This window comes from Nocardiopsis sp. RV163, assembly GCF_001029525.1.
In the GTDB taxonomy this organism is placed as follows: domain Bacteria; phylum Actinomycetota; class Actinomycetes; order Streptosporangiales; family Streptosporangiaceae; genus Nocardiopsis; species Nocardiopsis dassonvillei.
The window spans coordinates 1-46,574 of record NZ_LEKI01000026.1 but is presented as its reverse complement, the minus strand read 5'-3'; the positions used below and the strand labels follow the sequence as shown (position 1 = coordinate 46,574).

33 protein-coding genes and 1 tRNA gene are annotated in these 46,574 nt (G+C 72.3%); 9 read left to right on the top strand and 25 right to left on the bottom strand.

What is annotated here, in order from left to right; translation table 11 throughout:
- The 7 genes from ABD54_RS27800 to ABD54_RS07565 all read right to left on the bottom strand — a co-directional run.
- The coding region (locus tag ABD54_RS27800; protein ID WP_053063553.1) for a carboxymuconolactone decarboxylase family protein at positions 1–1,045 on the bottom strand (1,045 nt) is incomplete at its 3' end.
- Positions 1,046–1,079: 34 nt separating this feature from the next.
- Positions 1,080–2,732 (bottom strand): FAD-dependent oxidoreductase, encoded by a 1,653-nt coding sequence (locus tag ABD54_RS07590; RefSeq protein WP_047868707.1) that lies wholly within the window; start codon positions 2,730–2,732, stop codon positions 1,080–1,082.
- A complete protein-coding gene (locus ABD54_RS07585) occupies positions 2,729–3,298 on the bottom strand; it encodes a DUF5987 family protein (RefSeq protein ID WP_047868706.1) in 570 nt (189 codons plus the stop codon). The genes ABD54_RS07590 and ABD54_RS07585 overlap by 4 nt, the downstream gene beginning before the upstream one ends.
- A 48-nt stretch (positions 3,299–3,346) precedes the next feature.
- Entirely contained in the window at positions 3,347–4,633 is a 1,287-nt protein-coding gene (locus ABD54_RS07580) for a cytochrome P450 (protein ID WP_082166729.1), read from the bottom strand.
- Between the two features lie 56 nt (positions 4,634–4,689).
- The gene (locus ABD54_RS07575) at positions 4,690–5,658 is read right to left on the bottom strand and encodes a DUF1702 family protein (RefSeq protein WP_082166730.1); all 969 of its coding nucleotides are present in this window, start codon (positions 5,656–5,658) and stop codon (positions 4,690–4,692) included.
- Between the two features lie 116 nt (positions 5,659–5,774).
- Positions 5,775–6,734 carry a DUF1702 family protein gene (locus ABD54_RS07570; RefSeq protein ID WP_047868704.1) on the bottom strand — a complete coding sequence of 320 codons (960 nt, stop codon included), beginning with the start codon at positions 6,732–6,734 and terminating at the stop codon, positions 5,775–5,777.
- Between the two features lie 2 nt (positions 6,735–6,736).
- Complete coding sequence (locus ABD54_RS07565) at positions 6,737–7,561, bottom strand: AraC family transcriptional regulator (protein WP_235432005.1); 825 nt, start codon at positions 7,559–7,561, stop codon at positions 6,737–6,739.
- 764 nt (positions 7,562–8,325) lie between these two features.
- On the opposite strand from ABD54_RS07565, the gene ABD54_RS07555 reads away from it, so the two are divergent.
- On the top strand, positions 8,326–8,997 hold the full coding sequence (locus ABD54_RS07555) for a TetR/AcrR family transcriptional regulator (protein ID WP_047868701.1): 672 nt from the start codon (positions 8,326–8,328) through the stop codon (positions 8,995–8,997).
- A gap of 108 nt (positions 8,998–9,105) precedes the next feature.
- Here ABD54_RS07555 and ABD54_RS07550 read toward each other — a convergent pair whose 3' ends face one another.
- From ABD54_RS07550 to ABD54_RS07495, 12 genes are all read right to left on the bottom strand, one after another.
- Positions 9,106–10,725, bottom strand: coding sequence for an acyl-CoA carboxylase subunit beta (locus ABD54_RS07550; RefSeq protein ID WP_047868700.1), 1,620 nt, complete (start codon positions 10,723–10,725; stop codon positions 9,106–9,108).
- The gene (locus tag ABD54_RS07545; protein ID WP_047868699.1) at positions 10,722–11,243 is read right to left on the bottom strand and encodes a flavin reductase family protein; all 522 of its coding nucleotides are present in this window, start codon (positions 11,241–11,243) and stop codon (positions 10,722–10,724) included. Before ABD54_RS07545 ends, ABD54_RS07550 begins: the two co-directional genes overlap by 4 nt.
- A 1-nt stretch (position 11,244) precedes the next feature.
- Complete coding sequence (locus ABD54_RS07540) at positions 11,245–11,718, bottom strand: thioesterase family protein (RefSeq protein ID WP_047868698.1); 474 nt, start codon at positions 11,716–11,718, stop codon at positions 11,245–11,247.
- A complete protein-coding gene (locus ABD54_RS07535; RefSeq protein ID WP_047868697.1) occupies positions 11,718–17,540 on the bottom strand; it encodes a type I polyketide synthase in 5,823 nt (1,940 codons plus the stop codon). The genes ABD54_RS07540 and ABD54_RS07535 overlap by 1 nt, the downstream gene beginning before the upstream one ends.
- A gap of 148 nt (positions 17,541–17,688) precedes the next feature.
- Positions 17,689–19,212, bottom strand: a complete 1,524-nt coding sequence (locus ABD54_RS07530) for an alpha/beta hydrolase (RefSeq protein ID WP_047868696.1) — start codon at positions 19,210–19,212, stop codon at positions 17,689–17,691.
- A 249-nt stretch (positions 19,213–19,461) separates the two neighbouring features.
- Positions 19,462–20,634, bottom strand: coding sequence for a DNA polymerase III subunit delta' (locus tag ABD54_RS07525; protein ID WP_047868695.1), 1,173 nt, complete (start codon positions 20,632–20,634; stop codon positions 19,462–19,464).
- A 209-nt stretch (positions 20,635–20,843) separates the two neighbouring features.
- A complete protein-coding gene (gene tmk, locus ABD54_RS07520) occupies positions 20,844–22,967 on the bottom strand; it encodes a dTMP kinase (RefSeq protein ID WP_047868694.1) in 2,124 nt (707 codons plus the stop codon).
- A 309-nt stretch (positions 22,968–23,276) separates the two neighbouring features.
- Entirely contained in the window at positions 23,277–26,138 is a 2,862-nt protein-coding gene (topA, locus tag ABD54_RS07515) for a type I DNA topoisomerase (RefSeq protein WP_047868693.1), read from the bottom strand.
- Positions 26,139–26,778: 640 nt separating this feature from the next.
- Positions 26,779–28,110, bottom strand: a complete 1,332-nt coding sequence (locus tag ABD54_RS07510; protein WP_047868692.1) for a hypothetical protein — start codon at positions 28,108–28,110, stop codon at positions 26,779–26,781.
- Positions 28,111–28,439: 329 nt separating this feature from the next.
- Entirely contained in the window at positions 28,440–29,159 is a 720-nt protein-coding gene (locus ABD54_RS07505; RefSeq protein ID WP_047868691.1) for a chaplin, read from the bottom strand.
- Positions 29,160–29,323: 164 nt separating this feature from the next.
- Entirely contained in the window at positions 29,324–30,361 is a 1,038-nt protein-coding gene (locus ABD54_RS07500; protein ID WP_047868690.1) for a hypothetical protein, read from the bottom strand.
- Positions 30,362–30,583: 222 nt separating this feature from the next.
- Positions 30,584–31,906, bottom strand: coding sequence for a M20/M25/M40 family metallo-hydrolase (locus ABD54_RS07495; protein ID WP_047868689.1), 1,323 nt, complete (start codon positions 31,904–31,906; stop codon positions 30,584–30,586).
- Positions 31,907–32,050: 144 nt separating this feature from the next.
- On the opposite strand from ABD54_RS07495, the gene ABD54_RS07490 reads away from it, so the two are divergent.
- Positions 32,051–32,135, top strand: a tRNA-Leu gene (locus ABD54_RS07490).
- Positions 32,136–32,140: 5 nt separating this feature from the next.
- On the opposite strand, the gene ABD54_RS07485 is transcribed toward ABD54_RS07490, so the two are convergent.
- The 3 genes from ABD54_RS07485 to ABD54_RS07475 form a co-directional block, all read right to left on the bottom strand.
- Positions 32,141–32,644: a hypothetical protein gene (locus tag ABD54_RS07485; protein WP_152692017.1), complete on the bottom strand. Its 504-nt coding sequence runs from the start codon at positions 32,642–32,644 to the stop codon at positions 32,141–32,143.
- Positions 32,645–32,884: 240 nt separating this feature from the next.
- Complete coding sequence (locus tag ABD54_RS07480) at positions 32,885–33,736, bottom strand: LLM class flavin-dependent oxidoreductase (protein ID WP_047868687.1); 852 nt, start codon at positions 33,734–33,736, stop codon at positions 32,885–32,887.
- Positions 33,737–33,836: 100 nt separating this feature from the next.
- The gene (locus ABD54_RS07475) at positions 33,837–36,524 is read right to left on the bottom strand and encodes a BTAD domain-containing putative transcriptional regulator (RefSeq protein WP_200904065.1); all 2,688 of its coding nucleotides are present in this window, start codon (positions 36,522–36,524) and stop codon (positions 33,837–33,839) included.
- A 101-nt stretch (positions 36,525–36,625) separates the two neighbouring features.
- Here ABD54_RS07475 and ABD54_RS07470 point away from each other — a divergent pair, with 101 nt between their 5' ends.
- From ABD54_RS07470 to ABD54_RS07460, 3 genes are all read left to right on the top strand, one after another.
- The gene (locus tag ABD54_RS07470) at positions 36,626–37,300 is read left to right on the top strand and encodes a hemerythrin domain-containing protein (protein WP_047868686.1); all 675 of its coding nucleotides are present in this window, start codon (positions 36,626–36,628) and stop codon (positions 37,298–37,300) included.
- 87 nt (positions 37,301–37,387) lie between these two features.
- Positions 37,388–38,362 carry a CPBP family intramembrane glutamic endopeptidase gene (locus tag ABD54_RS07465; RefSeq protein WP_200904064.1) on the top strand — a complete coding sequence of 325 codons (975 nt, stop codon included), beginning with the start codon at positions 37,388–37,390 and terminating at the stop codon, positions 38,360–38,362.
- A gap of 298 nt (positions 38,363–38,660) precedes the next feature.
- Positions 38,661–39,365 (top strand): CPBP family intramembrane glutamic endopeptidase, encoded by a 705-nt coding sequence (locus ABD54_RS07460; RefSeq protein ID WP_047868685.1) that lies wholly within the window; start codon positions 38,661–38,663, stop codon positions 39,363–39,365.
- Here ABD54_RS07460 and ABD54_RS29480 read toward each other — a convergent pair.
- A complete protein-coding gene (locus tag ABD54_RS29480; protein WP_394324534.1) occupies positions 39,314–39,622 on the bottom strand; it encodes a DUF2637 domain-containing protein in 309 nt (102 codons plus the stop codon). The genes ABD54_RS07460 and ABD54_RS29480 overlap by 52 nt on opposite strands.
- Before the next feature lie 249 nt (positions 39,623–39,871).
- Positions 39,872–41,416 carry a trypsin-like serine protease gene (locus tag ABD54_RS07455; protein ID WP_047868684.1) on the bottom strand — a complete coding sequence of 515 codons (1,545 nt, stop codon included), beginning with the start codon at positions 41,414–41,416 and terminating at the stop codon, positions 39,872–39,874.
- A gap of 179 nt (positions 41,417–41,595) precedes the next feature.
- Between ABD54_RS07455 and ABD54_RS07450 the strand changes: the two genes are divergently transcribed.
- Together ABD54_RS07450 and ABD54_RS07445 are read left to right on the top strand one after the other, a co-directional pair.
- Positions 41,596–42,270 carry a response regulator transcription factor gene (locus ABD54_RS07450; protein ID WP_047868683.1) on the top strand — a complete coding sequence of 225 codons (675 nt, stop codon included), beginning with the start codon at positions 41,596–41,598 and terminating at the stop codon, positions 42,268–42,270.
- On the top strand, positions 42,267–43,403 hold the full coding sequence (locus ABD54_RS07445; RefSeq protein WP_047868682.1) for a HAMP domain-containing sensor histidine kinase: 1,137 nt from the start codon (positions 42,267–42,269) through the stop codon (positions 43,401–43,403). The genes ABD54_RS07450 and ABD54_RS07445 overlap by 4 nt, the downstream gene beginning before the upstream one ends.
- 49 nt (positions 43,404–43,452) lie before the next feature.
- Here ABD54_RS07445 and ABD54_RS07440 read toward each other — a convergent pair whose 3' ends face one another.
- A complete protein-coding gene (locus ABD54_RS07440; RefSeq protein ID WP_394324533.1) occupies positions 43,453–44,058 on the bottom strand; it encodes a cytochrome P450 in 606 nt (201 codons plus the stop codon).
- 402 nt (positions 44,059–44,460) lie between these two features.
- On the opposite strand from ABD54_RS07440, the gene ABD54_RS07435 reads away from it, so the two are divergent.
- Entirely contained in the window at positions 44,461–45,420 is a 960-nt protein-coding gene (locus ABD54_RS07435; RefSeq protein ID WP_047868681.1) for a sulfite exporter TauE/SafE family protein, read from the top strand.
- A gap of 210 nt (positions 45,421–45,630) precedes the next feature.
- A partial coding sequence (locus ABD54_RS07430) for a LacI family DNA-binding transcriptional regulator (protein WP_047868680.1) occupies positions 45,631–46,574 on the top strand: 944 nt, incomplete at its 3' end.

The following is a 46,574-nucleotide window of genomic DNA, read 5'->3' as shown; positions in this document are numbered from 1 at the left end:
CCTTCGTCTTCCGTCTGGCGGGAACCGCCGCCTCGGACGCGGAGGCGTTCAGGGCCATGACCGCCGAGGCGGGCAAGGACTTCGACGGCGCCGTCAACGCGGCCCAGGCGACGGCGCGGACCAGGGTGGCGTCGTCGGCGCCGGCCTCCCTGCAGGACGCGACGGCGTCGTCGCCCACCTGGAAGGAGGCGCGCGCGGTGAGCAGCACCAGGCGTCCCAGCGGGCGGTCCCGCGGGACCAGGTCGCGAACCGCCTCCTGCACCCAGGACCGGTCGATCCCGGCGGGGCCGGTGCCGTGCTCGTCGAGGTTGCGGAGCAGCAGTTCGCGGACGGAGGCGGGAAGTGCGCGCTCACCGGCCCCGTCGATGGTGTCCGCCGCCGCGGACAGCGCGCGCAGGACGTGCGGGGCCCCCGCGGCCCAGTCCAGGTCGTCGGGGGCCGGCGCGTGCCGGGACCGCGGAGGCAGCAGGTCGAGGGCCGTGTCGGGGGTGATCGGGGGCCCCGGCCGGTGGGCGATGGCTCCGCCCGTGGCGCGGATCAGTGACGGCCGCGCGGCGCGGGGCGCGGAGGCGGGCAGCGGGGACTCGGGCAGGAAGACGTTGACCACGCGGTTGATGTGCTGGAAGGTCAGTGCGACGGCGCCCAGCTCGGCGTGTCGCACGGGGTCGTCCGCGGCGGCCTCCAGGAGGCGGAGTCCGCCACCGCCGTCCCCACCGCCGAGGGAGCCGAGGGTGGCCCCGTGCACCTCCACGCAGTAGGGACAGGCGTTGTCCCGGGACACGGAGGTGGCGACCGCCTCGCGGTCGGTCCTCCCGGTACGCCCCGGGACGAGGAGCGACTCCCGCAGCGCCGTCCAGGTGGCGGCGGCGCACTCGGGGGCCGGGGAGAGCATGGCGACCGGCGGGGCCAGGACCCCGAAGTCGCGCTCCACCCGCTCGTACAGCAGGGCGACACCGCCGCGCGCCCGTCCCGGCCGGACCGGCCGGATGTGGCGGACGTCGTTCAGTGAACGGCGCACGGCCGCCCTCAGGACCGTCCTGAGCACGGTGCCTCCTCTCCTCTCCGGGACCCTCGGGGGGTCAGGCGGACCGCCCGCCGGCCAGAGCGGAGACGCCCGCGCGACCCGACGTGGCGCCGTCGGGCGCGGGGGCGCCGTAGGTGACGTCGACGCCGCGCGCCCGGGCGGCCTCGACGATGCCGGGCACGGAGCGCTCGGCCAGGGCCGCGATGGTCATCGCGGGGTTGACGGTGAGGGCGCCGGGGACCGACGACCCGTCGGTCACGAAGATGCCCGGGTGCCCGCGCAGCTCGTGGCGGTCGTCGAGCGCCGAGGTGTGCGGGTCGTCGCCGATACGGCAGGAGGCCAGGGGATGGACGGTGTAGGCGCCGACCAGGTCGTTGGTCCAGGGGGCCACCCGTGCGATCCCGTCCTTCTCCAGGATCTCCCTGACCTCGGCGTCGGACTGGGACCAGCCCTTCAGGGTGTTCATGGTGGGGCGGTAGGTGAGCGGGCCCCGGCCGAGCATCTGCTGTGACAGGCGCACGGCGTTGCCTGAGGGCGGGGGCGGACCGAAGACCCCCTCGTTGTCGTCCTCGCTCATCGTGAAGACGATCAGCCACGACTTCCAGCGGCGCAGCATCTCCTTCTTGTCCGCGCCGAACCACGAGGGGGCTTCGGCGCCGGGGACCTGGGCGAGGATCGTGCCGAGGGCCGGGGGGAAGTAGAGCTGTTCGAGCGAGTAGCGCGAGTACTCGGGCAGTGACGCGTCCAGGCGGTCCCAGTTGGCCACGCACGGCCCCTTGCCGATCTGGAAGGCCTCGTAGGCGCGGCCGTCGCCTCGGGAGAGGCCTAGGACGTCGCGTACCCGGTCCTCGTCGACGACGGCGGTGTTGAGGCGTTCCCCGTTCCCGGAGAAGTAGCGGCCGACCGCGTGCGGCATGGCGCCCAGGTCGGACTCGGAGCGCTGGAGGATGACCGGGGTGGCTCCCGCCCCGGCGGCGAGGACGACGATCCGCGCCTCGATGGAGCCGGAGCCCTCGGTGATCCGGTAGTCCTCGCCGTCGATGACGTTGTAGTGCACCCTGTAGCCGCCGTCGTCCATGCGTTCCAGACGCTGCACCTCGTGCAGCGGGCGGATCCGCGCCCCGTGGGCGACCGCGGCGGGCAGGTAGTTGAGCACCAGCGACTTCTTGGCCTCGAACCGGCAGCCCGCCATCATCCAGTTGCAGTTGACGCAGGCGTCCTTGTCGATGGCGACCGGTACGGGGTTGGCGGTCCGGCCGGAGTGGTGGCAGGCCGCGCCCCACAGGCCGCCCGCGTAGCTGACGTCGGACCAGTCCTGGGTGCGCACCCCCATCGCCTCGGCGACGCGGTCGTACCAGGGGTCGAGGCTGTCCCGTGTGATGGCGGACGGCCACATCCGCCGCCCGATCGAGCCCTTGCGCTCGAAGACGAAGCGCGGGGCGCGGGGCAGGGCGGCGAAGTACACCATGCTCCCGCCTCCCACGCAGTTGCCTCCGAGCACGCTCATACCGTCGCCCACGGTGAAGTCGAAGGCCCGCGTGTAGGAGGAGCCGAGCAGGAAGTCGTGCTGGAGCTCCTCGGTCTCCAGCCAGGGCCCCCGTTCCAGGACGGTGACGCGGGCCCCGCCCGCGGCGAGGTGGTAGGCGGTGATGGCGCCGCCGAAGCCGCTGCCGACGACGAGGACGTCGGTCTTCTCCGATGTGGTCATGCGGGGCTCCCCGAGGAGGTCGTGTTCGGGTGGAGTCGGGCCGTGGGCCGGCCGTAGGAGTACTCGCGAAAGCGCAGGAGGCCGTCGGGGTCGGGGGCTGCGAAGCCCATGGCACGCAGACCCGGGTGCCCGGAGGCGATGGCCTCCGGGGTGCTGGTGTGGGCCGCGCTGTCGTAGGCCATGTTGCAGAAGAGGGCGAGCATCACCCAGAACTCCTTCTCCGGGTGCCCGGGCGCGGTGAGGGCGCGCACCAGGGCGGTCCGCTCCTCGAACGGGAGCTGGGCGAAGGGCGGCCCGTCGCCCTCCGGGGCGGTGCCCGTCCGCTCGGCGTGCTGCTCGGCGTGCGCGTTGAGCAACTGGGCGAACTCGCCCAGGCCGGAGGCAAGGCCGGTGGCCGGGTCCCGCAGGAGCTTCAGCGCCCCCGCCTCGACCGCCCCGGCGTCGTGTGATCGGCCCGCGACGGCCGTGTCGTCCGGTGCGCGCTTGCTTCCCGGGAGGATGGTGTCGGCGAACGCCTCCAGCGTCCGCGTCTCGACGCTGCCCGCGTCGGGGGTGCCCCTGGGCATGGTCGTCTCCTGACGTGTGGATGGGGTGGTGGGGTGCGGCGCGCCCGCTCAGACGGGGGCGACGCTCATGGGGAGTCCGCCGCGCACGCGCAGCGAGAGCATGGCCTCGGGGACGGCGCGGTGGCCCGGGGGCAGGGTGAGCCGCAGCTCGCGGGAGATGCTCGCGAGGACGAAGACCGCCTCCAGCATGCCCAGGTTGCTGCCCACGCAGACCCGGGGTCCGGCCCCGAAGGGGATGTAGGCGTAACGGTGCCGCTCGTTCCGGCGGTCGGGGCCGAAGCGCTCGGGGTCGAAGCGCTCGGGGTCCTCCCATGAGCCGGGGTGCCGGTGCAGGGTGTAGGGGCAGATGAGCACGTCCGCTCCGGCGGGTACGTGGTAGCCGCCCACCTCGTCGTCGGCCAGGGCCCGTCGCGGCAGGATCCACACCGGCGGGTACAGCCGCATGGCCTCTTGGACGACCATCGTGGTGAAGGTCAGCTCGTGCAGGTCCTCGTAGGAGGGGGGCCGGTCCCCCAGGACGCGCACGGCCTCCTCCCTGAGCCGTTCCGCGGTGCCGGGATTACGGTCCACCAGGTAGAGCGCCCAGCTCAGGGTGCTGGCGGTGGTCTCGTGCCCGGCCAGCAGCAGCGTGACCAGCTCGTCGCGCACCCGGCGCCCCCGCGCCCGGGGGTCGCGTTCCGAGGAGGCGGCGGCCAGCACGCGGGAGAGGGCGTCGTCACCGCCGGAGGAGGCGCCCTCGCGGACGAGGTGCCCCACGATCCGCTGGAGCTCCACCCGCGCGCGCCGGAACCTCGTCTGGGTACGGAAGGGCAGCCACACCGGCAGGGCGTTCATCGTGACCATGTCGAACATGGCCTGGTCCTGGACGGCCTCGAACGCGCCGCCGATGGTGTCGTGGGCGCGGAGGTCGGTGTCCAGCAGCGTCCTGCCGAGGACGCCCAGGGTCAGCCCGGTGGCCTCGGCGACCATGTCCACGGGGCCGCGTCCCGCGCGGGACCGCAGGCGCTCCACGAGGGCGGCGGCCTCCGCGGCCACCGCATCGGCCTGCGCGGCGATCCGCTGGTGCTGGAACACTGGACGGATCGTCCGGCGCTGGGCGCGCCACAGGTCGCCCTCACTGGTGAGCAGTCCGTCGCCGAGCGCCCGCTTGGCGTGGACCTGGCCGATGCCCTTGTGGTAGTTGCCGGCGTTCTCCGCCAGCACGTGCTTGGCGTGCTCGGGGTGGTTGAAGAAGTGAAGGGTCTTGGGTCCGACGACCATGCGGACCGCGTCGCCGGGCCGGTCCGCGGCCGACGCCATCAGTGCGACGCGGTCGGCGACGAGGTTCCTGAGCATTCCGGGGACGGCCGACGGCGGGGTGCGAGGGGGGAGGCGGCGCGCGCCCTTGAGAGTCACGGCCGCGCGCCCTCCCTCCGCGAGAACTCCTCAGCCAGGGCGGTCCGCCAGACCTCGTAGGCCGGGCGCTCGGGGCCCTCCCCCGCGTGCCGGTCCGGTCGCAGGTTCCGGGACAGCAGCGCCGCCTGCCGGGCGTCCGTTCCGCAGAGCACCTGCGAGGCCGCCTCCGTGTGGGGGACGAGGAGGCCCGCGCGCACGCGTGCCTCGGCTGCGAAAGCGCTGCCCTGCGCCACCTCCCAGCGGTGGCCGCCGGCGCGGTCGAGCAGGACGCGCAGCTCCTCCTCGTCGGCGCCGCCCGCGTAGGTGGCGGCCAGGCCGACACCGCTCCACAGGTCGGCGTGACGTTCCTCGTCGAACGTCAGGACCAGGTCGGCGACCCGTACCGGGTCGGTGCCCCCGACGAACCACAGTGCGCGGCCCACCCCCTGGTCCGCGGCCCGGAGGGCGTAGGGACCGTCCCCCGTCCTGCGGGCCGCGCGATCGTCCCGCAGTCCCTGGCGGACGTAGCGGTCCGTGTGGAAGTACGCCTGGTGGAACCCGTAACCGTCGTGGACGAGCCACCGCAGTACGGGGTCCAGGTTCCGGGTGGTCGGCCACAGGGGCCGGGGCAGCCGGGCCATGGCCCACCCGATCCCGATGTAGGCCATGTAGACGTGGTCGGCTCCGGGCCCCTCCAGGAAGCGGCGGGTCCTTCCTCCTCCGGGGAGCAGCCCGTCCAGGAGGGAGAAGCCCATGGCCGCTCCCTCGTAGGCGAAGCCCTGGTAGCGCGTCGGCAGCTCCTCGAGCAGTTCGCCGGTCAGGCGCGGGGAGGCCGTCTCCGCGGCGTGTCCGAGACCGGTGAGAAAGGACTCCCCCACGGTCTCCAGGACCCTTCGTCCCATGGGCCCCTTGTCATGGAAACCGCGCGTCTCGATTTTCGTCTCGGATACGTCCGGAGTGATGATCCGGCGCCGGATACTGCCCATCATGCCGGCCAATTCGTCCTCCCGCCCCTCGCGGTGGATGCGCCATTTTTCTGCTTTACATGCTTCTAGGGTCTTATGTCGTGGTCTACTCCGAAATTGCCTGTTAGTACCGATTTTCAGGAGAAGTGGGCTCGTATCCCCTCCCGCCAGATTTCGTAGGCCGGTCGACCGCCGTACGTGCCCGCTTCGACCTCGTTGTCGTCCGCCAGCCGCGAGGCCTGGACGGCCCCCATCCCGGTGAGCGCCCGGGTGGCCTCCTCCGTGTGCTCGGGGACGGTGCCGGAGAACACCCGTGCCCGGGCCGCGAAGACGGCTCCCTGACGGACGTGGGACCCGTCGGCTCCGGCCGCCCGGACGAGCTCTCCCAGTTCCGGCGCCGACGCGCCGCCTGCGAAGGCCGCGGCGAGTCCCACCCCGCTCCAGAGGTCGGCCCGGCGCTCCGAGGGGAAGGCCAGCACCGCGTCGGACACGGCCCGGCGGCGTCCGCCGTGGACGAACCACAGCGCCCTTCCCACGCCCTGGTCGAAGGCTCGGGGGAAGTACGCGGAATCGCCCAGCCAGGGGTAGGGGCGGGGGGCCTCCTGACGCCGGATCCAGCGCCGGGTGTGGAAGTAGGCGAGGTCGAAGCCGTAGCCGTCCACGGCCAGCCAGCTCATGGTCGGGTGGTAGGGGTTGTCGCGCAGCTCCGGCAGGACTCCCCGCCAGAGCGGGCGCGGTAGGCGCGCCATGGCGAACCCGATACCGATGTAGGCGAGGAAGGTGTGCGGCCTGGCGGGGCCGTCCATCAGTTCCCGCGTGCGGTCCGACCTTCCGCCCGGGAGCACGTCCCTGATGGTGAAGGCCATGGTCGTGCCCTCGTATGCGAATCCCCGCAGCGGGGCGTCCACGATCTCCAGGCGGTGTTCGGCCTCCCAGAGGTGGCGTGCCTCCATTCCCCATGCGAAACCGCAGATCACGGCCTCGGGTATCGTCTCCAGGTGCCGGGAGGCGGGGAAACCCCGTCGGGCGAACCCGACCTCGGCCAGGGAGGGTGTCAGCAGCGCGCGGCCCACAGCGCGCGGTACCGCGGACAGCATGGTCAGGCCACCACCGTCTGCCGCAGGCGCTGGACCCTCAGCCCTTTTGCGCCGACGATCGTGCTCGTGTCGGCCAGGGTCACGGCCACGGGCGGGTCGGTCTCCTTCACCGGTTCCATCGGGAGGCAGACGTAGGTGCCCAGCCCTCCGGTGACCTTGATGTGCCCGGGCGTGGACGCGGTCAGCGTCGGAACGGCGCCGCTGCGGGCGCCCTGGGGCATCGCCACGGCGATGACCCTGTGGTGGCCTCCCGGCACCCCGACCACCTCGAACTCGGTACGGCCCCGCGCTCGCAGGGCCGTGAAGGCCACGGGCGTTCCCTGGGGCAGCGCGTCGGCGAACACTCCCACCATGACCTCCGTCCTGCCGACGGACTCCGGGATGTCGAGTACTCCCCGCACAGCGTGGGTGTACGGGCCCAGAGGGGTTCTCTCGCGCTCGACCCCGACCATCTCCTCGAGGTCCGGAAGACGGGAGAAACCGTGGGAGGCGGCCACGAGCAGCCGGGAGACGACGGGATGGCGGTACTGGGTGGGCGATACGCCCACCGCGCGCGTGAATCTGCTCGTGAAGGTGCCCACGCTGTTGTAACCGACGCTGCACACGATGTCGGAGACGGTCAGGTCCGTGGTCAGGAGCATGCGCTTGGCCGCGAACAGGCGGACCGCGGTGAGGTAGCGGCCAGGGGTCAGGCCGACTGCTCGTGAGAAGACCCGCGAGAAGTGGTAGGGGCTGACGAAGACCGCGGCCGCGATCTCGTTCAGGGTGATGGGCTCGTAGTAGCGGTTGTGGATGAACGTAACGGCCTGGCGAACAGATTTCTCCACTGCCATCTCCTCACACGAGTTCGACCAAGGGGAGCCGGTGGACACGGGATTCATAGGCGGATCTATGCATGCAAAAGAAAGCCCTGCAGCACACGCGGAGAGAGGGAACAGGGAGTCGACATTCTGAGGAAACCCTCCTAAAAAACTGCGAAGAGGGTTTCCAACCCTCAACCAGTCCCCCAGCACACAAGGAAGGAACTTTGTTTACAACAAGCTTTCAAGGCAGACAGAAGGGAGGCCTCCTCTCCCCCTTCGGCTTACGCCGAACCTTGTCGACCCCTTCCTCCAGACACCGGTCCATCGTCACACCGACCCCTACCTCCATCATCTTCCAGATTGCGACATCAACCACGAAACCGCACCAAAAAATCTTTCCGAAAACGAACAAAACGGACATCACCATACGTGATTAATTGACAGCGGAGCGAAACCATGGCCTCCCCGCCCGCCGACGCCACGGCATCACAACAACATGCACACCAGTCATTTCAGCAACATTGGCCACATCCGGCCAAGCCGGATTCCGGCCCTCATAAGAGGGGGAAAACAGCTCTTTCGCACAAATAAGATAAGAATCCCCCGCGCAGGAAGACCTTGGCCATCACTTTGAGTCACAGTCGCAGCTAGGGGCGCTCCGGAAATACGGGACGGCGAAAGTCTCGTTTTATTAAACCTCCGAAGGGGGACATGGGGGCCGACACGAGTCCCTTCAAAAGGCAACCAAAAATAGGAGCGCAGCGGCACCAGGGCCCAACATGGATTGCATGAGCCCACGCAAGTCCGATCCCCGGCTACGCTCCGTCCTCATCGACGCCGCCGCCCGCATCCTGTCCTGTGAGGGTCCGCCCGCGCTGTCCACGCGCAGGATCGCCCAGGAGGCCGGCAGCTCCACGATGGCCGTGTACACCCACTTCGACGGCATCGGCGGTCTGGTGCACGCCATGGTCCACGAGGGCTTCGCCCGGCTGGAGGAGCACCTCACCCGGGTGGAGGCCACCGACGACCCCGTCTGCGACCTGGCCCTGCTCGGCCGCGCGTTCCGCCACAACGCCTCGCGCAACGAGCACCTGTACGCGGTCATGTTCGGCGGCTGCTCCCTCGCCGGCTTCACCCTCTCGGAGGACGACCGGCAACACGGCCGTTACACACTGCGCAACGTGACCGCGTGCGTGATCCGCTGCATCGGGGCCGGGCGCTTCGACCCGGCCGACCCGGAACTGGTCGCCCACCGGCTGTGGAGCGCGGTGCACGGGCTCGCCACGCTCGAACTCGGCTCCTACCTCGTCCCGCCCTACGACGCGGACCGGTGCTTCGAGGACCAGCTCGTGTCACTGATGATCGGGTGCGGGGACGCGCCGGACCCCGCGCGCCTGTCCGTGGCAGCGTCCTCGGACCGTCTGCCCTCCCTCGGAGTCCTCGAAGCGCAGGAGGGGTGAACGGTCCTTCCCCGGGGGGGCTCCGGCGGCACCGGGGAGGCGTCGGCCGCCGGGGCGGACGCCGCGGCACCGGGGGCTCCGGCGCCCCCGGTGCCCGGGCCCGGGGGTCTAGAGCGGTACGTTCCCGTGCTTGCGCCGGGGGGGCTCCCTCCTCTTGTCCCTTAGGAGCGCGAGCCCGCGCGCCACCGCCGAGCGCGTGTCCACCGGGTCGATCACGTCGTCGACGAACCCCTCCTCCGGAGCCCGGTACGGGTGCATCAGACGCTCGCGGTAGTCGGCGATGAGCTCCGCCCTCCGCGCCTGCGGGTCGGGCGCGGCCCGCAGCTCACGGCGGTGGACCACGTTCACCGCGCCCTCCGCTCCCATCACCGCGATCTCGTTGCCGGGCCAGGCCAGCGACAGGTCCGTACCCGTGGAGCGGGAGTCCATCACGATGTAGGCGCCCCCGTAGGCCTTGCGCAGGATCACCTGGATGCGCGGAACCGTCGCCTCGCAGTAGGCGTAGAGCAGCTTCGCCCCGTGCCGGATCACACCCGCGTGCTCCTGGCCGGTCCCCGGAAGGAAACCGGGCACGTCCACCAGGGTCACGATGGGGATGTTGAACGCGTCGCAGAAGCGGACGAAGCGCGCCGCCTTCTGTGACGCGTCGCTGTCCAGGACGCCGGCCAGGGCCATCGGCTGGTTGCCGACGACACCGACCACGGCGCCGTCCACACGGATCAGGGCGCACAGGACGTTGGGCGCCCACCCCTCGTGCACCTCGAGGAAGTCGCCGTCGTCCGCCAGTTCGGCGACGACCTCGCGCATGTCGTAGGGCCTGTTCGGCTCCACGGGGACGATCTCGGCCAGGCGGGGGCGCGGGTCGGCGTCCGCCCCGGTCGGCGGTGTGTCGGGCGGGGAGGACAGGTTGTTGTCGGGCAGGAGCGAGACGAGGTGGCGCACGTCCTCCAGGCACTCCTCCTCGTCGTCGCGGACGAAGGCGGCCACACCGGTGCGCCCGCCGTGCACGTCGGCGCCCCCGAGTTCCTCGTGCCCCACCCGTTCGCCGCTCACCGCGGCGATCACGTCGGGACCGGTCAGGTACATCCTGGCCGCGCCGCGGACCATGAAGGTGAAGTCCGCGAGCGCGGGTGAGTAGGCGGCGCCGCCCGCGCAGGGTCCGAGGATCACGCTGATCTGGGGGATCACCCCGGACGCGGCCACCTGGCGGCGGAAGATCCCCCCGTAGCCGTCCAGAGCCGCCACGCCCTCCTGGATACGGGCCCCGCCGCTGTCGTTGAGGCCGATGATCGGCGCCCCGCCGTCCAGCGCCATGTCCATGACCCGGTGGATCTTCCTGGCGTGCTCGGCGCCGAGGGACCCGCCGAGGATGGTGAAGTCCTGGGCGTAGACGAACACGCGCCGACCACCGATCGTTCCGGTGCCGGTGACCACGCCGTCGGTGTGCGGGCGCCGCCCCTCGGTGGCGGGGCCCTCGTCCCTGCGGCGGCGGAACACGCCGAACTCCACGAAGGAGCCCTCGTCCAGGAGCAGGGCCAGCCGCTCCCGGGCCGTGAGCTTGCCCAGTCCGTGCTGGCGTTCTATCCCGGTGGGATCCCCCGCCTCGGTCAGGCCGCGCAGGGTGTCGCGCTCGCGTCGCAGCGACGCCATGGTGCGGGCCCGCGGGGCCTGTGGCCGTGCCGTGCGGGGCACGGCCACAGGACGAAGGTCCGCCTCGGAGGCGCTCATCCCGCGCTCACCGTCCCACCCGGACCGGTGGCGGTCGCGGAGCCGTCGACGAGCCCGCGGAAGGAGCCCCCGTGGAACAGCAGCGCGGAGCGCTCGGTACCCGACACCGCCTCCAGTACCCGTCCGACGAAGATCGAGTGGTCGCCGGCCACGTGCTCCTCCGCCACCTCGCACTCCAGCCAGGCCAGCGCGTCGGAGATCAGGGGCGCTCCCGTCCGGGGCCCGGGCAGCCAGTCCACCGACGCGAACTGCTCGTGCCCGTACGGCCGTGAGCGGTCGGCGAAGTAGCGCGCGGCCCCCTCCTGTTCCGCGCACAGGACCGACACCGCGAAGTGCCCCTCAGCCGCGACCGCCTTGTGCAGCCGGGCCGTTCCCGAGACGCAGCACAGCACCAGGGGCGGGTCCAAAGACACCGAGCAGAAGGCGTTGGCAGTCATGCCGTGGGGGTTGGCGCCGCCGACCGTGATCACGGTGACCCCGGTCGCGAACGTGGACATCACCTGTCGCAGGGACTTCATGTCAACCACCCACCGCTCGTACCGGGGCGCGACCGCCCGCGGCGGCTCCGTCTACGGCGTACGCCGCGAGCGCCTCGCGCAGCTCCTCCGGAACGCGGGCGGGCACCGTGGCCGTGTTGGGGCCGCGCATGCAGGCGACGCGCTGCGTGCCGCGCGCCACGAGCGCCTCCGCGTCCCCTCCCAGGCGCACGTAGTCGAAGGAGAACTGCACCTGGGTCTGGGTCAGCTCCTCCAGGCGCATCCGCACGGAGAGCTCGTCGAAGGCCGTGATCTCGGCGAAGAACTCGCAGTCCACCTTGAGCGTGAACAGCTTCAGGTCCCCGCGCACGTCCTCCAGGACGCCGGGTGCCCGTTCCTTGAGGAACATCTCCCGGCAGCGCCCCTGCCAGCGCAGGTAGTTGACGTAGTAGACGTTGCCCACCAGGTTCGTCTCCTCGAAACCGACGATGTGGCGGAGTTCGTAGTAGTCGGACATCACCTCTCCTCTCCGGACAGCACCGCGAACACCACCGGGTCGGGGTTCGCGTTCAACGTGGTCGTCCAAGTGGCGACACGGGCGTCTCCGGAGGAGAGGACCACCCACCCGTGGGGGCCCACCTCCTCCAGGGTCAGGGAGCGGCCGGTGCCCCCCGACTTGCGCAGGCACTCCAGTGCGCTCCACAGGCGCGTCGCCGCGACGTGCGCGGACTCCCCCGCCTGCTCGGCGACCAGGTCGCGCACGGACACGAGCCCGCGTCCGAGCAGACCGCTCCACTCCTCCTCGGAGCGCTCGGCCACGGCCTCCACGTCGCAGGCGATCCGTCCCCCGCCCGCGACCGCCAGCGTCACCCCCGCTCCGTGCGAGGCCGACACCGGCGTCTCCCCGGCCTCCGGGCGCCCGTCCGGACGGTGGCGCACGCGGACGGGCCGGTTCAGGGCCCGGCTGACCGCGAGCTCGGTCCTCGCCCTCCGCTCCCCGGTGTCCCCGGTGGGGCCGGAGGACGGGTCGGGGTCGACGACCACGGCCCTGGAGCCGCCCAGCACCCGCTCCAGCTCGCGCTCCAGGTGCGGCCCCAGCAGCGCGGGCACCCACGGGCCGGCGCCGCCGCTCCTGCGCACCGCCCTGAGCCGCAGGCCCTCCCAGCGCTCCACCAGCGCCCCCGAGGAGTCCCGCACGTCGACGTCGTAGACGTAGGAGTCCCCGTCCTGTGAGCGCTCGCGCGCGTCGAGCAGCACGCAGTCGGTCTCCTGGCCCCCGGCCCGGGCCAGGACTATCCGCTCCACGCCCTCGGGCAGCAGGGTCCCGTCCGGGACACAGGCCTGGAGGACGTGCATGGCCGCGTCGCGCACCCCCGGATCCGCCAGGACCCTCTCCTGGGGCTGGAAGGCCCCGAACCAGTCCGCCGGAGCGACGGTGGACAGCTCAGCGACCACGTGGCGCGCACTCACCCTCCGGTAGGACAGCAACCGCTGGAACCGCTTGCCCTGGAAGAGGACGCTGCCGTACAGCTCGCCGGGGTCGATCGGTACCCGGGGCAGCGATGTCGTCGTGTCCGCCTCAGCGGGCCGCTCCTCCTCTGGACCGGTGCCCCGCCAGCTCAGGACGGCGCGGAAGTGGTCCGCGTCGTACCCCGTCTCCTCACTGCGGACGACGACCTCCACCGTCGCGTCGTCGCGCACCAGCGCGGCCACGCGGATGGTGGTCGTCTCCCCGGGGCGGACGGCCACCGGGCGCAGGAAGCGTCCCCGTTCCAGCACGGGAGGACCGTCGTGCCCGCTCACGGCCGCCGCGACCTGGGCCATGGCCTCCATGCCGACCACCGCGGGGAAGAGCATGTCGCCGTCCAGCAGGTGGTCGTCCAGGTAGGGGTCGTCGGTCGGGGACAGGACGGTCTCGGTGACCAGTTCGACCCCGGGGTAGTGCACGAGGACCCGGTCGAGGAAGCGGCCCAGGGGGAGTTCGCGCTCCTCCGTGGTGAGCGTCGGCATGCCGCCGGTACGGCCGCTGACGACCAGCACGGGGCCGGCGGAGGGGTCGCGGAGGACCTGGTGGAGGACGTCGATCCCCTCCTCGGCGGAGACGGGGGTGATGCCGTCGCGCATCAGCGCCTCCACCACGCCGAGCCGCTCACCCATACCGGCGCCGGACCACACCGACCACTCCAGGGCCAGGACCCGCGTGTGCGGGTGCTCCCGCCCGTACTCGACCGTCATCTCGGTGAGCCAGTCGTTGGCGGTGGAGTAGTGCGCCTCACCGCGCAGCCCGGCCCGGCCGATGATGCTGCCGAAGGTGACCAGCAGTCGCAGCCGCGCGGGGTCGAGCGCGCCGAGGACGTTCTCCAGGCCGTCGGTCTTGGGCGCGAGCGTGCGCCGGAAGGCCGGCTCGGTCAGCGTTCCCACGGCGGTCGGCTCGTTGCGGCCGGCGCCGTGCAGCACCGCGGTGACGGGCCCCAGCCCCTCCCGGAGGGCGCCCACCGCCCGCAGGACCTCCTCGGGGCGGGTCACGTCGGCCCGCTCGTACCGGTGGCGGACCCCGGCCGCCGCCATCCTCTCCAGGTTCGCGGCCAGCTCGGCGTCCTCCTCCTCGTTCGCGCGGCCGAGGAGGGCGAGCCCGACGCCGTACTCCGTGGCCAGGGACAGTGCGCACTCGGCGGTGATGCCCTTTCCGCCACCGGTTACCAGCAGCACGTCGTCCGGTCCGAGGGGAGCCTCGCCGTCATCCGGCCGTCCGGGGAGCGTGGCCCGCAGGACGGGGACCGTGCGGCGCCCCTCCGCGTCGTAGCGCGCCTCCGCGAACCCGGACGTGGCCGCGACCTCGGCGACCACCCGGCGCACGGCCTCCTCCCGCGCCCCTGCGGTGTCGGGCTCCGGGTCGTGCAGGGTGACCAGGGTGGTGGTCACGCCGGGCAGCTCCTGGTGGAGCGTCCTGGCGACCCCCGAGGCGCCGCGCCTGCCCTGGACCACGACGAACCGGCCCTCGGGTCCGGCGGCCAGCGCGGCGCGCGCCGCGTCCAGGAACGTTCCCACGAGGTGCGCCCCGCCGTCGGCGGGAAGGCAGAGGAGGACGCCGCCGCCGTGGTCGGAGAGCGCTTCGCGCAGCGGTTCGGCCAGGGGGTGCCCGGGCGGGGCGTAGACGCTCCACCCGTCCCGGCCTCGGCCGTCGGTCTCGGCGGGCCTGGGCCGGGGAGGCGGTGCGTCGACGTGGACGACCTCGAAGGCTCGCACCCACGGCGCCGCACCAGGCGCCTCCCCCGCGGCCTCCCCGCCGTCGGCGGCGGTCCGCGCCAGCGTGTCGATGGTCTCGGCCAGCTCCTCCAGGCTGGAGGTCGCGTACCCCGAGGTCGCCCCCATCGGGGGCAGGCCCAGGCGCCGGGTGACCTCGTTGACGACCTGGCCGACCGTGATGGAGCTCAGGTGGAGGTCGTCCAGGGGCCGCGTGTCCGGTCCCACCATGGACACGGGGAGTTCGACGCGTTCGGCGGAGAGCGTACGCAGCAGCTCCAGCGTGTCGGCGGTCTCCTCCCCGCCGCCCTCCCCGTCCTCGGGCGCGGGCGCGGGCGCGGTCCCCCTGCCGTCGGTCCGACCGACCTCGACGCTGGGGGCGGTCTCACAGGGGCTCGCCAGGAACTCGAACTCGTCCGGCAGCTCCCGGACGAGCCGCCCGGTGAAGAGCGCCCGCACGTCCACGGGCGCGCCGAGGGCGTAGGCGGCGGCGACCGCCCTGAGGAAGGGGACGAGCGAGGTGGAGTCCGTGTCCACGGCCACGGCCGGTACGTCCGGGACGGCGGCGGCCGCGAGTCCGGTGAGCACGCGTCCCGGTCCCACCTCGACGAGGAGGTCCGCGCCCTCCGCCGCACGTACGACGGCCTCGTGGAAACGCACCGGGAGCACGATCTGCTCGCGCAGGAGCGCACGCGTGTCGGTGTCGGCGTCGAGGTGGGTTCCGGTCACCGTGGAGACCACGCCGGCCGACAGCGGCGCGAACCGGACCCCGTCGAGCCGCCTGCCGAACTCCTCGGTGGCGGGGGCGACCAGCGGCGAGTGGAAGGCGTGCGAGACGTTCACGCGCGTGGCGGTGAGCCCCTCGGCACGTGCCCTCCGGCATACCCTGTCCACGGCGTCCGCGGAACCGGAGACGACGGTCTGCTCAGGCCCGTTGTATCCGGCGACGACCAGTTCGGCCTCGTCCTCGACCAGCGCCTCCACCCGCTCGGGGGAGGCCGCCAGTCCGGCCATGGCACCGTCGCCGCCCCCCGTCTCGGCCATCGCGCGGCCCCGGGCCGCGGCGAGGTCGATGATCCCGGCGGCATCGATCGCGCCCGCCCAGTGCAGGGCGGTCAGCTCGCCGAGGCTGTGGCCGACGGCCCCGTCCGCCCGTACACCGATATCGTCCAGCACGGCCAGGGCCGCCAGCGAACCGGCGACGATGCGCGGCTGGGCGATCTCGGTGGCCGCCTGGTCCCCGTCCTCACGCAGCCGGGCGGAGGCCAGCACCTCGTCGGCCCGGCCGAACCTGCGGCGGAGGGCGCCGGGCCCGCCGTCGCCCGAGCCCTGCCCGGGGAAGAGGTAGCGGATGAGGGGCGGGGCGGAGCGGTGCGCGAGGAAGATCCCCCGCGCCGGGGAGAGGACCTCCCGCTCGCCCGCGTCGATCCGTGCGATCAGCGCGCGTACCGCGTCCGCGGCGGCCTCGGGCGAGGAGGCGACGACGGCGGCGCGCGCGGGTCCCCCGCCGGTCCGCCCGGCGAGCGTGTGCGCCAGGTCGGTGAGCTCGGCGTAGGAGAGGCGCGGCAGGGTCTCCGAGAGCTCCTCCAGCCGCCGTCGCACGTCGGCGGTGTCACCGCCGTCCACGACCAGCAGTTCGGCGTCCTGGCGGCCGGACACCAGCTCGCGGGTGTGGGCCGTGATCCCGGACCCCCCGCGGTCGGCCGCCTTCTCCACGGTGACGTGGGTGTTGACGCCGCCGAACCCCATGGCCGAGACCCCGGCCCGCACGGGGCGGTCCTCGGGCCACGGCAGCGCGCGGTCCGGCACGTAAAGCGCCGCCGACTCCTCCTCCAGCAGCGGGTGCGGGTCGTGGTGACCGGTACCCGGCGGAATGACCTGGTGGTACACGGTCAGGATCGCCTTGATCAGTCCGGCGACGCCCGCCGCGGCCTTGGTGTGGCCGAAGTTGGCCTTCACCGAGCCGAGGGCCGCCGGAGGGGCGGAGGGGTCGGCGGCGGTCCTGGCACCGGAGAGCGCGGCCAGCTCGGTCGCGTCGCCCAGCGCGGTGCCGGTGCCGTGTCCCTCGAAGTAGCCGACCGTCTCGATCCCGTACCCGGCACGCGCGTAGGCCCGCTCCAGCGCGAGCCGGTGCCCGCTCTCCTCGGGCCGGGTGATCCCGCCGCTGCCGTCGGAGGAGACCGCCCAGCCGGTGATCACGGCGTAGACGCGCTTGCCCTGGGCGATCGCGTCCTCCTCCCGCATGAGCACGAGCGCCCCGGAGCCCTCTCCCGGCCAGAAACCGTTGGAGTCCTTGTCGTAGACCTTCATCTCACCGGTGGCCAGGGCCCCGGTCTTGGCGAAGCCGATCACCTCGAAGGGGTCGATGGACAGGTCGACACCGCCGGCGAGTGCGGCGTCGAGGTCCCCCTCCGCCAGGGCGGTGGCGGCCGTGGCGACCGACAGCAGGGAGGACGAGCAGGCGCCGTCGACCGTGTAGCCGCCGCCGCCCAGGTCGAAGTGGTTGCAGACCCGGCCCGCGATGGTGTTGGACAGGCCTCCGGCCAGAGTGTCCTCGTCGATGCGCGGGAAGGGCGCCTTGTAGGACCCCTCCAGGTCGGCCAGGAAGGCGTCGGCCTCCTCCTCCCCCCAACCATGTTCGAGCAGGGCCGAGGCGACCGTCCTGCGTACGTAGGGCCAGCGCAGCCGCATCGTGTTGGCCCGGGAGAATTCGCCCGTGAGGCTGTTGCCGATGACCACTCCCGTGGAACGCCGCGGCAGCCCCTCGCCCTCGGGGAAACCGGCGTCCTCCAACGCCCGGGACATCGTGTCGAGAGCGAGCCAGTGCGTCATATCCGTCGAACGGAAAGAGCTCCCGGACACCCGGTAGCGCACCCGGTCGAATGAGAACCCACGCAGCACCGCGGCCTTGTCCGAGTAGAATCGGTCTTCCGCCGACGGGTCCTGGGACCAGTAGTCGTCCAGGTTCATGCGCTCGCTCGGGAGTCGACGAAAAGCCCTCCTGCCAGCGAGAACGTTATCCCAAAGATCCAGAGGGGAGTCTGCGTCCGGATAACGGAGGCCGATTCCAACGACAGCAATTCTGGTGTTTTTCATACCCCACCCACGCGATTTCAAGGAATGGCGATATCCGCCAGGAATCCCAGAACAATCATGCGTGAGCCGGAGCCCTCTGTCTTCTCCGTTAGTGCGCCCCCGGGCAGGACCTATTCCATAACAGCGTGATAATTGCTATGGGCCGGGACTACACGCAGGACATTCCGTCCTCGGGCACGGTGAGGTCGACCAGGTAGGCGTCCACCATCTCATCGATGCACTGGTCGCCCATGCGGTAGCCGGTGTGGCCGTCGCCGTCGCGGGTCACCAGGAAACCCGAGTCGAGCTGCTCCGCGAGCGCCTCGGACCACGCGTACGGGGTGGCCGAGTCCCGGGTGGTGCCCAGCACCATGACGGGGTCGGAGCCCTCCCCGTCCAGTTCGGTGTGCGGGGCGACCGCCTCCTGCGGCCAGTACGCGCAGGGCAGGGCGCCCCACGCCAGGCCGGGGCCGAAGATCGGCGACTCCTCACCGGCCCGGGCCGCGGCCTCGGCGTAGGCCTGCGCGTCCCGCGGGCTGGGCGAGTCGGAGCAGTTCACCGCGATGAGCGCGGCGGTGGAGTTGACGTAGGCGTCCGTGTCACCGCGGCTGTAGAGGTCGTCGGCGAGCTGGAGCAGGAGGGTGCCGTCGCCCTCGGTTCCGGCGGTGAGGGCCTCGCGCACGCGCGGCCACCAGTCCTCCGTGTAGAGCGCGGCGAGCACGCCCAGTTCGGCGCGGGCGCGGTTGACCTCGCGGTCGTCCATGCTGTTGGACAGGGGGTTCTCGGCGGTGTCGGCCAGGAAGGCGGTCAGCGCCCCGAGGCCGTCGTCCACGCTGTCGCCGGGGCCGCCGAGCGGGCAGTCCGACCGGCTCAGGCAGTCCTGCACGAAGGCCCGCAGGGCGGTCTCGAACCCGGTCGCCTGCTGCACGCTGAGGTCGAGCTGGCCCTGGCTGGGGTCCACGGCGCCGTCGAGCACCAGGGCGCGGACGCGGTCGGGGAACTGCTCGGCGTAGTGGGCGCCGATGCTGGTGCCGTAGGAGGCGCCCAGGTAGGTGAGCTTCCCGTCGCCGAGCAGGGCGCGCAGCAGGTCCATGTCGCGGGCGACGTCGGCGGTGCCCACGTGCAGCATCAGCTCGGGGTGGTTGGCCTGGCAGGCCTCGACGAAACCGCGCCCGTCCTCCTCCATCTCGGCCAGCTCGGCCTCGGAGACCTCGGACATGTCGCCGTCGCCCTCGACGCTGTCCACCCCGCCGAGGAACTCGTCGATGCCCTCGGCGTCCAGGCAGGTCAGCGGTGAGCTGCGCCCGACACCGCGCGGGTCGAACCCGACCACGTCGAACCTCTCGCGCACCGCGTCGCTGACCGTGTAGGGGGCGTGGTCCACGAAGTCGTACCCGGAGCCGCCGGGCCCGCCCGGATTGACGAGCAGGGAGCCGAGGACGTCACCGCCCTCCGACGGGAGGCGCTTGACCGCGATCTCGATGCGCTCGCCGTCCGGGTCCTCGTAGTCGAGGGGAACCTCGTAGGTGGCGCACTCGGCGCCGGAGGCCCCGCTCTCGCACTCACCCCAGGCCAGCTCCTGGTCGGCGAAGGCCGCCAGGTCCTCCGAGAGCCCGGGCGCGGCGCTTCCCTCCCTCTGCTGGTCGCCCTGCGCCGTGCACGCCGTCGCCAGCAGCACGGACCCGGCGAGCACGGCCGCCCACGGTCCCCGAACCCTCGTCGCCAACGGTGCCCCGCCCTCTCGTCACGTCCGACCGCGACCGACGTGCCGTCGGCGCCGATCCATTCTCCACGACCGGCGCGGCCCGCGCCGTTCGAACTCGTGTTTCTCCCGCCGCGGGGAGGTGCCCGGCCCCTCCCCGCACCGGCGCGGGGCCGCCGCACCGTCCCGTGACGGGTTCGCGCGGAGGGCCGCGCCCGGCGCGAGGCCGCGGGGGGTCGCCTATCCGGCCAGGAGGGCGGAGGTCATGGCCTCCATCGCGATCTGGGGGTGCACGTTCGCGGCTATGCGCTCGCGGCACTCCATGATGGCGTCGATCCTGCGCAGCGTGGACTCCGGTGTGCTGGAGCGGGCGACGCGCTCCAGGTCGCCGGAGCGCTCGGCCGTGGACAGCTCCACACCCGCGCCCAACTGGAGGGTGAGCGCGTCCCGGTAGAACGCGACAAGGTCGAGCAGTGCGCGGTCGTAGGAGTCGCGCTTGATGCGGGTGGCGCGGCGCTTCTGCCGCTCCTCCAGGTCCTTCATCGCGCCCGCGGAGCCGCGCATCGCCTTGGCCACGCCCTTGCCCGTGGAGCCCTCGCCGAACGCGGCCCGCAACTCCTCCCTCTCCTTCTCGTCGAGCGCCGTGGTGAGGGCCTTGGACTCCTCCTCGGCGATCTCGTAGAGCCGGGCGGCGGAGGTGACGCACGCGCCGAGCCCGTCGAGCCGGGCGGGGATGGACAGCACCTCTTCCCTGCGTCTGCGCGCCTCGGGGTCGGTGGCCAACTGCCGGGCCCGGTCGATCCGCCCGGAGGCGGCGACCGCCGCCGCGCGGGCCGTCTCGGCGTCGATCCCGTCCCGCTGGACGAGGGCGTCCACCAGTTCCGGGGTGCCGGGCGTGGCCAGGGTGACCATGCGGCAGCGCGAGCGGATGGTGACGAGCAGGTCGTCGGGGGTGGGGGTGCACAGCAGCCACACGGTGCGCGGCGAGGGCTCCTCCACCGCCTTGAGCAGGGCGTTGGAGGCGGCCTCGGTGGCGCGGTCGGCGTCCTCGAACAGTACGATCCGGAACCGCCCGCCGGAGGGCTTGGAGCCCGCGCGCAGCACGAGGTCGCGGGTGGCGGCCACGCCGAAGCTCAGCCCGCTGGGCCGCACGTACAGCACGTCGGGGTGGGTCCCGGCGAGGGTCTGGTGACAGGAGCCGCAGTGCCCGCAGCCGCCGTCCGGGCACTGGAGGGCGGCCGCGAAGGCCCGGGCGGCCTCCGACCGGCCCGAGCCGGGCGGCCCGGTGAACAGCCAGGCGTGGGTCATCCCCGTGCCCGGTCCTCCGGAGACGAGGTCGGCGGCCCCGGCGACGGCCCGCTGGAGCTGGCCCACCGTGGACCGCTGGCCGATGAGGTCGTCGAAGACCGTCATGCTTCCCTCCCACCGCTGGTGCTTCGGTCTTCAGGATAGGAGTCGGCGGCGACGTCCGGGCCGTTGTCCACAGGCCGGCCTCCCCCGTCGGAGCGCCGGGAGCGCTCCGCCTCACCCGGGCGGGACCCGCCCGGACACGGACGAGGGCCCCCTCCCCCGGACGGGAGCAGGGAGCCCTCGGTGCGTCGTACGGCACGGCCGCCTCGGCCTCAGCCCTGTTCGACCTCGTCGTTCCTGATCACCGGGATCATGCCGGTGACGGCCTCTGAGCCGCTCGGGACCGGGTCGGGCAGCAGGGAGCGCACCCGGCGCTGGATCTCGCGGGTGATCCTGTCCTGCGGCTCGCGGGCGTCGAGCACCAGGTAGCGCTCGGGCGCGGCCCGGGCCAGCTCCAGGAAGCCCCGGCGGACCCGGTCGTGGAACTCCGCCGGCTCGCCCTCGATGCGGTCGGCCGGACCGCCCAGGCGGGACAGGCCGTCCTCGGGCCGCACGTCGAGCAGCACCGTCAGGTCCGGGACCAGGTCCTGCGTGGCCCAGTCGCTGATCCGGCGGATCTCGTCCGAGGACAGGTCGCGCCCCGAGCCCTGGTAGGCCAGCAGGGAGTCCACGTAGCGGTCGCTGATGACGACCGCGCCGCGCCGCAGGGCGGGCAGGATCTCCTGCTGGACGTGGTCGGCCTTGTCCGCCGCGTAGAGCAGCACCTCGGCGCGCGGGGTGATGTGCGAGTTCTCCCGGTCCAAGAGCAGGCCGCGCAGGCGCATGCCGAGCTTGGTCGCGCCCGGCTGGCGGGTGCCGACCACCTCGAAGCCCTGGTCGCGCAGCCACACCGTCAGCTCGCGCACCTGGGTGGACTTGCCCGCGCCCTCGCCGCCCTCGACGACGATGAACGCGCCCGCGGGCTTGGACTCCTCGTCCTGCTCCGGCGCGATCGCGACGCCGCGCAGCGCCGCGAACAGTTCCGGGAGCAGGCCGGGACCGGCCTCGGGGTCGTCCCGGCGGTTCATCCGCCGGTAGCAGACCAGCGCCACGACCAGGACGGCAAGGCCGGAGAGCATGAGGACGAGACCGCTGCCGCGCAGGTCGTAGCTCAGCGGGCCGACCGGGATCCGGTAACCGCCGATGAGCCCGGCGGCCAGCGGGGCGAGTACCGCGGCGCCGACCAGGGTGACGCGGGCGGCGCCGTGCAGGAAGGCGAAGGCGGAGCCCCGGTGCTCGTCCTCCACCTCGCGGTCGAACACCGCCAGGCCGGTCACGCAGGCGATACCCGCGCCCACGCCGAGCAGCGCGGTGAGGACGGCGGTGAGCACCATGTCGGCGACGGCCCCGGCGAACAGCAGGGCCAGCCCGGCGAGGGCGATGCTCAGGCCGAACAGCCGACTGCGGCTGAACTGCTTGAGGACGCGCGGCCCGGCGACCGTGCCCAGGGCCGTGCCCGCGAAGACAGCGGCGAAGACCACGCCGAAACCTGCGTTGCCCGCGCCCAAGCCCTCGACGTGCACGCGGCCGACACCGATGACCGCGCCCCCGGCGGCGAGGACGCAGAGCATGCCCGGAACCAGGCCGCGCACGCGGGGCGTGCCGCCCGCGTGGCGCCGACCGGTCCCCAGCGCGCGCAGGATGCCGCTGTCACGGGTGTCGCTCTCCGCGTCCTTGGAGGGCTTGTGCTTGGGGATCGGCAGCCCGGCGACGACGACCGCCGCGACGACGAAGGTGAGGCCGTTGAGGTAGAGGGCGACGTCGGCCTCGGGGCTGGCCATGGAGGGCAGCAACGCTCCGAGCACGTTGCTGACCGAGGCGAGCGCGGCGAACAGCAGCGCCGCGACGGGCGCGGTGCCGTAGGCGGTGAGCAGACTCAGCCGGTTGGCCTGACCCAGCAGCTTGCGGGGCACCAGGTTGGGGACCGTGGCGTCCTTGGCCGGGGTCCAGAACAGGGCTACGGCCTCGGCCAGGAGGGTGGCGATGAGCAGCCACTCCAGGGCGAAGCCCGGGAAGAGGAGGCCCACGACGGGGATGGAGACGTACAGCACGCCGCGCAGGACGTCGCCGACCACCATCGTCCACCTGCGGTCGAGGCGGTCGGCGACCGCCCCGACCAGGGGGCTGAACAGGATCGACGGGACGAGCTTGATCGCCACGACGCCGCTGACGGCCAGGTACTGGACGAGCTGGGATCCGTCGGCGGTGAAGACCGTCGCCAGGGACACCAGTGCCAGCAGGCTGAGCCAGTCGCCCAGGCTGGAGAGGGAGAGAGAGATCCACAGCCTTCGGAAGGGTGTGATCGCAAGAACGTTGCGCGCCTCGGCCGGCGCTCCCAGGGGTGCAGATCTGCTCATAGCGCTCAAGATTATCGGTGAGGGGGAGAGGGAACGGCGGGTCACGGAACCGCCTCAGAATCGTTGGATAACTCCGGGGACCACGCACGTTTCCGTGTCCCCGCGAGTCCTGCCAAGCGTAGTACGGAAGACTGCTCCCGCACAGGGGTGAGTGTGCGCCCACCCGGGGTGAACACGCGGGGGACCGCCCACCCGGACACCCCGGCGGGGGTGTCCGGGTGAGCCTACGCGCGCCGGGGCCCGGGAGACGAATCCCGGACGCTCCGCCGCGCCCCGCGCCTCGTTGTCCTCCGCGCCTGTTGCCCGCGCCTATTCCTCCGGGGCGGCGGAGTCGGAGGAGCCGGTCCTCCCGGCCGGGGACTTCTTGGCGGCCGTCGTGGAGGTGGACGCCTTCTTGGCCGTCGTGGAGGTGGACGCCTTCTTGGCCGTCGTGCCGGTCTTCTTCGCCGCCGTGCCGGTCTTCTTCGCGGCGGGCTTCTTGGCCGCGGGCTTCTTCTTGGCGGGCGCCTTGGCACGGCGCTCGGCCAGCAGCTCTGCGGCCCGCTGGTCGGTGATCGACTCCACCTCGTCGCCCTTGCGCAGGGAGGCGTTGACCTCCCCGTCGGTGACGTAGGGGCCGAACCGGCCGTCCTTGATCACCATCTTGGCGCCCGAGGCCGGGTCCTCACCCAGCTCGCGCAGCGGCGGGGCGGCGGCGCGGCGGCCGCGCTGCTTGGGCTGGGCGAACAGCGCCGCGGCCTGCTCCAGGGTGACCGTGAACATCTGCTCCTCGGTCTCCAGGGAGCGGCTGTCGGTGCCCTTCTTGATGTAGGGGCCGAACCGGCCGTTCTGCGCGGTGACGTCCTCGCCGTCGATCTGGCCGACCACGCGCGGCAGCGACAGCAGGCTCAGCGCGTCCTCCAGGGTGACGGTGTCCAGGCTCATCGACTTGAGCAGCGAGCTGGTGCGCGGCTTGACCTTGGCCTTGGCCCTGGTCTTGGCCCTGCCCTCCTCGGCCTCCTGCGGCTCCTCGATCACCTCGGTGACGTAGGGGCCGAACCGCCCGGTCTTGGCCACGACGACGCGGCCGGTCTCGGGGTCGGTGCCCAGCTCCCGGTCGCCGCTGGGCTGGGCGAACAGCTCCTCGGCCTTGTCTACGGTCAGCTCGTCCGGCGCCAGGTCCTCGGGCACGTTCACCCGCACGCCGTCCCGGTCCAGGTAGGGGCCGTAGCGCCCCACCCGCAGCACGATGTCGGTGCCGGGCAGCGGCAGGGAGCTGATCTCCTTGGGGTCGATGTCGGAGAGGTGGTCGCTGACCAGTTCCTTGAGCCCGGTCTCCCGGTGGCCCTCGGTGTCCTCGCCGCCGAAGTAGAAGCGGCGCAGCCACGGCAGGCTCTCGGCCTCGCCCCGGGCGATGTCGTCGAGCACGTCCTCCATGTGCGCGGTGAACTCGTAGTCCACCAGGTTGCCGAAGTGCCGCTCCAGCAGTTGCACCACGGCGAAGGCCAGGAAGGACGGCACCAGCGCCGTGCCCTTCTTGAACACGTAGCCGCGGTCCTGGATGGTGCCGAGGATAGAGGCGTAGGTGGAGGGGCGGCCGATCTCGCGCTCCTCCAGCTCCTTGACCAGGCTGGCCTCGGTGTAGCGCGCGGGCGGCCGGGTGCTGTGCCCCTCGGCCTCCAGGTTCTGGGCCTTGAGCGGGTCGCCCTCCGACATCGCGGGCAGGCGGCGCTCGCGGTCGTCCAGGTCGGCGGCCGGGTCGTCGGAGCCCTCCACGTAGGCCTTGAGGAACCCGTGGAAGGTGATGACCTTGCCGGTCGCGCTGAACTCGGCGACCTCGCCGTCGGAGGAGGTGCCCTCGATGCGCACGGTGACGGACTCGCCGACCGCGTCCTTCATCTGGGAGGCGACGGTGCGCTTCCAGACCAGCTCGTAGAGCCGGAACTCGGGGCCGGACAGGCCGGTCTGGGCTGGCGTGCGGAAGGTGTCGCCGGACGGGCGGATCGCCTCGTGCGCCTCCTGGGCGTTCTTGACCTTCTTGGCGTACACGCGCGGCTTGTCGGGCAGGTAGTCGCCGCCGTAGAGGCTGCGCACCTGGGAGCGGGCGGCCTTGACCGCGTTGTCCGACAGCGTGGTGCTGTCGGTACGCATGTAGGTGATGTAGCCGTTCTCGTACAGCCGCTGGGCGACCTGCATGGTCTGCTTGGCCGACAGGCCGAGCTTGCGGGAGGCCTCCTGCTGCAGGGTGGTGGTGCGGAACGGCGCGTAGGGCGAGCGGCGGTAGGGCTTGCGCTCCACCGAGGAGACCGAGAACCCGGCGCCGGCCAGGCGCTCGGCGAGGCCGCGCGCAGCGGCCTCGTCCAACTGGCGGACGGGGCGGTCCGAGCGCAGCGCGCCCTGCGGGGTGAAGTCGCGGCCCGCGGCGACGCGGGCGCCGTCCACGGAGACCAGGGCGGCGGGGAAGGTGGCGGGGCCTTCGGCGACACCGGCCTCGGTGGCGTCGAAGAGGGCCTTGAGGTCCCAGTACTCGGCGGAGGTGAACGCCATGCGCTCGCGTTCGCGCTCGACCACCAGCCGGGTGGCCACGGACTGCACGCGGCCCGCCGAGAGCTTGGGCATGACCTTCTTCCACAGCACGGGGGAGACCTCGTAGCCGTAGAGGCGGTCCAGGATGCGCCGGGTCTCCTGTGCGTTGACCAGGCGGGTGTTCAGGTCGCGGGTGTTGAGGGCCGCGCGCTGGATGGCGTCCTTGGTGATCTCGTTGAACACCATGCGGCGGACGGGGATGCGGGGCTTGAGCTCCTCCATCAGGTGCCAGGCGATCGCCTCGCCCTCGCGGTCCTCATCCGTGGCGAGGAGGAGTTCGTCGGCGTCGGCCATGAGCTCCTTGAGCTTCTTGACGTGCGCCTTCTTGTCGGTGTTGACCACGTAGAGCGGCTCGAAGTCGCCGTCGACGTCCACCCCGAGCCGGGCCCACGCCTGCCCCTTGTACTTGGCGGGGATCTCGGCGGCCTTGTTGGGCATGTCGCGGATGTGGCCGATGCTGGACTCAACGACGTAGCCGCGCCCCAGATAACCGGCGATGGTCTTCGCCTTGGCCGGTGACTCGACGATGACGAGGGCGGTGCCCGCCCCCTGTCGTCCGCTGTCCTTCGAGCCGTTCTTGCCGGCGCTGCCCTTCGTGGGTGGCACGCTCTTCCCCTACGTCTAGCCCTACGTGATCTTTCCGGCCGCGGTCTGTCGAAAGCCCCTGGGAACCGACAGTAACCGAAACTCCAGGCACTCCCCCGTCGGTGGGCGGCAGGGACTGCGCCCTCTACGGGTGAGGGCCCCGTCGCTCTGGGTGGACACCCGGTCCACGCCCACCGGCACCCGCAGAATAAGCGCTTCCCGAACCGGTACCGGTCCGTAGCGTACGTGAGCCGCCCCGGCAACGTGGGCCGGTTGGCCAGCACCGCCTCTGACGAGCACCAGTAACGACCCCTGCGAGTGACTTCGGTCACACTTGGTGACGGCCGAGCGCCCGTTTTCCCCAGAATGCGGCGAGTCCTCCCGGATATTCCCGGGAGGACTCGGCTCGCGTCACGGGCTGACGGCCAGCTCCTCCGCGCTCCCGCAGTCCACCGCGTTCCTCACGGAACGGGAGTGCGGAGGCGGGTCGTCGTGGCCCGTCGACGCGTACGGCACGCGCTGTGCCGGTCCGGGATCGCGCTCCGTGTCCGACGCCGCCCTGTGGGATACGGCACCCCGCAGTCCACCGCGTTCCTCACGGAACGGGACGCCGTGCTCCCCCGGGCCCGCGCGGTCGCGGGCGCGATCCCCTGTTCTGTCGTTACAGGCCCACGCCCGCGGCGCCGAGCAGCTCGTTGACCGGGTCGGCCACACCCACGGGGGCGGACTCGGGCAGCTTGTCGGCGTGCTCGGGAGCGTGCTGCTCCACGGCCTGACGGGTGGTCTCGCTCACCTCGTACTCGACGGGCAGCATGTCCGAGACCGGGACCTCGGGCAGCTCCTCCACCAGGGGCAGGGCGTCCAGGGCGCTGGACTGGGCCTCGGGGGCGCTCTGGTGCACGACCGCGGCCCCGTCGTCGGTGCTGCTGGCGCCGGCCAGGCTCGCGACCGCCGCGACGGCGTTGCCGGAGGCGTTGACCGGGACGTCGCCGTCCGCGACAAGCTGGTTTCCGCCGACCGCGGAGCCGTTGCCCGAGGTGACGACCTCCTCTTCCTCCTCCAGCACCAGGGCTCCGGTGTCGGTGGAGGCCGCGCCCGCCACGCCGCCGACCGCGCCGATGGCGTTGCCCGCGACGTTGACCGGCACGTCCAGGTCGACCACGGCCTGGTTGCCGCCCACCAGCGATCCGTTGCCGGAGGTCGCGATGGACTGGTGCTCGCGCGGGGCCGACTGGTGCTCACGGGGCGCCGACTGGCGCAGCACGCCGGCGTCCACGCCGGAGGTGTCCGGCAGCGGCAGGATGGTGGCGTTCCCCGCGGCCTCGTTCACCAGGTCCATGGCGGTGTACTCGGCGGGCGCGGAGTGGTGCTCGCGGTGCCCGTGGCCGTGGCCGTCGTGCACCAGGGCTCCGGTGTCGGTGGCCGCGGCACCGGCCACGCCGCCGACCGCGCCGATGGCGTTGCCCGCGACGTTGACCGGCACGTCCAGGTCGACCACGGCCTGGTTGCCGCCCAGCAGGGAGCCGTTGCCGGAGGTGGCGGCGTCGGGGCCGTGGTGGTGGTGACGGCGGCCGTGCTGGTGCTCGACCACCGCGGCGCCCGTGTCGGTCGCGCTGGCGCCCGCGATCCCGGCCACGGCGGCGATGGCGTTGCCCGAGACGTTCACGGGGATCTCGCCGTCCACGACAAGCTGGTTGCCGCCGACCGCGGAGCCGTTGCCGGAGGTGGCCGCGTCGGGTCCGTGCTGGTGGTCGACCACGGCCGCGCCGGTGTCGGTGCCGCTGGCGCCCGCCGTGCCCAGGACGGCGCTGATCGCGTTGCCGGAGACGTTCACGGGGACGTCCCCGTTCACGACCGCCTGGTTGCCGCCCAGCAGGGAGCCGTTGCCGCTCGTGACGGCCTGGCTGTCCGCGAAGGCCACTCCGCTGCCCAGCGCGACGAAGCCCGCTGTCAGGAGCACCGACTTCGCGGATGTGCTGACCCACTTACGCATGTGGGAGGTCCTTTCAAGCATGTCGATGAGTCGATGAGAAGGTGTGTGCTCGGGCCACAGGCCGTTCCACGCCCCTGGGTGGGGTGCGGGCCTTCGGCCAAGGCCGGGGTCCCCTTCCGGTCCGCCTCGCACCTGGGAGGTGCGTGCTGCCGGTGCTGGGAGAGTGCGCCGCGGTCCCGCTCCGCTGGTTGCGGCGGAACGCGCGCACCCCGTCCATCAGCCCCGCCCCTGAGGGCGGCGGCTGACGTGAACCCCGCGCACATGGCCTTGGCCGGTGCTACGGGACTCGCGTCAGCCCCCGGGCCGCGAACGGCCCGGGAGGCCGGAGGTCAGGCGCGGGCGCGGCGCCTGCCGAACAGGAGCAGTCCGGCGCCCGCGGCGATCGCGGCGGCGGCGCTCGCGAGCAGACCGCTCAGGGCGCTGCCGTCGGTGCCGGTCCTGGCGAGCTCAGGGGCCGGGGGCTCCTGGTCCGCTGCGGGCGGGGAGACGGGCTCCTCGGGCGTGCCGCCGCCACCGCCGTTGTCACCGCCGCCGTGGTCGCCGCCACCGCCGCCACCGTGGTCGCCGCCACCGTCGTGGCCACCGCCGCCGCCGTGGTCGCCGCCGCCGTAGCCGTCGTCGTGACCGCCGTCGTGACCACCGCCGTCGTGACCACCGCCGTCGTAGCCGCCGTCGTGGCCCCCGCCGTCATGCCCTCCGTCACCCGGCTCCTCGCCGTAACCGGGCTTCTCGGGGTTCTCCGGGGTCTCCGGCTTCTCGGACTCGTCGGGGGTCTCGGGCACCTCGGGCTTCTCGGGCGTCCAGGTGGAGCTGTCGTCCTGCACCGCGGCACCGCTGCCGGTGCACTGGGCGCCCGCGACGCCGAGGACGGCGATCGCGTTACCGCAGGCGTTGATGGGGACGTCCAGGTCGGCCACGATCTGGTTACCGCCGAGGATGGAGCCGTTTCCGCTGGTGGTGGTGTCGGCGTAGGCCACTCCGGCACCGGCGGCGGTGAAGAATCCCGCGGCCACCAGTGCGGCGATACGGGCGTGCGTGTCGTAGGTCATCGCGTGTCCTTTGGTCAACGAGAAAGATCGGCCAGCTGCTCGTGGACCGCGGACGGAGAGCTTCGTGCTCCGGGTAAGCCGGGGAGAAGGCACGCCCGCCGGATTCGGCGAGGCGGCTGCGCGCAGAGGAGCGCACGGACCGGCCGCGGTCGTGGAAGACGCGGCTAGTCGGGAGCGAAGGAGGGGTCGTCCGCGGCGTCGCGGACAACCAGGGTGGGGTCACCGGGAAGGGCGACCCGCTGGGCCCGGGGAGCCAGGTGGTCGGCCCGGGCCGTCAGGAACCCGGCGGCACCGGGCGCGGGGAAGGACGGAGACGCGGCGCCGGTGGCGTCCGCTCCGGCCTGGTGGTACCCGCCGCCCGCGATGAGGCGGATGCGCTCACCGGGGTCGTCGTCGCCCGGCGCCCGGTCGGCGCCCTCGTCGGCGACCCGGTGCCAGACGGACGGGTCCACTGGAGCGTGGACGGCCGTCGCCCCGCCGGTGCGGTCCCCGTCGCGTTCCGCGCCGGAGCCCTCGTCCTCTTCGGACGCGGAGCGCTTGGGCGCGGGAGCGGTCGGGGAGAGTTCGCCGGCGCCGCCGAGGACGGGCAGGCCGAGCGGCGTCGCGGTGCCCGCGGAGCCGCCGATCCGGTCCCGCACGGCGCGGGTGGACTCGGCCAGACCCCCGGAGACCGTGCCCACCAGGCTGCTGTCACGCAGCGAGCGGTCGGTGGACTCCACCACGTCGTGGCCCCTGCGGGCGATGCCCCCGACGAGGTCGCCCGCGCCGCGCGCGGTCTCGTCGACGGCCCGGCTGGTGTCCTCGACCGCCCTGTTGGCGGCGGATCCGGTCCCGGTCCGTTCCAGGGCCGCGGTCACGCCGGCCCCGTGCAGGGTCTCGGCGGGAAGAGCGGCCGTCTGGGGGACCACGGTGTCGGTGAGCGACTCCGTGGCCGAAGCGGTGCGGGCCGTGGCGTCGGAGAGGCGGGCGCCGCGGATCTCCTCGGCGGCGGCCTGTCCGGCGCGTCCGGTCCCGTCGCCGACCTCCAGCACGCGGTCGACCAGGCCACCGGACTCGGGGGCGGTCTCGCCGTGGGCGACACCGATCCCCCCGGCCAGCCATGCGACGGCGACGATGCCGGACAGGAGCAGCAGCCGGGCGGGGCTCAGGGCAATGCGGGCAGCGCGACTGGAGACCAGCCACTCCTTGCCCGCGAGCACCATGGATGCCCCCCGTTTCACTGCCACTGGACGGTCCCGTGCGGTGGTCCCGCCACGGTCGCACGCCGGTGTCGTTCCGCGCCCGCGAAGGCGGGCGGGGAGACGAGCACCGTCGAACTCACAGCAACACTAACATCACGTTCGGTGACTGAAAGCCGAATGGCGAACCGCGCCGAAAAAGTTCTCGGCGCGGTCCGGCTGAGGGACGGGGCAAAGCGCCCGGGGTCAGCTCAACCCGACGAAACGGTCCAGGACGCGGACCCCGAACCGGAGGCCCTCGAGCGGGACGCGCTCGTCCACCCCGTGGAACATGCCCGCGAAGTCCAGCTCCGGGGGCAGTTGGAGGGGGGCGAAACCGTAGTTGCGCACCCCCAGGCGCGAGAAGCTCTTGGCGTCCGTCCCCCCGGAGAGGCAGTAGGGGACGGCCTTGGCCCCGGGGTCCTCGGCCAGCAGCGACTCCGACATGGCGCTGACCAGGCCGCCGTCGAAGGAGGTCTCCACAGCGGGCAGGTGGTGGATGAACTCGCGGCTGACCTTGGGGCCCAGCAGCCGGTCGATCTCGGCGAAGTACGCGTCCTCGGTGCCCGGCAGGAAGCGGCCGTCCACCTGGGCGGTGGCCTCGCCCGGGATGACGTTGGCCTTGTAGCCGCCGCCCAGGACCGTGGGGTTGAGGGTGTTGCGCAGGGTGGCGCCGATCATGCGAGCGATGGGGCCCAGGCGGGCGACCGCGGCGTCCGCGTCCCGTTCGTCGAAGGGGATGCCGAACTCCTCGCAGATCTCCTCCAGGAAGGTCCGCACGGTCGGCGTGAGCTGGACGGGGAACCGGTGCTCACCCAGCCGGGCGACGGCCGCCGCCAGTTCGGTGACGGCGTTGTCGCTGTTGACCATCGAACCGTGCCCGGCGGTACCGCGCGCGGTCAGCTTCATCCAGGCGATGCCCTTCTCGGCGGTCTCGATGAGGTAGAGCCGCCGGTTCTCCTTGACCGTGAACGAGAAGCCGCCGACCTCGCTGATCGCCGAGTCGCAGTCGGCGAACAGGTCGGGGTGCTCGTCGACCAGGTACTGGGCTCCCCAGGTGCCCCCGGCCTCCTCGTCGGCGAGGAAGGCCAGCACGATGTCGCGCGGGGGACGGCGGCCCTCGCGCAGGCGCTGGCGCAGCATCGCCAGGACCATCGCGTTCATGTCCTTCATGTCGACCGCGCCGCGGCCCCACACGCAGTCGTCGGCGACCTCGCCCGCGAAGGGGTGGTGGGTCCAGTCCTCCGGGGCCGCCGGAACGACGTCGAGGTGGCCGTGGATGAGCAGCGGGGGACGGCTGGAGTCCTCCCCCGTGATCCGGGCGACGACGTTGCTGCGCCCCGGGTGCTTCTCGTAGATCCTCGACTCGACCCCGACCTCGTCGAGCTTGGCCGCCACGTACTCGGCCGCCTTGCGCTCCCCGGGTCCCGAGTGGTCGCCGTAGTTGGAGGTGTCGAACTCGATGAGCTCCCGGCACAGGTCGACCACCTCGACCTCGGCCGCGCTCAGTTCCCTGCCTGGCTCCGCCATCTGACGCTCCCGTCCAGCCGCACCTTGTCGCCCTACTGTTCCACCGACCCTGCCATGTCTTCCACCGGCGGAAAACATGGTTCGCGCGGTGTTCGACCTTTGCTATGGTTGACGTGTCCGGCGCGGGAGCGCCGAGCACACCCGGTCCGGGTGGCGGAATAGGTAGACGCGCTAGCTTGAGGTGCTAGTGGCCGTTAAGGCTGTGGGGGTTCAAGTCCCCCCTCGGACACAGAATCACCCCATAAAGGGGTGCGGGCCCGACCCAAGCGACTCGGTGAGAGCGCTCGGGGTCGGGCCTTCGTCGTTCTCGGCCCGTACGGGCTCCCACGTCACCGCGTCGCACAGGACCACCAGGTCGTGCCTACGCAGATGCCGAACGATGTCGAGCGGGCCGCTGTCGGGAAACCATGCCGTAAGCGCGGCCAGCGCCCGATCCTCCCGGACGTAGAGACTCTTCGCCCGCGTGGATCCGCGCGGGCGGGAACTGTTGTAGCCGTGGCGGCGCCGGTACCCCGGCCGGCCGTTGACCCGGTGCGCGTCCATCCGCCGACCGCAGGTTCGGCACACCAGCAACCCGGTGCCCAGCACGGGTCCTTCACAGGCTTCGACGAGCACTCGAACGCACACGTGGTGGAGTTCCTTCACCCGGGTTCGTCCGATCGTGCGCAAGGGGCCCTGCCCGTTGTTGCTACGCCCACCGATCGAGCCAAGGAGCTCGACGCCGGGGTCCTCGAACATGTACATCACCCTGCACGCCGAGCAACCAGGGAACCTACGCATTCCCTGGTGATCACGCCGTGGGACAGGCCATCACCCCGTTCGCCGCCAGAGACGTGGCCAAACCGATGATCAGCAGATTCCAGGACCCGAAGAGGTGCCTGTACACCCCCCGACTCCCGTAGCCCGGGGTGGTTGCTTTCACCGGTTCCAGGACCAGAGTGGTCACGCGTCGTGACGCTTGATTGATGTCGCTTCGAGTCAGAGGACTATGTCGGCCAGGCGGGCGACCTCGTCGAGGTCGTCGGTTCCGGGGCCCAGGATCAGTTCGTCGGCGCCCAGGGCCTCGAACCGCTTGACGGCGTCGCACAGTGATTCCGCGTCGGTGTGCACGTTGTCGACGACTATGTCCCGGTATTCGCCGGTGGCGGCGTAGTAATCGGCGATGTTGGCCCGACCGCGGTCGGGGTCGCCCAGCGAGAAGTAGTTGAGGGCGACCAGCCGAGGCTGTCCCGGCCGCCCGGCCGCCCGCCACGCGGCACGGGCAGCGTCGAAAGCGCTGGACGCCAGGGCCGCCGGCACTGATCCGGCTATGTAGCCGTCCGACGACTCGGCCATCCGGCGGTAGGCGGTCGGGGTAGTGGCGCCGAACAGCAGCGGCACCTGCCGTCCTCCGGCCGGAACCGCCGGATTCGGGCTTCCCGAAAGGGGTTCGCCGGCCCAGACCGACCGATAGGTCGCCAGGTCGCGGTCCATCCGGGCGCCCCGGCCCCGGGGTCCGTGCCCGGGCACGACGAAGTCGTCCTCGCGGATGCCCACCCCGATGCCGAGGGTGAGCCGACCGCCGGAGACTCCGTCGATCGACGCCACCTCCTTGGCCAACAGCGCGCCCGGCCAGGTGGTCGCCAGCAGTACCTGGCTGATCAGCCCGATCGTGCTGGTGGCCCCGGCGGCCGCGGCCAGGGCGACGGTGTCCATCACGCCCGGATAGGCGACTCGGCCCGTGGTGCCCAGGGTGGCGAAGCCCGCTTCCTCCGCTCGGCGGGCCCAGGCGGGAATCACTGGGGCGCGGACGTCGCGGACCTGGTTGGGCAGACCGATGCCGATGCGCATGAGACCGTCCTTAGCTGGTACGGGTGTCGACGTTGCACGGGCCGTGGACCGGCCCGCTCCGTGATCCTGGACAGACACCCATACACCCGGGTTGCAACCGTCAGACAGCGCGCACCGTGGCGTTCAGGACGGCGACGGCGTCGTCGAGCGTCGGCGGCTGTGGGGGAGGGGCGCCTTCGTACCAGCCGTGCGGTACGACCGACCGGAGGTAGGTGCCGGTCGGCCGGATGCCGCTGCGCGCTTGGTGGAAATGGACGACGTCGCGGAGCAGCGCGGCGCCGGCCGTATCGCCGAGCGCGTCCAAGGCCAGGGCCCCGTTGTGCAGCACGGCCAGCTGATTGCTCAGGTCACCTTCGTCGAGGAAGCGCCGCAGCGAGGTCCGCAGCAGGGGCAGCGCTTCGCCGTCCCCCGCGTCGACCAGGGTCTGGGCCAGCATCAGCTCGCTGAGCGCGGCCGTCCAGACCAGCCCGGAGGCGTCGGCCAGGCGTACGGCGTCCCGCAGCCGGTGCTGGCCGTCGGCGATCCGACCGGCCATGACGAGAGCGGCGCCCCACGCCATTGAGGTGGCCGCGATCAGCCAGGTGGTCTGCGTCTCGGTGGCGATGGCGTGCGCCTCGGCCGACGCGGCCAGCGCGATCTCCGGGTCGCCTCCCGGTAGCTGGACCAGAGCCTGGTAGTAGCGAACCTCGGCGAGCAGGCTGCGATGCCCCGGTTCCGAGCCGACCGCCAGGAGCGCCTCGGACAGCATGCGCCGTGCCGTGGTGACGTCGCCGATGAAGTAGAACAGTCCGGCCGACGAGGCCTTGGCCCGCACGGAGTCACCGAGCGGGGCGTCCGGCGCGGCGGCCATGGCTGCGGCCAGCATCCTGTTGCCCTCGTCGAGCAGGCCGCTGCGGATCCAGAACCACATGAGCCGCGCGGCCGTACGCAATGCCTCGACCGGGGCACGGGTCAGGTCGTGCGCCAGCCCCGCGCGCAGGTTCGGCAACTCCAGACGCAGCGCCGCCATCGTGCTCGCTGACCGCACGCCCTGCAGATCGCCCGCGGCCCGGGCGACCAGCCCGCGCACCCAGACCGCATGGGCGGCCCGGGTCGCCGCCGGATCCGGGTCCACGGACCGGCAGTACGCCCGGATCGTCTCCAGCATCCGGTAGCGCGCCGTGCTGCCGCCGGTCTCGGAGGTGACCACGGACTGGTCGACCAGCGAGACGAGAGCGTCGAGCCTGGCGGCAGCGGAGGCCGCGGCCCCCACGGGAAAACCACCCTCGTAGGGCCAGAGCCGCACCGCGAGATCACGCTCGTCGTCGGAGAGAAGAGCGAAACTCCAGGCGACGGCCTCCTGCAACGTCGCGTGCGAGGTCATCGTGCCGTGCGGAATCCGGCCCAGCACGGTGAAACGGTCGTTCAGATGCTCGATCAGCCCCCGTACACCGAAGGTCCGCACCCGCGCAGCCCCCAGCTCCAGGGCCAGCGGCAGACGGTCCAGCGCGTCGGCGAGGCGGCGCAGGTCACGGCGGTCGGCGTCCTGCTCGACCCAGCCGGGCCGGCCCGCGCGGATGCGATCGGCCAGCAGCGCCACGGCGTCGTCCGCGGCCAGCGGCCCGAGCGGGAGATTGTGCTCGCCGTCGACGCCGAGCGGTCCGCGGCTGGTGGCCACCACCCGCAACGCGGGAATGCGGTCGAGCAGGTCGATGACGAGTCGGGCCACCTCGCCGACGAGGTGCTCGCAGTTGTCGAGCACCAAGGGCTTTCCGCGCAGACGCAGTCGCTTGACGAGTACCTCGTACGGGTCCCCGGCGAACCCGGTGACGTCGACCGCCGCGGCGATCGCCGAGACCAGGTGGGCGGGGTCGGCCACATCGGCGAGCCGGACGACGGCGTCCCGCCCCGCCCATTCCACGGCCAGGCGGGTCTTGCCCGACCCGGCGGGCCCGACGACGGTGACGAGCCGGTGCATGCGGACGAGGCGGTCCAGCATGGCCAGATCGGCCTCACGGCCGATGAACGACGACAGCGGCCGGTCACCGGGCGTCGCGGCCCCGGCACCGGCGGCCGCCAGAGCCGGGTCCTGTGACAGGATGCGGTCTTCGAGCCGCCGCAACTCCGGTCCGGGGTCGACACCCAGTTCCTCGGCCAGCAGGGTCCGCACCCGGCGCACCGCGTTCAGGGCGTCGGCCTGGCGTCCCGAACGGTAGAGCGCCAGTGCCAGTAACTGCCATCGGCGTTCGCGGTACGGCTCGGCGTGCACCAGCAGCTCGAGCCTGGCCGTCGCACCGACGTGGTCTCCGGCGGCCAGCAGCGCCGCAGCGCCCTCCTCCTGGGCGCTGTCGCGCTGTTCCACCAGGGCGGCACGGATCGAGGCCGTCGACTCGTCGTCGGCCAGGTCCTCGTACGGTGTCCCGCGCCACAACCGCAGCGCCGTGTCGAAGGCCTCGTGCGCATCGGCGTGGCGGCCGCCGGCCGCCAGCGCGCGGGCGCGGACGAGGTGGCCGCGAAACCGTTCGACGTCGGTGTCGGCGGCGAGAAGCCGATAGCCACCGGGGGACCGCTGCAACGCCGTGCCCGGCAGCACCCGGCGCAGGCGGGAGACGTACACCTGCAGGGCGCCCGCCGGATTGCGTGGCTGGCGGTCACCCCACAGTCCTTCGGCCAGGCGGTCATCCCAGACCGGCCGCCCTTCCGCGGCGATCAGGATCGCCAGCAGCCTGCGGGGCAGCCGGCCCCCGACGTGGACCGGCTGATCTCCCGCGCGAACCTCGAACGGACCCAGCACCGAGAATGTCAGCACCGCACCATGTAAGCCCATGCCGCCGACGGCGGCAAACGGCGCGGCGGCCGCCGTATTCGCGTTGTAGGCGGCTTGAAAGGCACGGCCTCGAAGCTGCTCCCATGCACAACGAGAAGATGGCCGACAGCCGCGACATGATCGGCGCGCACGACGCGATGCGGCGGCAGTTCGGCGCTATGCCCGCCCTGGTCGCGGGCGTCGCGCCGGGTGACGCGGTCAGCGCCGACGTCGTCGCCGACCACGTCCTGATGATGGTCGACTTCCTGCACGCCCACCACACCAGCGAGGACGACCATGTGTGGCCCCGGCTGCGGGAGCGCTGCCCCGCCGACGTCGAGCCCCTCGTCGAGACGATGGACCGGCAGCACGCCTTCATCGACGGCGAGTTGGAGGCGCTCGCCGCGGGCAGTCGGCGTTGGCGGGCCTCCGCCGACGCCGCCGACCGGGATGCTGTCGCCGCCGTCGCGGAGCGTCTGTTGCCGGCGCTGTACGAGCATCTGGCGCTGGAGGAGGAGCGGATCCTGCCGCTCATCGATCGCTGCCTGACCGAACGAGAGTGGAAGGCGACCGTCGAGGCGTCCTTCGGCAAGGTGACCTTCGTTCGACGTCTGCTGATGCTGGGCATGGCCCTGCACGGGGCGAGCGAGGAGCAGGCCCAGCTCCTGCGCGCCGCCGTCCCCGCGGTCGTCTGGCACGCCGGTCGCCCGATCGGGACCCGTCTCTATCGCGCCCACCGTGAGCGCCTGTCCTCCGCGAGCCGGGGGCCAGATCTCTGATCGTCGACCACCCGCACACGCGCGAGCTGCGTGGCTCAGGGTTCCTGCTCCGGCCAGTTCCCCAACCACCGACGCAAAGGAAAAATCGTGGCCTTCGCCGAAGGAAAAGAATCTCATTTCGTGGAAGCGGCCCGAGGAGGTGGGCATCGGTGGTGGCGGTACCTGGTGGGGTTGGCGGTCATCATCTCCTTCTATGTGGTCGGCGCCGGGGCCGCCACCATGCTCATCGCGTCGGCCGTCGGCGGCCGGGGGGAGGAGGTGGGGATCTTCTTGAGTCAGGGGGACCTCTCCGCACTCGGCCCCGTGAGCGAATTCGCGGCGCTCATGCTGAGCAATGTGTTCTTTCTGGCCGGAATCCTCGTCACGGTCACCCTTATTCACCGCCGCCACCCCCGTAAGCTCGTCACGGCGAGGGAAAAAGTCAACTGGCGTCGCATTGGCCACGGTTTCGCAGCGATGTTCGTGCCGTGGTCCCTGATACTCGTACTCGGGCAGTATCTCCTCTATCCCGAGACCCTCGTCTTCACCTCCGACCCTGCAACGTTCGCGCTCTTCGTGCCCGTGGCACTGGTGCTCATCGCGATTCAGACCACCACCGAGGAACTGTTCTGCCGGGGCTACCTGGTACAGGCCACCAGCCTCATCTGGGCCAACCGTGTCTTCTTGGCGCTCGTGCCGGCCGTGGTATTCGCCCTGCTGCACCTCGGCAACCCGGAAGCAGAAGCAGGCGGTTGGCTCACGATGGTCCTCTTCTATTTCCTGGGCCCGGGTCTGGTATGGACGATCGTCTCGTTGGTGGACGGGACCACTGAGCTCGCCATCGGCGCACACTTCGCCTTCAACGCCGTCTACTTTGTCGTGGTCAACCCGACCGGAGGAGTCATAACCACTCCGGCCCTTTTCACGATCAGCGAGTACCACGCGACTTTCTACGCGCTATCGGCAGTTTCGGTGATCCCGGTCTTCCTGGCGATCTCCTACGTGGTGTTCAGGAGAGAGCCTCGCCGAATCGGTTCCCGAAGCAGCGGGAACGGTCGGATCGATCATCCCATCGATGTCTGAACCTTCCGGTGGCCCACGGCCCCGGCGTTGTTGTGTGATGGCTGGTTGCGAGTCCGCGGTGGTCCACCCGTTGTGTTCGGAAAGGTCAGAGAGTACGGCTCGGACGTATCCGGTGGCGGTTGTCCATGGCTGGGTGCGTGCGAAGCACACTCGTGAAATTGACACCGCCACCTCCCTCACCATCAGTGCGAAACAGAATATCCACCGACCGAAGAGGCAAGAGGGCACAACCGCTCTGCTCTCGTCAACTGGGTGACGGCCCGAACCACGAAGCCGCCCCTGGAAAGGATCCCGCCCGATGACTTCCCCCTCCACCGCACAGAGGATGGACCCCACCAAGCCACGCCCCGGATGGGTCGAGCTGAGCGTGGGGTTGGCGATCATGGCACTCATCGCGTTCGTGCTCGCACCCCAACTGGGCCGTCTGGGCATGAGCGACCCCACCGCCGGCATCGTCGGCGGCGTGGTCAGTGGCGGGGGCGGACTCCTCGCCTTCGCCGCGGCCGCGCTGGTGCGCCGGCGCTCATGGGAGGCCTTCGGGGTGCGGCGCACCACCGTGCGCTGGCTGCTGATCGGTCTGGCCGCAGGGCTCGTCGCGTTCGCGGCCAGGGTCGTGGCCGTGTACCTGGTCACCCTCATCATCGACGTGGAAACCGACACCCAGGCCAGCTACGCCGCCGGGGCCGGAGCCGGACTGGTGTCGCTGGCGCTGATGATGCTGACCTTGGCAGTGCTCACCCCTATCGGGGAGGAGTTCTTGTTCCGCGGGGTGGTGACCTCCGCGCTTTTGCGCTATGGCGCCCTGGTCGGCGTTGTCGGCAGCGCGGTGGTGTTCGCGCTCATGCACGGCATCAACGAAGTCCTTCCCGCGGCCGTGATCGTCGGGTTGATCGCTGGCGAGCTCTACCGGCGCAGCGGATCCATCTGGCCCGGGGTCCTCATGCACGCGCTCTACAACGCCATCACTCTCGCGCTTCTGGCCCTGGCTGCCTCGGCGACCTGACGAGCAGCACCGAGCCACGTCCGGGAACACCGTCCGATGGGCGTCCTGGCTGAAGTAGGCGGTGGAGTGGCCTCAGCCCCACCGAGACCGCCCTTACGGCCGCTGCGAGCGTCGCTGAGCAGCGTCATGGAGGAGGCGACGATCACACCGTCGACCGGGAGCGGGAACAGGGCCGCGCGCCACTCGGGCTCACCGTGGCGCAGAGCGAGTTCGTACATGTGCGAGCAGGAGACGACGGCCGCGATCACAGCCAGCATCAGCACGGCGGCGATAGTCGTCCAGCGGGCCCAGCGGGAAGAACCCATCCCAGCCCGCCGCCCGTCCAACGACAGGTCCGCACTCAGGACCAGCGGGCTCGGGCCCTGTGGGGGGAAGGTTCGACTCCCCCTCGGACACAAACGAAGGCCCTGCTCGCAGGGCCTTTTCTCTTGCCCGGGCCACGGTGCGGACGGGGCGGGGCCGCGCGCGGGCTGCGCGTCGCGGCCCCGTCCGGGGTCTCGGGGCGGTCAGGCCGACGCGGCGCCGGTGAGGGAGCAGCCCCGGCGTGACAGGTCCAGTTCCGAACGGTCCGTCAGGCAGGCCGGAACCGTGTGGACCTGCTGGCCGTAACCGCGTCCCTGTTCGAAGGTCACGTTCCCGTCCGCGTCCACCTCGCAGGGGTTGTCGTCGGTGCACTCCCCTCCGTCCCTGTTGTGGGTGTTGTGAACGCCCACGACGGTGGAGCCGTCGGCGGCCAACAGCACCGAACCGGACATGCCGGGGTAGGGGAGGCACCCCTCTCCGGAGGCGTAGCGGATCGGGTCGTCCTGCTGGTAGCCGCCCTCGCGCAGGTGCGCGGGCACGGCCTCGGCGGAGCAGTCCGACCGGGTGCCGGTAGAGACCATGGTCACCTCGTCGCCGGAGCGCACGGGGGCGGTCCCGAGTTCGAAGACCTTCGCCCCCCGGGCGTCCAACTGCTCGTAGGTCAGGTCCAGGCGGTAGAGCGCGACGTCGGTCCCGGTCATCGTCGCGTACACCAGACGCTCGGCCCGGGCGGTGACCAGCGGGTAGCCCCGGGAATCGGCCACGGGCACCTCCAGGTCGGCGGGCCGGTCCACGAGGGCCTCCCCAGGCGCCGGCCGGTCCCCCTGTACGCAGTGGCCGTTGGTCAGCATCAGCGCCGGCGCGTCCGGCTCCGAGGTCGGGGTGCGCACCACCGAGCCCACGCAGCCCTGGAGGCCCACCATGCCCGCCACGTCCGGGATCTCGTCGTCCGGGGGCACGTCGGCGCCGGAGACGACGCCGTCGATCCACCCGGTGTGCCGGGTGGCGTCGGTGAACAGCGTGGGCGCCCCGTCCCCGCTGGGACCGCTGACCACCCCGGCCAGCGCCCACTCGCCGTCCTCGCGGACCAGCGCGGGGCCGCCCGAGTCCATGTTGGCCGCGGCCACGCTCCCGTCCCTGCTGCCGACGCACAACTCGCCCTCGACCGCCTGGCCGAGGCACGCCGAGGGCGGCTGCGCCACGGTGTCGGCCTCCCGCAACCGTGTCGGGAAGCAGTCGGGGTTCCCGCTGTCGTCGCACGTCATGCCCCAGCCCATGATCCGCACCGGTGTCCCGGGCGGCGGCGAGGCCGAGGCGATGGGCAACGGTTGGGCCTCGACGGGGTGCTCCAGGTGCATCAGCGCGAGGTCCCTGCCCCAGAAACCCCCTTCGTCCCTGTTCGTGGCCAGCCGGTAGTAGTGGTCCACCTCGGCCACCTCGCCCCCGGAGTCGGAGTCCGGCGAACCGACGCGGACGCTCCAGCCCCGCGGAACGCCCGTCTGAGCGTTGGTCGGGTTCTTTCCCGCGCAGTGGCTGGCGGTGAGCACCCACTGGGGCGCCAGGACGACGACCCCGCAGCCGTGGCCGTCCGGGCGCGGCGGCGCGGGGTAGTCCGGCTGGAACGAGCCCATGAACCCGTACGACTGTGTTGAAGGTCTGCCGCCCACGACGGCGTGCGCCGGGGCCGTGGTGACCGCGGTCGCGGTCACCGCAAGGACGAGAGCGGCAAGGAGAGTACGACTTCGCATGCGCCCGACCGTAGGAGGCCGGTTGTTGCGCGGATGTGTGGTCCCCGCGCCCGGCGCCCAACGTTTTCGCAACGGGCCCCCGCCTATGCTGAACGGCCACGGAGCCGGGTCGCGCGGACGCCGGCGCCGTCGGCGGGGCGTGCCGGGGCGCGGCAGCGATCGGAGCGGGAGGGGACACCATGCGTGTGCTGATCGTCGAGGACGAGGTCTTCATGGCCGAGGCGCTCCAGGCGGGGCTGCGCCAGGAGGCCATCGCCGCCGACATCGCCCTCGACGGCGACCGGGCGTTGGAGCGCGCCTCGGTCAACGACTACGACGCGATCGTCCTCGACCGGGACATCCCGGGGGTCCACGGTGACGACGTGTGCGCGGCGGTGGTGCGCGACCATCCCGGGACCAGGGTCCTGATGCTCACCGCCGCGACCCGGCTGCGGGACAAGGTGGGCGGGTTCGCGCTGGGCGCCGACGACTACCTCACCAAGCCCTTCGCGCTGGAGGAACTGGTCGTGCGCCTGCGCGCACTCGCCAGGAGGCCCTCCTCCTCCGTTCCGCCGGTCCTGGAATGGGGCGGTCTGCGCCTGGACCCGTACCGCCGGGAGGCCGAACGGGACGGGCGCCGGCTGAGGCTGCCCCGCAAACAGTTCGCCGTCCTGGAGCTGCTCATCAGGGCGGGAGGGGGCGTGGTCAGCTCCGAGACGCTGCTGGAGAAGGTCTGGGACGAGAACGCCGATCCGTTCACCAGCGCGCCCCGGGTGACGGTGTCGCAGCTGCGCAGGTCCCTGGGCAGGCCGGACCCCATCGTCACCGTCCCCGGGGCCGGTTACCGTCTCGCCGATCCCGGGGAGGCGCGGTGAACGCACACGTCCCCGGCCCGTCGGGGAGCAGGGGAAGCGCACGCCTTCGCCTGGCCCTGAGCTACGCCGGGTTCCTCGTGGCGGCGGGCCTGGCGGTGATGGCCGGGGTCTACGTGGTCCTGCGATACGTCCCCGACTACCCGCTCACGGCGGCCAACCCGCGCGACTCCGGCGGCCCGGTCGTCCCCACCCGAGGGCAGATCCTCGACGCCGTCATCGTGGTCTCCGGGGTCGTCTTGGTGGTGTTGGCCGTGATCGGGCTCGTCGGGGGGTGGTTCCTCGCCGGATGGGTGCTGCGCCCCCTGCACAGGATCAACGAGGCCGTGCGCATCGCCGCCTCGGGGCGGCTGGAGCACCGCATCCGGCTGTACGAGCGCGACGACGAGTTCCGGCAGCTCGCCGACGCCTTCGACCACATGCTCGACCGCCTGGAGAACGCCTTCGAGACCCAGGAGCGCTTCGCCGCCAACGCCTCCCACGAGCTGCGGACCCCGCTGGCCGTGACGGCCACCCTCCTGGACGTGGCCCGACGCGACCCGGAGGGGCAGGACGTCCCGCGCCTGGTCGAACGGCTCAGTGTCACCAACGCCCGGGCGGTCGAGCTCACCGAGGCCCTCCTGCGGCTGGCCGACGCGAACGCCGTGACCGCCGTCTCCGCGCCGGTCGACCTGGCCGACATCGTCCGCGGCGTCGTGGCCGAGAACTCGGCGGAGGCCGAGCGCCGCGGAGTGCGGCTGTACCTGGCGTCGGCTCCGGCTCCGACGCTCGGCGACCCCGCGCTGCTCACCCAGCTCACGCAGAACCTGGTGCAGAACGCGCTGCGCCACAACTCGGGGCGGGGCGGGACGGCTTCGGTCGGCACCGGCCGCTCCCCCGGCGCCGGAGCCGTCCTGCGGGTCGACAACACCGGTCCGCACCACACGCCCGAGACGGTGGCCCGACTGCACGAACCCTTCCTGCGCGGACGGGGCAGGTTCGGGCCCGACTCGGGTCACGGTCTGGGGCTGGCCCTGGTCGCGCGGGTGGTCGAGGTCCACGGCGGCGCGCTGGACCTGCGTCCGCGCGCGGGCGGGGGGCTGACCGTGACGGTCACGCTCCCCCGCCTGAGCGGTCACCCCACGCCGTCACCGTAGGCGTGTCCCAGGTGACCGGGAGGTTCTTCAGCCCGTGCAGGTCCGCGGTCTAGCCCGTGAAGGTCCGCGGTCTCCGGGCGCGGTCCGGCCTCGACCTGCTCGGCGGGCCCTGCCAGCCGCAACGTGGGGTATCGGTCGAACAGCGCGGGCAGCGCGACCCGCATCTCGACGCGGGCCTGCTCTGGCACGGGCACTGGTGGATGCCGCGGACGAAGGCCGGGTGCCCGCCCTCGCGCCCGTCGGCGTCGAGGACGCGGGGGTCGGTGAAGCGCTCGGGATCGCGGTCGATGGTGTTGAGCGACAGGATGACCGTCGTACCCGCCTCGACGGTCCGGCCGCCCAGCTCGACGTTCTCCAGCGCCGTCCCCATGAACGTCCTGGCCGCGCTCGGGTACCGCAGCAGCTCCTCCGCGGCACTGTCGGCGAGCGCGAGGGCGGCGCGCAGGGCGGCCAGCCGCTCCGGGTCGCGCAGCAGGGCGAAGGCGTCCAGCGCCGGGGTGTTCGCGGCGGTGTCGAACCCGGCCGCCGACAGGACCGGGCTGACGCCCTTCAACTCCTCGTCGGCCAGATCCCCGCCGGTGAGTTCGCTGAGCACGTCGTGGGTGGGGTTCGCGCGCTCGGCGGTGATGTCGGCCATGCCCTTGCGCCCGATCACGCGGCCCGGGCCCGGGGCCCGGGGCCCCTCACCTGGAGGCGGCCCCCGGCGTACTCGACCTCGGCCCGTTCGGGGGCCCGCACGTCGCTCTCCTTGGCGGCGTCGCGCGGGTGGACCTCGACGGTGGTCTCGGTGCGGTCTCCGGCGCTGGTCTGGAGGGTTCCGGCGACCGGGGTGCCGCCGGCGGTGACGGGTTCGGGATACCGAGAGCCGGCATGGCCGCAAACCCCCGCGACCCTCCGGCGGCATACTTGGCCACTATTCCTACCAACATGGTAGCTTTACTTCCGTCGCCACAACGGCAACCGGTCCGGCGCCCGCGGCGGACCGGGCGCCGCGTCCGGGCCGGACACCGCGCCGACCTCCACCGCCCCGCGTATCCCTCCCGACCGGAAGGCCCACATGCGCACTCTCGTCCTCCTCGCCGTCGCGGGATTCTTCGCCCAACTCGTCGACGGCAGCCTCGGCATGGCCTACGGCGTCACCTCCACCACCCTGCTCCTGCTCTTCGGCACCAACCCGGCCGCGGCCTCGGCCACGGTCCACCTCGCCGAGATCGGCACCACGCTGGCCTCGGGCGTCTCGCACTGGAAGCTGGGCAACGTCGACTGGAAGGTCGTCCGGCGCATCGCCCTGCCCGGCGCGATCGGCTCGTTCGCCGGAGCGACCTTCCTGAGCTGGCTGTCCACCGAGGCCGCCGCGCCGATCATGTCCGGCATCCTGCTCGCGCTCGGCCTCTACATCCTCATCCGCTTCACCGCGTGGGGAACGCCGACCCGGAACCTGGACAAGCCCCTGCGCAGGCGCTTCCTGACCCCGCTCGGCCTGGTGGGCGGGTTCGTCGACGCCACCGGAGGCGGCGGCTGGGGCCCGGTCGGCACCCCCGCCCTGCTGGCCAGCGGGCGCATGGAGCCGCGCAAGGTCGTCGGCACCATCGACACCAGCGAGTTCATCGTCGCCCTCGCGGCCAGCCTCGGCTTCCTCGTCGGTCTGGGCGCGGCCGGGATCAACGTCGGCTGGGTGCTCGCGCTGCTGATCAGCGGCATCGTCGCGGCGCCGGTCGCCGCCTGGATCGTGCGCTACATCCCGCCCCGCATCCTCGGTTCGCTGGTCGGCGGGCTGATCGTGCTGACCAACACCCGGACGCTGCTCGGCACCGAGTTGCTGGCCCTTCCCCCGGCGGTCCAGACGGCCGTCCACGTGCTCGTGTGGGCGGCGTGGATCGGCGCCGTGGTCTGGTCGCTGCGCGCCCACCTGGTCGAGCGCCGCACCGCCCCCGCCGCACCGGAGGAGGGCGCGGAACCGACTGCGCGGAGCGGCGCCGAGCAGGAGAGGGAGCGCTCCTCCGACACCGCCTCCTGAGGGGAGCCCCGGCGCGGGGCGCCGCCGGTCCGGCGCGCGGCGGGCCGGGGCGGCCCGTCCCCCGGACTCCGCGGGGGAACCTCCCATGAGGGGGTTGTCACACAGGAGTGTGGTTCCTACCATGGTGCCCGTTCATCGAATCGATTCGACGACCGCGCACGGCAGCTTGTCGAATCGTTTCGACAACGGTGTGGGGGGAGGGAGTCCGTGATGGTGACCATCAAGGACGTCGCCGCGGCGGCGGGCGTGGCCCCGAGCACGGTGTCCTACGTGCTCAGCGGCTCCCGCAGCGTCTCCGAACGGACCCGGTCCGCCGTGCGGAGGGCCGTCGACGAACTCGGCTACCACCCCAACGCGGGCGCGCGCTCCCTGCGCAGCGCCCGCACCCGCGTGATCGCGCTGGCCCTGCCGCTGGCCTCGTCCGGCTACCTGCCGGTCGGCGGGCGGTTCATGCACGGACTGAGCCGCGCCGCCGGGGAGCTGGGCTACGACCTGCTGCTCCTGACCGTGCGCGACGACGACGCCGGGGCGCACGGGCTGGAGCGCGCCGCGCGCAGCAGGCTCGCCGACGTCGCGGTGATCATGGGCGTGGAGATGGAGGACCCCCGCATCGGCGCGATGGACGCGCTGGGGTTCCCCGTGGTGGTCCTCGGCCGCCCCTCCGACGAGGACGCCGCGCCCTGGGCCGACCTCGACTGGGAGGAGGCCGCGGTCGCCTCGCTGCGCCTGCTGCACGGGGCCGGGCACCGCGACCTGTGCTTCGTCTCGACGGTGGAGGAGGACATCGCCTCGGGCCGCAGCTACTCCGTGCGCGGTCTGCGCGGGGCCGATCGCGCCGCCGCCGAACTCGGCGTCCCCGTGCGCGTCCTGCCCTCGGCGAAGGACCCCGCGGAGCTGCACCGGCGGCTGGACTCGCTCCTCGACGGGGAGCGCCCGCCCACGGCGCTCGCCCTCCAGCACCCCGCCGCCGTGCCCGGCGTCCTGCGCCACCTCGCCGCGCGCGGCGCCGACGTGCCGGGGGACGTCTCCCTGGTGGCCGTCGGCAGCTTCCCCGAGGACCTCGCGGGACTGGACGTGACCCGGATCGAGCTGCCCGTCGAGCGGATGTCGGCCGCCGTGACCCGGCTGGCCGCCGAGGCCGCGCGCGGCAGCCC

What these genes read in the sequence shown, in the direction of transcription:
- ABD54_RS07590 (WP_047868707.1), bottom strand. Translation starts at nt 2,732, where the DNA reads ATGACCACATCGGAGAAGACCGACGTCCTCGTCGTCGGCAGCGGCTTC.
- ABD54_RS07585 (WP_047868706.1), bottom strand. Translation starts at nt 3,298, where the DNA reads ATGCCCAGGGGCACCCCCGACGCGGGCAGCGTCGAGACGCGGACGCTG.
- ABD54_RS07580 (WP_082166729.1), bottom strand. Translation starts at nt 4,633, where the DNA reads ATGCTCAGGAACCTCGTCGCCGACCGCGTCGCACTGATGGCGTCGGCC.
- ABD54_RS07575 (WP_082166730.1), bottom strand. Translation starts at nt 5,658, where the DNA reads ATGGGCAGTATCCGGCGCCGGATCATCACTCCGGACGTATCCGAGACG.
- ABD54_RS07570 (WP_047868704.1), bottom strand. Translation starts at nt 6,734, where the DNA reads ATGCTGTCCGCGGTACCGCGCGCTGTGGGCCGCGCGCTGCTGACACCC.
- ABD54_RS07555 (WP_047868701.1), top strand. Translation starts at nt 8,326, where the DNA reads ATGAGCCCACGCAAGTCCGATCCCCGGCTACGCTCCGTCCTCATCGAC.
- ABD54_RS07550 (WP_047868700.1), bottom strand. Translation starts at nt 10,725, where the DNA reads ATGAGCGCCTCCGAGGCGGACCTTCGTCCTGTGGCCGTGCCCCGCACG.
- ABD54_RS07545 (WP_047868699.1), bottom strand. Translation starts at nt 11,243, where the DNA reads ATGAAGTCCCTGCGACAGGTGATGTCCACGTTCGCGACCGGGGTCACC.
- ABD54_RS07540 (WP_047868698.1), bottom strand. Translation starts at nt 11,718, where the DNA reads ATGTCCGACTACTACGAACTCCGCCACATCGTCGGTTTCGAGGAGACG.
- ABD54_RS07535 (WP_047868697.1), bottom strand. Translation starts at nt 17,540, where the DNA reads ATGAAAAACACCAGAATTGCTGTCGTTGGAATCGGCCTCCGTTATCCG.
- ABD54_RS07525 (WP_047868695.1), bottom strand. Translation starts at nt 20,634, where the DNA reads ATGACGGTCTTCGACGACCTCATCGGCCAGCGGTCCACGGTGGGCCAG.
- tmk (WP_047868694.1), bottom strand. Translation starts at nt 22,967, where the DNA reads ATGAGCAGATCTGCACCCCTGGGAGCGCCGGCCGAGGCGCGCAACGTT.
- ABD54_RS07510 (WP_047868692.1), bottom strand. Translation starts at nt 28,110, where the DNA reads ATGCGTAAGTGGGTCAGCACATCCGCGAAGTCGGTGCTCCTGACAGCG.
- ABD54_RS07505 (WP_047868691.1), bottom strand. Translation starts at nt 29,159, where the DNA reads ATGACCTACGACACGCACGCCCGTATCGCCGCACTGGTGGCCGCGGGA.
- ABD54_RS07500 (WP_047868690.1), bottom strand. Translation starts at nt 30,361, where the DNA reads ATGGTGCTCGCGGGCAAGGAGTGGCTGGTCTCCAGTCGCGCTGCCCGC.
- ABD54_RS07495 (WP_047868689.1), bottom strand. Translation starts at nt 31,906, where the DNA reads ATGGCGGAGCCAGGCAGGGAACTGAGCGCGGCCGAGGTCGAGGTGGTC.
- ABD54_RS07485 (WP_152692017.1), bottom strand. Translation starts at nt 32,644, where the DNA reads ATGTTCGAGGACCCCGGCGTCGAGCTCCTTGGCTCGATCGGTGGGCGT.
- ABD54_RS07480 (WP_047868687.1), bottom strand. Translation starts at nt 33,736, where the DNA reads ATGCGCATCGGCATCGGTCTGCCCAACCAGGTCCGCGACGTCCGCGCC.
- ABD54_RS07470 (WP_047868686.1), top strand. Translation starts at nt 36,626, where the DNA reads ATGCACAACGAGAAGATGGCCGACAGCCGCGACATGATCGGCGCGCAC.
- ABD54_RS07460 (WP_047868685.1), top strand. Translation starts at nt 38,661, where the DNA reads ATGACTTCCCCCTCCACCGCACAGAGGATGGACCCCACCAAGCCACGC.
- ABD54_RS29480 (WP_394324534.1), bottom strand. Translation starts at nt 39,622, where the DNA reads ATGCTGGCTGTGATCGCGGCCGTCGTCTCCTGCTCGCACATGTACGAA.
- ABD54_RS07455 (WP_047868684.1), bottom strand. Translation starts at nt 41,416, where the DNA reads ATGCGAAGTCGTACTCTCCTTGCCGCTCTCGTCCTTGCGGTGACCGCG.
- ABD54_RS07450 (WP_047868683.1), top strand. Translation starts at nt 41,596, where the DNA reads ATGCGTGTGCTGATCGTCGAGGACGAGGTCTTCATGGCCGAGGCGCTC.
- ABD54_RS07435 (WP_047868681.1), top strand. Translation starts at nt 44,461, where the DNA reads ATGCGCACTCTCGTCCTCCTCGCCGTCGCGGGATTCTTCGCCCAACTC.